Origin of the sequence: Peptoniphilus raoultii (assembly GCF_900099555.1) — a bacterium.
In the GTDB taxonomy this organism is placed as follows: domain Bacteria; phylum Bacillota; class Clostridia; order Tissierellales; family Peptoniphilaceae; genus Peptoniphilus_A; species Peptoniphilus_A raoultii.
Genome location: NZ_FMWM01000002.1, coordinates 576,018 through 633,688, shown reverse-complemented (window position 1 = coordinate 633,688; position 57,671 = coordinate 576,018). Strand labels below are relative to the sequence as shown.

General features: G+C 31.6%; 60 protein-coding genes and 1 pseudogene (2 of these 61 cut by a window edge). 21 read left to right on the top strand and 40 right to left on the bottom strand.

The window, feature by feature from the left end:
* The 9 genes in view from rapZ to BQ4446_RS02970 are tightly spaced (at most 9 nt apart) and all read right to left on the bottom strand, a layout consistent with a single transcriptional unit that may run on beyond the window.
* Positions 1–763 carry the 5' portion of an RNase adapter RapZ gene (gene rapZ, locus BQ4446_RS03010; RefSeq protein ID WP_071028286.1) on the bottom strand. It extends 83 nt beyond the left edge of the window, so the window shows 763 of its 846 coding nt (coding positions 1–763); its start codon is at positions 761–763; its stop codon lies beyond the left edge, outside the window.
* 1 nt (position 764) lies between these two features.
* Complete coding sequence (gene murB, locus BQ4446_RS03005) at positions 765–1,652, bottom strand: UDP-N-acetylmuramate dehydrogenase (protein WP_071026539.1); 888 nt, start codon at positions 1,650–1,652, stop codon at positions 765–767.
* A gap of 8 nt (positions 1,653–1,660) precedes the next feature.
* Positions 1,661–3,763, bottom strand: a complete 2,103-nt coding sequence (locus tag BQ4446_RS03000; protein ID WP_071026538.1) for an alpha/beta hydrolase — start codon at positions 3,761–3,763, stop codon at positions 1,661–1,663.
* Between the two features lie 8 nt (positions 3,764–3,771).
* Entirely contained in the window at positions 3,772–4,659 is an 888-nt protein-coding gene (locus tag BQ4446_RS02995; RefSeq protein WP_071026536.1) for a PSP1 domain-containing protein, read from the bottom strand.
* Positions 4,660–5,619: a DNA polymerase III subunit gene (locus tag BQ4446_RS02990; RefSeq protein WP_071026534.1), complete on the bottom strand. Its 960-nt coding sequence runs from the start codon at positions 5,617–5,619 to the stop codon at positions 4,660–4,662.
* A complete protein-coding gene (locus BQ4446_RS02985) occupies positions 5,619–5,903 on the bottom strand; it encodes a cyclic-di-AMP receptor (protein ID WP_071026532.1) in 285 nt (94 codons plus the stop codon). Before BQ4446_RS02985 ends, BQ4446_RS02990 begins: the two co-directional genes overlap by 1 nt.
* 9 nt (positions 5,904–5,912) lie before the next feature.
* Positions 5,913–6,239: a cyclic-di-AMP receptor gene (locus BQ4446_RS02980; RefSeq protein WP_071026530.1), complete on the bottom strand. Its 327-nt coding sequence runs from the start codon at positions 6,237–6,239 to the stop codon at positions 5,913–5,915.
* Positions 6,236–6,844, bottom strand: a complete 609-nt coding sequence (tmk, locus tag BQ4446_RS02975) for a dTMP kinase (protein WP_071026528.1) — start codon at positions 6,842–6,844, stop codon at positions 6,236–6,238. Before tmk ends, BQ4446_RS02980 begins: the two co-directional genes overlap by 4 nt.
* Positions 6,841–8,211: an aminotransferase class I/II-fold pyridoxal phosphate-dependent enzyme gene (locus BQ4446_RS02970; protein WP_245149650.1), complete on the bottom strand. Its 1,371-nt coding sequence runs from the start codon at positions 8,209–8,211 to the stop codon at positions 6,841–6,843. Before BQ4446_RS02970 ends, tmk begins: the two co-directional genes overlap by 4 nt.
* A gap of 169 nt (positions 8,212–8,380) precedes the next feature.
* On the opposite strand from BQ4446_RS02970, the gene BQ4446_RS02965 reads away from it, so the two are divergent.
* The 3 genes from BQ4446_RS02965 to BQ4446_RS02955 all read left to right on the top strand — a co-directional run bounded on the left by BQ4446_RS02965 (position 8,381) and on the right by BQ4446_RS02955 (position 11,016).
* Positions 8,381–8,872: an HD domain-containing protein gene (locus BQ4446_RS02965; RefSeq protein ID WP_071026526.1), complete on the top strand. Its 492-nt coding sequence runs from the start codon at positions 8,381–8,383 to the stop codon at positions 8,870–8,872.
* On the top strand, positions 8,869–9,579 hold the full coding sequence (locus tag BQ4446_RS02960) for a putative ABC transporter permease (RefSeq protein WP_245149649.1): 711 nt from the start codon (positions 8,869–8,871) through the stop codon (positions 9,577–9,579). Before BQ4446_RS02965 ends, BQ4446_RS02960 begins: the two co-directional genes overlap by 4 nt.
* 114 nt (positions 9,580–9,693) lie before the next feature.
* The gene (locus tag BQ4446_RS02955; RefSeq protein ID WP_335341268.1) at positions 9,694–11,016 is read left to right on the top strand and encodes a GntT/GntP/DsdX family permease; all 1,323 of its coding nucleotides are present in this window, start codon (positions 9,694–9,696) and stop codon (positions 11,014–11,016) included.
* Between the two features lie 161 nt (positions 11,017–11,177).
* Here the strand turns inward: BQ4446_RS02955 and tuf are convergent, their stop codons facing one another.
* Both tuf and BQ4446_RS02945 read right to left on the bottom strand, forming a co-directional pair.
* Positions 11,178–12,371 (bottom strand): elongation factor Tu, encoded by a 1,194-nt coding sequence (gene tuf / locus BQ4446_RS02950; RefSeq protein WP_071026522.1) that lies wholly within the window; start codon positions 12,369–12,371, stop codon positions 11,178–11,180.
* A 90-nt stretch (positions 12,372–12,461) separates the two neighbouring features.
* A complete protein-coding gene (locus BQ4446_RS02945; RefSeq protein WP_071026521.1) occupies positions 12,462–13,814 on the bottom strand; it encodes an MATE family efflux transporter in 1,353 nt (450 codons plus the stop codon).
* A 215-nt stretch (positions 13,815–14,029) separates the two neighbouring features.
* Between BQ4446_RS02945 and hutG the strand changes: the two genes are divergently transcribed.
* Entirely contained in the window at positions 14,030–15,052 is a 1,023-nt protein-coding gene (gene hutG / locus BQ4446_RS02940) for a formimidoylglutamase (protein ID WP_071026519.1), read from the top strand.
* Between the two features lie 59 nt (positions 15,053–15,111).
* On the opposite strand, the gene BQ4446_RS02935 is transcribed toward hutG, so the two are convergent.
* Complete coding sequence (locus tag BQ4446_RS02935) at positions 15,112–15,744, bottom strand: hemerythrin domain-containing protein (RefSeq protein WP_071026517.1); 633 nt, start codon at positions 15,742–15,744, stop codon at positions 15,112–15,114.
* A 16-nt stretch (positions 15,745–15,760) separates the two neighbouring features.
* Entirely contained in the window at positions 15,761–16,756 is a 996-nt protein-coding gene (locus BQ4446_RS02930; protein ID WP_071026515.1) for a threonine aldolase family protein, read from the bottom strand.
* A gap of 213 nt (positions 16,757–16,969) precedes the next feature.
* Between BQ4446_RS02930 and BQ4446_RS02925 the strand changes: the two genes are divergently transcribed.
* Together BQ4446_RS02925 and BQ4446_RS02920 are read left to right on the top strand one after the other, a co-directional pair.
* A complete protein-coding gene (locus BQ4446_RS02925) occupies positions 16,970–18,298 on the top strand; it encodes a TrkH family potassium uptake protein (RefSeq protein ID WP_071026513.1) in 1,329 nt (442 codons plus the stop codon).
* Positions 18,299–18,301: 3 nt separating this feature from the next.
* Positions 18,302–18,952, top strand: coding sequence for a potassium channel family protein (locus BQ4446_RS02920; protein WP_071026510.1), 651 nt, complete (start codon positions 18,302–18,304; stop codon positions 18,950–18,952).
* A 64-nt stretch (positions 18,953–19,016) separates the two neighbouring features.
* On the opposite strand, the gene BQ4446_RS02915 is transcribed toward BQ4446_RS02920, so the two are convergent.
* The gene (locus tag BQ4446_RS02915) at positions 19,017–20,198 is read right to left on the bottom strand and encodes a 2-oxoacid:acceptor oxidoreductase family protein (protein ID WP_071026508.1); all 1,182 of its coding nucleotides are present in this window, start codon (positions 20,196–20,198) and stop codon (positions 19,017–19,019) included.
* A gap of 158 nt (positions 20,199–20,356) precedes the next feature.
* On the opposite strand from BQ4446_RS02915, the gene BQ4446_RS02910 reads away from it, so the two are divergent.
* Positions 20,357–21,265 (top strand): AEC family transporter, encoded by a 909-nt coding sequence (locus BQ4446_RS02910; protein WP_071026506.1) that lies wholly within the window; start codon positions 20,357–20,359, stop codon positions 21,263–21,265.
* A gap of 75 nt (positions 21,266–21,340) precedes the next feature.
* Positions 21,341–23,203 (top strand): molecular chaperone HtpG, encoded by a 1,863-nt coding sequence (gene htpG / locus BQ4446_RS02905; RefSeq protein ID WP_071026505.1) that lies wholly within the window; start codon positions 21,341–21,343, stop codon positions 23,201–23,203.
* 117 nt (positions 23,204–23,320) lie between these two features.
* On the opposite strand, the gene BQ4446_RS02900 is transcribed toward htpG, so the two are convergent.
* Positions 23,321–23,977: a hypothetical protein gene (locus BQ4446_RS02900; RefSeq protein ID WP_071026503.1), complete on the bottom strand. Its 657-nt coding sequence runs from the start codon at positions 23,975–23,977 to the stop codon at positions 23,321–23,323.
* Between the two features lie 76 nt (positions 23,978–24,053).
* Complete coding sequence (locus tag BQ4446_RS02895; protein WP_071026501.1) at positions 24,054–25,232, bottom strand: carboxylate--amine ligase; 1,179 nt, start codon at positions 25,230–25,232, stop codon at positions 24,054–24,056.
* A 97-nt stretch (positions 25,233–25,329) separates the two neighbouring features.
* Here BQ4446_RS02895 and tpx point away from each other — a divergent pair, with 97 nt between their 5' ends.
* Complete coding sequence (tpx, locus tag BQ4446_RS02890; RefSeq protein WP_071026499.1) at positions 25,330–25,830, top strand: thiol peroxidase; 501 nt, start codon at positions 25,330–25,332, stop codon at positions 25,828–25,830.
* Positions 25,830–26,309 (top strand): 23S rRNA (pseudouridine(1915)-N(3))-methyltransferase RlmH, encoded by a 480-nt coding sequence (gene rlmH, locus BQ4446_RS02885; RefSeq protein WP_071026497.1) that lies wholly within the window; start codon positions 25,830–25,832, stop codon positions 26,307–26,309. The genes tpx and rlmH overlap by 1 nt, the downstream gene beginning before the upstream one ends.
* On the opposite strand, the gene BQ4446_RS02880 is transcribed toward rlmH, so the two are convergent.
* The 5 genes from BQ4446_RS02880 to sdaAB all read right to left on the bottom strand — a co-directional run bounded on the left by BQ4446_RS02880 (position 26,310) and on the right by sdaAB (position 30,154).
* Positions 26,310–26,747 carry a hypothetical protein gene (locus BQ4446_RS02880; RefSeq protein WP_083329022.1) on the bottom strand — a complete coding sequence of 146 codons (438 nt, stop codon included), beginning with the start codon at positions 26,745–26,747 and terminating at the stop codon, positions 26,310–26,312.
* 76 nt (positions 26,748–26,823) lie between these two features.
* Positions 26,824–27,348 (bottom strand): DUF3783 domain-containing protein, encoded by a 525-nt coding sequence (locus BQ4446_RS02875; RefSeq protein ID WP_071026496.1) that lies wholly within the window; start codon positions 27,346–27,348, stop codon positions 26,824–26,826.
* Between the two features lie 47 nt (positions 27,349–27,395).
* On the bottom strand, positions 27,396–28,607 hold the full coding sequence (locus BQ4446_RS02870) for a dicarboxylate/amino acid:cation symporter (protein ID WP_071026494.1): 1,212 nt from the start codon (positions 28,605–28,607) through the stop codon (positions 27,396–27,398).
* Positions 28,604–29,488 carry an L-serine ammonia-lyase, iron-sulfur-dependent, subunit alpha gene (gene sdaAA / locus BQ4446_RS02865; protein WP_071026492.1) on the bottom strand — a complete coding sequence of 295 codons (885 nt, stop codon included), beginning with the start codon at positions 29,486–29,488 and terminating at the stop codon, positions 28,604–28,606. Before sdaAA ends, BQ4446_RS02870 begins: the two co-directional genes overlap by 4 nt.
* Positions 29,489–30,154 carry an L-serine ammonia-lyase, iron-sulfur-dependent subunit beta gene (gene sdaAB / locus BQ4446_RS02860; protein ID WP_071026490.1) on the bottom strand — a complete coding sequence of 222 codons (666 nt, stop codon included), beginning with the start codon at positions 30,152–30,154 and terminating at the stop codon, positions 29,489–29,491. It abuts the gene before it with no gap.
* 253 nt (positions 30,155–30,407) lie between these two features.
* On the opposite strand from sdaAB, the gene BQ4446_RS02855 reads away from it, so the two are divergent.
* From BQ4446_RS02855 to BQ4446_RS02850, 3 genes are all read left to right on the top strand, one after another.
* Positions 30,408–31,838, top strand: coding sequence for an amino acid permease (locus BQ4446_RS02855; protein WP_071026488.1), 1,431 nt, complete (start codon positions 30,408–30,410; stop codon positions 31,836–31,838).
* A gap of 135 nt (positions 31,839–31,973) precedes the next feature.
* Entirely contained in the window at positions 31,974–32,132 is a 159-nt protein-coding gene (locus tag BQ4446_RS08365; protein ID WP_167632534.1) for a hypothetical protein, read from the top strand.
* Between the two features lie 43 nt (positions 32,133–32,175).
* A complete protein-coding gene (locus tag BQ4446_RS02850; RefSeq protein WP_071026485.1) occupies positions 32,176–32,514 on the top strand; it encodes a CC/Se motif family (seleno)protein in 339 nt (112 codons plus the stop codon).
* A 39-nt stretch (positions 32,515–32,553) separates the two neighbouring features.
* Here BQ4446_RS02850 and BQ4446_RS02845 read toward each other — a convergent pair whose 3' ends face one another.
* From BQ4446_RS02845 to BQ4446_RS02815, 7 genes are all read right to left on the bottom strand, one after another.
* On the bottom strand, positions 32,554–32,889 hold the full coding sequence (locus BQ4446_RS02845; RefSeq protein WP_071026483.1) for a hypothetical protein: 336 nt from the start codon (positions 32,887–32,889) through the stop codon (positions 32,554–32,556).
* A 10-nt stretch (positions 32,890–32,899) separates the two neighbouring features.
* Entirely contained in the window at positions 32,900–33,415 is a 516-nt protein-coding gene (locus BQ4446_RS02840; RefSeq protein ID WP_245149647.1) for a M48 family metallopeptidase, read from the bottom strand.
* 26 nt (positions 33,416–33,441) lie between these two features.
* Entirely contained in the window at positions 33,442–34,902 is a 1,461-nt protein-coding gene (cls, locus tag BQ4446_RS02835; protein ID WP_071026479.1) for a cardiolipin synthase, read from the bottom strand.
* Between the two features lie 4 nt (positions 34,903–34,906).
* Positions 34,907–36,730 (bottom strand): translational GTPase TypA, encoded by a 1,824-nt coding sequence (typA, locus tag BQ4446_RS02830; RefSeq protein WP_071026478.1) that lies wholly within the window; start codon positions 36,728–36,730, stop codon positions 34,907–34,909.
* An 80-nt stretch (positions 36,731–36,810) separates the two neighbouring features.
* A complete protein-coding gene (gene hisS, locus BQ4446_RS02825; RefSeq protein ID WP_071026476.1) occupies positions 36,811–38,118 on the bottom strand; it encodes a histidine--tRNA ligase in 1,308 nt (435 codons plus the stop codon).
* A gap of 375 nt (positions 38,119–38,493) precedes the next feature.
* A complete protein-coding gene (locus BQ4446_RS02820; RefSeq protein WP_071026474.1) occupies positions 38,494–38,931 on the bottom strand; it encodes an Hsp20/alpha crystallin family protein in 438 nt (145 codons plus the stop codon).
* 275 nt (positions 38,932–39,206) lie between these two features.
* Entirely contained in the window at positions 39,207–40,259 is a 1,053-nt protein-coding gene (locus tag BQ4446_RS02815; protein ID WP_071026472.1) for an LCP family protein, read from the bottom strand.
* 120 nt (positions 40,260–40,379) lie between these two features.
* Here BQ4446_RS02815 and BQ4446_RS08550 point away from each other — a divergent pair, with 120 nt between their 5' ends.
* From BQ4446_RS08550 to BQ4446_RS02800, 3 genes are read left to right on the top strand one after another with little or no spacing between them, the layout of a single operon-like run.
* Entirely contained in the window at positions 40,380–40,820 is a 441-nt protein-coding gene (locus tag BQ4446_RS08550) for a DUF188 domain-containing protein (protein ID WP_071026470.1), read from the top strand.
* Positions 40,813–41,064 (top strand): glutaredoxin domain-containing protein, encoded by a 252-nt coding sequence (locus tag BQ4446_RS08545; RefSeq protein WP_071026469.1) that lies wholly within the window; start codon positions 40,813–40,815, stop codon positions 41,062–41,064. Before BQ4446_RS08550 ends, BQ4446_RS08545 begins: the two co-directional genes overlap by 8 nt.
* Positions 41,064–41,594 (top strand): nitroreductase family protein, encoded by a 531-nt coding sequence (locus tag BQ4446_RS02800; protein WP_071026467.1) that lies wholly within the window; start codon positions 41,064–41,066, stop codon positions 41,592–41,594. Before BQ4446_RS08545 ends, BQ4446_RS02800 begins: the two co-directional genes overlap by 1 nt.
* Positions 41,595–41,640: 46 nt before the next feature.
* On the opposite strand, the gene BQ4446_RS02795 is transcribed toward BQ4446_RS02800, so the two are convergent.
* From BQ4446_RS02795 to BQ4446_RS02760, 8 genes are all read right to left on the bottom strand, one after another.
* The gene (locus BQ4446_RS02795) at positions 41,641–42,375 is read right to left on the bottom strand and encodes an amino acid ABC transporter ATP-binding protein (protein WP_071026464.1); all 735 of its coding nucleotides are present in this window, start codon (positions 42,373–42,375) and stop codon (positions 41,641–41,643) included.
* Positions 42,376–42,378: 3 nt separating this feature from the next.
* Positions 42,379–43,101 carry an amino acid ABC transporter permease gene (locus BQ4446_RS02790; protein WP_071026462.1) on the bottom strand — a complete coding sequence of 241 codons (723 nt, stop codon included), beginning with the start codon at positions 43,099–43,101 and terminating at the stop codon, positions 42,379–42,381.
* Between the two features lie 5 nt (positions 43,102–43,106).
* On the bottom strand, positions 43,107–43,937 hold the full coding sequence (locus BQ4446_RS02785; protein WP_071026461.1) for a transporter substrate-binding domain-containing protein: 831 nt from the start codon (positions 43,935–43,937) through the stop codon (positions 43,107–43,109).
* 466 nt (positions 43,938–44,403) lie between these two features.
* Entirely contained in the window at positions 44,404–44,769 is a 366-nt protein-coding gene (locus BQ4446_RS02780; RefSeq protein ID WP_071026459.1) for a cupin domain-containing protein, read from the bottom strand.
* A 7-nt stretch (positions 44,770–44,776) separates the two neighbouring features.
* On the bottom strand, positions 44,777–46,057 hold the full coding sequence (locus BQ4446_RS02775) for a TRAP transporter large permease (protein WP_071026457.1): 1,281 nt from the start codon (positions 46,055–46,057) through the stop codon (positions 44,777–44,779).
* A complete protein-coding gene (locus tag BQ4446_RS02770; protein WP_083329021.1) occupies positions 46,054–46,518 on the bottom strand; it encodes a TRAP transporter small permease in 465 nt (154 codons plus the stop codon). The genes BQ4446_RS02775 and BQ4446_RS02770 overlap by 4 nt, the downstream gene beginning before the upstream one ends.
* 12 nt (positions 46,519–46,530) lie before the next feature.
* Positions 46,531–47,553 carry a DctP family TRAP transporter solute-binding subunit gene (locus BQ4446_RS02765; protein ID WP_071026455.1) on the bottom strand — a complete coding sequence of 341 codons (1,023 nt, stop codon included), beginning with the start codon at positions 47,551–47,553 and terminating at the stop codon, positions 46,531–46,533.
* A 35-nt stretch (positions 47,554–47,588) separates the two neighbouring features.
* Positions 47,589–48,800, bottom strand: coding sequence for a pyridoxal phosphate-dependent aminotransferase (locus BQ4446_RS02760; RefSeq protein WP_071026453.1), 1,212 nt, complete (start codon positions 48,798–48,800; stop codon positions 47,589–47,591).
* A 324-nt stretch (positions 48,801–49,124) separates the two neighbouring features.
* Here BQ4446_RS02760 and BQ4446_RS02755 point away from each other — a divergent pair, with 324 nt between their 5' ends.
* Positions 49,125–49,802 carry a GntR family transcriptional regulator gene (locus BQ4446_RS02755; RefSeq protein ID WP_071026451.1) on the top strand — a complete coding sequence of 226 codons (678 nt, stop codon included), beginning with the start codon at positions 49,125–49,127 and terminating at the stop codon, positions 49,800–49,802.
* A gap of 91 nt (positions 49,803–49,893) precedes the next feature.
* Here the strand turns inward: BQ4446_RS02755 and dnaB are convergent, their stop codons facing one another.
* From dnaB to BQ4446_RS02735, 4 genes are read right to left on the bottom strand one after another with little or no spacing between them, the layout of a single operon-like run.
* Entirely contained in the window at positions 49,894–51,246 is a 1,353-nt protein-coding gene (gene dnaB, locus BQ4446_RS02750) for a replicative DNA helicase (RefSeq protein WP_071026450.1), read from the bottom strand.
* Complete coding sequence (rplI, locus tag BQ4446_RS02745; protein WP_071026448.1) at positions 51,246–51,695, bottom strand: 50S ribosomal protein L9; 450 nt, start codon at positions 51,693–51,695, stop codon at positions 51,246–51,248. The genes dnaB and rplI overlap by 1 nt, the downstream gene beginning before the upstream one ends.
* Positions 51,670–53,691 carry a DHH family phosphoesterase gene (locus BQ4446_RS02740; RefSeq protein ID WP_071026446.1) on the bottom strand — a complete coding sequence of 674 codons (2,022 nt, stop codon included), beginning with the start codon at positions 53,689–53,691 and terminating at the stop codon, positions 51,670–51,672. The genes rplI and BQ4446_RS02740 overlap by 26 nt, the downstream gene beginning before the upstream one ends.
* 1 nt (position 53,692) lies before the next feature.
* Complete coding sequence (locus BQ4446_RS02735; RefSeq protein ID WP_374042610.1) at positions 53,693–54,616, bottom strand: DUF2232 domain-containing protein; 924 nt, start codon at positions 54,614–54,616, stop codon at positions 53,693–53,695.
* A 161-nt stretch (positions 54,617–54,777) separates the two neighbouring features.
* Between BQ4446_RS02735 and BQ4446_RS02730 the strand changes: the two genes are divergently transcribed.
* The 4 genes and pseudogenes from BQ4446_RS02730 to BQ4446_RS02720 all read left to right on the top strand — a co-directional run.
* Positions 54,778–55,545 carry an IclR family transcriptional regulator gene (locus BQ4446_RS02730; protein WP_071026444.1) on the top strand — a complete coding sequence of 256 codons (768 nt, stop codon included), beginning with the start codon at positions 54,778–54,780 and terminating at the stop codon, positions 55,543–55,545.
* 358 nt (positions 55,546–55,903) lie between these two features.
* Positions 55,904–56,250 (top strand): annotated as a pseudogene (locus BQ4446_RS08070) (DUF819 family protein).
* Between the two features lie 89 nt (positions 56,251–56,339).
* Entirely contained in the window at positions 56,340–57,125 is a 786-nt protein-coding gene (locus tag BQ4446_RS08065; RefSeq protein ID WP_083329018.1) for a DUF819 family protein, read from the top strand.
* A 9-nt stretch (positions 57,126–57,134) separates the two neighbouring features.
* Positions 57,135–57,671 carry the 5' portion of a dipeptidase gene (locus tag BQ4446_RS02720; RefSeq protein ID WP_071026440.1) on the top strand. It continues 378 nt past the right edge of the window, so 537 of the gene's 915 nt are visible here — the first part of the coding sequence; it begins with the start codon at positions 57,135–57,137; its stop codon lies off the right edge, out of view.

The window sequence follows — 57,671 nt, the reverse complement described above, 5'->3', positions numbered from 1 at the left end:
CAACTGACCTGTGAAATCCGCCTGTGCAACCAAGACCAATGGTTAAAAGGGTCTTACCTTCTTTTATATAAAGAGGAATTAAAAATTTTAATAAATCTGTTAGCTTATCTAAAAAAATTTTTGTAACTTCCCACTTTAAAACGAAATCTCTCGTGGCCTCATTTTTGCCATTTAAATTTTTAAGATCACTTATATAATAGGGGTTTGGTAAAAATCTAACGTCAAAAATTAAATCTGCATCCTTTAAAATTCCATTTTTATAACCAAAAGATGTAAGCTGAATTGTTATTTCATCTTCAAAATCCCTATTTAAAAAAGTTAATATCTTTTTTCTAAGGTCCTTTGTGGAAAATTCAGAAGTATCAATAATAAAATTTGCTTTTTTCCTAACTTCAGAAAGTCTTTCTTTCTCCATATGATAGCCTTCTAAAATTGACCTATTTAAAGGATGGGGTCTTCTTAATTCCTTGTATCTTGCAATTATTACATCTTCCCTTGCTTCAAGAAAAATTATTTTATAATTTACATTTAAATCCTTAATTTCTTCCAGAGCCTTGAAAAAACTTTCAAAAAATTCTCCACTCCTTAAGTCCATAACAGCAGCAACTCTATGGACGTCCTTTGATTCCTTTGCCATTTGGCAAAATCTAGGCAAAAGTTCGGGAGGCAAATTATCCATTGAATAATATCCTAAATCTTCAATTATATCAAGGGCCTTACTTTTTCCGGACCCACTCATTCCTGTTAAAATAATTACTTCTATATCACTCAATTATTTTTACTTCCCTTTCAAGATTTACCTTAAATTTATCATAAACTGTCTTTTGAACAATTGCTATAGTTTCTAAAATTTCTTTTGCACTTGCATCTCCATAATTTATAACAAAGCCGCAGTGTTTTTCTGAAACACCTGCATGGCCGTGTCTAAATCCCCTTAAACCAGAATCATCAATTAATTTTCCTGCAAAATATCCTTCAGGTCTTTTGAAAGTTGAGCCTGCTGATGGATAATTCAAGGGCTGCTTATCCCTTCTTCTTGTGTCAAAATCATCCATCTTATTTTTTATACTTTCCCTATCTCCCCTTTTTAGGGAAAAAGTTGCTGATAAAACTAAAAATTTTTCTTCAGAAACTCTTGACCCTCTATAGGCAAAGTGCATTTCATTTCTTGAAAATTCTTTAATATTTCCATCCTTATCTAAAATTTTTACAGATTCAATAACATCCTTCATCTCTCCGTCATAGGCTCCTGCATTCATGGTAACTGCACCGCCAAGACTTCCTGGAATTCCATGGGAAAATTCAAGACCTGTAAGGGAATTTTCATAGGCAGCTTGAGCAATATCTTTTAAGGATGCTCCGCAAGCTGCTTTTAGTTTTTCTCCTGAAATCTCTATTTCATTTAAGGCCCCCTTTAGGAAAATTACAATCCCCCTATAGCCTTCATCTTTAAAAATTACATTTGTGGCATTTCCTAAAATATAATATCTATAGGAATTTTCACGAATTTCTTTAATAAGCCTTATTAAAGACTCTTCGTTCCTTGGCTTTATAAAAAGATCTGCTGGGCCGCCGACCCTAAAGGAAATATGATTTTTCATCTCTTCCATGGGAAAAAAATCTCCCAAGGATTTATTTAACTTATATTCCATTTTCCCTCCTAATTTTCAAGTCCAATATTATCTAGGGAAATTTCTCCCATATCACCATCAAAAATAAATTCAAGCCTATTAATTTCTTCTAAATTTATTTTGGGATTTTTCTTTTTGAATTCCTCAAGTTCAATCCTAACACTTGTTGGTGCTGAATAATAAAGAGGTTCGTCAAAGAGATAATCTGTTTTTGTAAGATAAATTTTTGTGGGATCAACTAAAGAAAAATAATCCTTAAGTTCAATTTGAGAAGATTCTCCCCACATATCCGAAATTAAAATTTTTAAACTATTTTTTCTTTTCAACTCATCTAACTTATTAATGTCAAAGACCAAAAACTTTCTCTTTTCCAAAAGACTTCTTAAAAATATCTTATAGGATGCACCCTTTCTGCTATTTAAAAATAAGGCATTGTTATTTCCGTAGTCATCTCCATATTGGTGAGCACCTTCACGAATATTTATAAAATTTTTGTAGTCTGCATAGTCATCTTTATAGCCAATTGTCCTTAAATCAACATCCTCTTCAAAATTTCCAATATTATAAAAGGATGAATCGCTATATCTTGCATAATATTGTGTTTCTGGAAAATCTTTATATTTATAGGGACCATTTTTGAAAAGGGACCTGTCAAAGGATTTTTCAAAAATATTTTCCAAAAAATTATAGGTGTAGAGGCACAAAATTCTCTCTTGAGAAAGAGAATCTATAAGTTCTCTCCTATTAATGTTTAAGCCTTCAATAGGCTCTGAATCAAAATCGCCCCACTTGGAATTAAAATTGCCATGGTTGGCATAGGCTATATAAATAGCAGCCTTAAATTTATCAGAATCTGCTGAAAATTTTACATTATCATATTGCATCATGCCTTCAAATCCTGAAACATCATAGTCATTTGTCCCAGCTAGGGTCAAATAATTTACATCCTTCAAAACAAGTTCCTTGTCTGCTGGCTTAAACTGTGAATAAGTAGGTGCAAGTCCAATTAAACCCTTAATATTAAAATTATAGTCAAACTTAATATTTCCCCTATCAGGATTATCTGTTAAAGCATTATATTTATAGGCAATTGAAACTGCCTCTCCTCCTCTTGAATGGCCTAAAAGACAAATGTTTTGTGAATCAAAAGCTCCAAAAAATTCTGAATCCTTATTTCTATTTTCTTCCAATAAATATTTAATATTTTCCAGCAAAAGAATGGCCCTTGCGTCATTTTCATTGGAAAGAGAATAAGATAAAAATCCATTTAAAATATTCATATCAATGGAAACAGTTGCAATTCCCCTTTGAGCCAAATACTTTCCAAGATATTCATAGCCAAGGTGAGAATCAGTGGTCATTCTGTGATTGCCATGGACTATAAAAAGTATTGGTGCATTTTTTTCGTCTTTCGGTAGATAAACTTCTCCCCTTAAAGGAGCCTTTGACAAATTATTCTTCCAATAAAAATCCCTCACTTTTTTTGTCATGCCGCTATAGGAAACATAGGATGACAAAGACCTTGTCCCTCCGTCATAGGACAAAATTTTTACATCTCCTGTTGCTGATTTTTCGGCAACTGAAGTTTTTTCTATAGTTTCAGGAATTACTTCTCTTTTAAAACCTGGCATTATAAGAAAATATATAAAGGCACAAAGAAAAGCTCCTAGAGGCACAATAAATATTAGAGAAAGGGGTCTATCATTTTTAAAAAGTGAAATTAAGGCCTTGGCAAAAATCACAAGTCCTGTTAAAACTGCAAAAATTAATAAAAAGTATAGGGCTTCACTAAGGTCCAAGGAAAATAGCTTGTCAATAAAATAAGAAAGACCTATAAATAATAAAACATAAACTGCAAGATTTTTAGGTCTAATTCTTTGGACAAGGGTGAAAACATATTTTAAAATAAAAACCAATATGCTTAGGCCCAAATAAATTGCAAGTGCTGCCAAAAAAAGTGAAACAATCCTCGGGACTTTAAAATCACTAAGATAATAAGAATAATCTAGGGCATAGAAAAAAGAAATAAATATTTTTAAAATTTTTTCTGCTCCCTGACTTCTGCCAAATTTCAACTTAAAAAAATCATTTATTTTATTATATATTTTTAAAATTATATTATTTATTTTCATTGTCCAATTTATTCACTTTCAAGTTTTGAAAGTTCTTTTTCATCATAAGTTTCTTCATTATTTGAAGACTTAACAAATTCCTTATCAAATTTTCCCGTCCTTTTAAGGTCTTTAAAGTCAAAAATTTTCACAATAGTTTCGTCATCTTTCTTTAAAGATACCTTGGACATCTCTTGAATAGCATAGGAAGAAATAACAGTTCCCTTGCCTTCATTGGTATAAACTATTTCGCCAACTCTTGGCATTATTTTATTAATACATTCATAACCGCTTTGTTCATATTTTAAGCAGCACATAAGCCTGCCACATATGCCAGAAATCTTTGTAGGATTTAAGGATAAATTTTGATCCTTTGCCATTTTTATGGACACTGGAGAAAATTCACTTAAAAATGTTGAGCAGCAAGTTGTCCTACCGCAACATCCAAGACCCCCAACAATTTTTGCTTCATCTCTAACTCCAATTTGCCTAAGTTCTATTCTAGTCCTAAAAATTGAAGCTAAATCTCTGACAAGCTCCCTAAAATCTATACGGCCATCTGCCGTAAAATAAAAAAGTACTTTTGAATTGTCAAATGTATATTCACAGGATATGAGTTTCATATCCAGATTATGCTCCATAGTTTTTTGTTCACAAATTATTAGGGCTTCTTTTGCCTTGTTTCTATTATCAATATTTATCTTTTCATCTTCAAAAGTAGCAACTCTTATAATGGGTTTTAAATTTGTATTCAAATCTTCCTCTTCAAAGGATCTCATAACTATTACATTTCCAAATTCAAGTCCCCTAATTGTTTCTACTATAACATTATCTCCAATTGTAGCCCCTGTTTCTTGTGGATCGAAATAGTAAATTTTACCATTTCTTTTAAATCTTACTCCTGCTACATCTATCAACTACATACCCCCTATGCGCATTAGTAGCGCCTGCACAGCTAAATCAAAATTAATGTTTTTCCTAAGCCTTTCCTTTGTCAAAAGTATTTCACCATAAATAGAAAGGCACCTATCCAAAGCTAAATTTTCCAGTTCCAATAACTTTAATTTATCTATATTAATTACCTTATCTTTTTTATTTAACTTAATAAAGGCTAAATCCCTAAACCAAATGGCCATAGCCCTTAAAATTTCTTCTATATTTTCCTTATTTTCCCTAAAGTAATCTAAATAGGAAAAAATATAATATCCCCTATCTCTAATTAGGGAATCTAAAACATCTATAAGTTCATAATGCTTTTTTAAAAGCTCACTGTCATTTACATAACTATTGGCAAGATTAATGGAACCGCAAGATAGTCTTGAAAATAAGTCTGCATTATTTTCAGATACTCCTGATTTTATAAGATAATCATAAATCTTTTCTTGAGAAAGATCTGAAAATCTTAAAATCCTGCATCTTGATCTTATTGTAGATAAGAGCTTCATTTTATTTGTTGCCAAAAGTATGATTATGAGATAAACCGGTGGTTCTTCCAAAGTTTTTAAAAAAGCATTTTGGGCTTCGGGCGTTGCCCTGTCAAAATCATTTATTAAAATAACTTTTTTTCCTGCTTCAAAGGGCAGCCTTGCCGCCTTTTCTATTAAATCTTCTATATCTGCCTTTTTTATGGGCTCCTCTTTTTTAATGACAAGCAAATCAGGATGGCTGAATTCATCTGCCAAATTGCAAAAGGATTTTGGATTGTCATTAGAGGCACACAAAATTGCCTGGGCAAAATTTTTGGCCTGAGTGAATTTCCCAACGCCTTCAGAGCCAACAAATAAATAGGAATGTGAAAGTTCTTTATTCTTCAGGGCAAGATCCAGCTGACCTTTTATATTTTTATCTTCCAGAAAAGTGGAGAATTCCCTAAGCATTAGATCCTCTTTGATTCTTCCAAATCTACAACAAAAATTGTGGCACCAGCAACTTCAAAAGATCCCTTTTCAGATTCAATTTTTTCAGCTTGAGTTATTTCTTTAAAAATTCCCTCAATGCCTGCAATTTCTTCTTCTTTACATCCTAATAAAAGAGTGGTATTTCCAGATTTAAAAAATCCACCAGTTGAAGAAAGTCTTGTCACATATATATCTTCAGCTAAAAATCTGTCAATAAGTTCATCCACAAATTTATCTTGAACTATTGCTATTATCATTTTCATTTATATCACCTAAAACCTTTTAAAATCTACAACATTCATTACAAAAATTGTGGCTCCGCCAACTTTTACTTCAACAGGCACTGGAATCATAGCCTGACCTGGAATATTAACAGGGCTAATGGTCTTTGTAATTATTCTTGTCTTGGAATTACTTTCCATTATGTCCATAAACTTTTCATATTCTTCATCATTAACACCTGATAATAAAGTTGTGTTCCCTGCCCTTAAAAAACCTCCTGTTGAAGAAATTTTTGTAACTCTATATCCTTCTTCATTTAATCTTTGGATTAAATTTTCACTATCAACATCTTGTACTATGGAAATAATTAATTTCATTTTAAACCTCCTATACTCTCAAGTATTTTTAAGGTATCTTCATAAACTTTCTCAATACTTTGTGATGCGTCTATAAAATAATAATTGTCCTCTTTTTCTATGTTCCTATAATATTCACGTACTTTTTCATGAAAAGCATCCCCAGCCTTTTCAAGCCTATCAAGGGGAGTGCTTTTTCTCCTATGTGTATCTTCCTTATTTTGAAAAATAAAATTTATGTCAGGTTTTAATCCACCTGTTGCATAGTCATTTATGGCAAATATATCTTCCTGCCTTTGATCTCTTCCATAAGCCTGATAGGCAATAGAAGATAAGACATATCTTTCGCACAAAACTATGTAGCCGTCATTTAAAGCAGGCCTTATTTTTTCATAAACGTGCTGAGCTCTACTTGCTGCATATAAAAGAGCCTCACATCTTATGTCCATTTCCTTATTGTCATTATCTAAAATTATATCTCTTATGGCTTCTGAAATTTTTGTGCCGCCTGGCTCTCTTGTCCTCATTACCTTTAAAGATCTTTTTTTAAGTTCTTCATAGATAAGGGAGCAAATTGTGGATTTGCCAATGCCATCGGCTCCTTCAAAAGTAACAAATAAACTCATTTAACTACCTCAATTTTTTGATCATATAAGCCAACAATTTCTATATCATTTGCCAAATAATACGAAAGGGAATCTATGACATCACTTGTAATTTTTTCTCCATAGGAAACTATGGGAATCCCTGGCGGATAAGCTGAAACATTTGCAGCAGAAATCCTCCCCAAAGAATTTTTAAAATCTATTAAAAGACTTTCTCTTTTTAGGGCCTCTGAAGGCAAAATTTCCATTTGTGGCCTAGGAAATTTTAATTTAATAATTTCCTTAAATTCGCCCCTTGAATTTTCCTCTATGGCCTTAAAAAGTTTTTTTAATTCATAGATAGAATTTTTTGGAGAAATAATTGCCAAAGCATAATATAAATCTCCCATTTCTAACCTTATATTATAAGCTAAATGAAAGCTTTTTACAATTTGACTCCCAGTTTTTCTGGGGAGCCTAAATAAAAATTTCATTGGGTCATAAGAAGAGATGCTTTTATCTTTCACCCTAGAATCCTTAAAAGACGTTTTTTTTCTCCAAGCTGAAATTTCTTCTTCTAAAATTTTCATAGATTTCTTTCCTTCGTCTTCCATGTAGGAAATTCCCTTTTCTTGAGAAGCTATAAAAAGATAGGATGGAGAAGTTGTTGTATATAAATTTATATATTTTAAAACTCTTTCTCTTGTGATTTTTTCAGAATTAATGTGGAGAATAGCAGTTTGTGTAAGGGAGGGAATCATTTTGTGGCTAGAATTTATTACAATATCTGCTCCCAAAAAATTTCCACTATATTTTTTTAAGTCTGAAAAATAAAGGTGGGCTCCATGGGCCTCATCAATTATAACAGGAATATTTTTCTTGTGAAGATAGGAAATGATCTCTTTTAAATTTAAGATGCCACCATAATAATTTGGACTTACTAAAAGGCAAAGCTCAGGTCTTTCCCTTTCCACAGTTTTTTTTAAATTTTCAAGTTCAATGCCTAAAAACTGAGCACTTTCCTCGTCATACTTTGTTTCAATATAAATCGGAATAAGTTCATTAATTAAAACTGAATTAATACATGATTTATGACAGTTCCTTTGTAGTAAAATTTTACAGCCTTTTTCCGCAAGGCAAGAAACTGCAATATTAATAGCACCACTTGACCCATTTGGTATATAAAAAGAATATCTTGAACCAAAAACCCTTGCAATTTCCTCTAAAGAATTTTTAATGGCCCCAGTGGGATTTAATAAATTATCAGTTCCCAAAAATTCTGTCAGGTCCCTATTTATTTTTAAGTCAAAAAAATCCTTTCCCTTATGACCAGGCATGCCAAAGGAAATATCCTCAGCATATTCATCTATGGCCTCATTTATATATTCTTTCATTGTAAAAACTGTCAAATCTCCTTTCCCTAATTATACTATATAAAATAGTCTTAGACTAAGAAAAAAATAAATTTAATTTAATTTGATCAAAAGGCTGAATATTAAGAAATTTTTAATAAAAACTTTACTAAAATTTCTTTTAATCTATATATCATCTTTGCTATAATAATTTTGAGGTGAAAAAATGAATATTATTAGTAAGACATCGAAAGATAAATTAATAGCAACCATAAATTACTTAAATGAAAATACTCGTTTTTTGCAAAATAAAAATTTTATACAACATGGAACCACTTCAATCTACGATCATGTAATTTCTGTAGCTCTTAAGTCAATAGAAATAGCAGAAAAATATAATTTAAATGTTGACTATGCCTCACTTATCCGCGGAGCCCTATTACATGACTATTTTTTATATGATTGGCACAAGCCTCATAAATATAAATTTATTCACGGCTTTACTCATCCAAGATGTGCCTATCATAATGCAAAATCTGAACTGGACTTAAACGAAATAGAAAAGGACATTATAATTAAGCATATGTTTCCTCTTACTATAATCCCACCAAAATATTTGGAAGGCTGGATTGTAACAGCTGCTGATAAAATTGTTACAGTTAGGGAATCAGTAAGGTCTAAGGTAAAAAAACCTATTCATTTGGGGGCTGATATATGATGCTTTTTATAAAATTATATATCAGCTTTTTTATTTATTCAGTAGTTGGATGGATTTGGGAATCCTTTTTATGCTCATCCATAGAATATAAAAGGCTTTTAAATAGAGGTTTTTTGCTGGGCCCTTACTGCCCCATATATGGCCTTGGTGCTACCCTATCCTTCTTAGTTTTTAAAAATATTTCATCTTCCTATCTCATATTTATTTGTGCTGCTCTTTTATGCTGCACAATTGAATATGTTGTTGGGTATTATTTGGAAAAATTTTTTGGAGAAAAATGGTGGGATTATGAACACTATGCCTTTCAAATTCACGGCAGAGTTTGCCTCTATGGCCTTGTAATCTTTGGCCTAGCAAATGTATTTATAGTTAAATTTACAAGCCCCTTTATAATCTTTTCCCTATCCTATTTAAAAGATTCTATTTTAGTAACAATAGCTATTTTAATTACAATTCTTGGAATTTGCGATTTAATTTTAACAATTTCAGCCTTAAAAAAGATTAATCCAAGGCTTGTTAAAATTCACTCACGAATTTCAAATAAAACAGACTCTGTTCTTGAAGATATAACTAATAATCCCTATATAGCAAATGATAAAGTTTTATATAGTGGCAAAATAATTTCCTCATCAATGTGGAAATTTAACGAGAAATTGAAAGAAACCGAAGAAAATATGAGGTATTATAAGGATAATTATTTTTCTTAAAATTAGGCCCAATTAGGGTCTTATTTTTTGCTTTTAAAGGGATTTTACAATTATTTTTCTTTCTTAAAATGAAAAATTTTATTATAAGGACATACAAAATCGTATAATAAATATATAAATAAAAAGGAGATTATTATTTTTATAACAAATCCAGTAGTAGTTTCGGTTGTAGTTCTTCTCGTCCTATGTTTAATTAAAATTCCTGTATTTTTTTCATTAATGATTGCAGCAATTGTTGCTGGACTTACATCAGGCATAGACATTACCACAACTATGAATTTACTCTTTGGCGGCATGGGAGCAAATTCCAACACAGCCCTTTACTATATTCTTTTAGGCTCGCTTGCCTATATTATGGAAAAAACAGGTGCCTCAGAAATTATGGCCTATGAAATTAGCAAGGCAGTTAAAAGCAATAAATTTTTGCTTTACCTTATTATGATTATTATTTCTATCCTTGCAGAATCGGTTATACCAATTCACATTGCCTTTATACCAATTATTATTCCGCCTCTTCTTGCAATGATGAATAAAATGAAAATTGATAGAAGAATGCTTTCTGTTTCCTTTGGCTTTGGTTTAAAAGCACCCTACATTGCAATCCCTCTTGGATATGGAAAATTATTTCACGATATTTTAGAAACATCTTTTGGAAATTCTGGCCTTGAAATTTCAGCTTCAACAATTACAGGCACAACTTGGATTATTGCTCTTATTATAGCGGCAGGTGTTACCCTTGGTCTTATATTTTTCTCAAGAAATAGAGAATATGCAGACAAAAATATTAAACCTAAAGATCTTGTAAATGAAATCCCAAAACTCAATAAGGATCATGTTCTTATATTTTTGTCAGGCCTTATAGTTATAGTAATTCAAATTTTAACTGAATCCCTTCCCCTCGGTGCCTTATGCGGACTTATATTTTTAGTTGTAACGGGAGTTGTAAAGATTAAAAATGTTCAAGATATGTTAAATGGTGGAATTTCCATGATGGGATTTATAGCTTTTGTAATGCTTATTGCAGCAGGCTTTGCCAATATAGTTACAGAATCAGATGCCGTTGATTCACTAGTTAAAATTGCAAGTTCATCTCTTGGCTCATCAAAAATTGTTGCCTCCTATATAATGATTGTTTTAGGACTGACAATAACTCTAGGAATAGGAACATCCTTTGGTACAGTTCCAATTGTAGCTTCAATTTACGTGCCCCTTGCCCAAAGTCTTGGCTATTCAACAAGAGCAATTATTCTTTTAATTACAATTGCGGAAGTTTGTGGTGATGCAGGTTTACCTTCTCCTAACACAACACTTGGACCAACATCAGGACTTTCAGTCGACGGTCAGCACGAACATATTAAGGACACCTGTATTCCGCAAATCACATTTATTGGACTTCCTCTAATAATTGTTGGCGGACTTTTGACAGCTTTCCTATAAAAATTAAAAATTTAAAGGCAGGTGCATTTTAAAAGGACCCTTCCAAATAATGGGTCCTTTTTCTTTTCCACTAAAAAAAGCCATTAGTCAAATGTTTAGACTTAATTTATTAATATTTTATGTAAAAAAATTGGCCTCTAGGGCCAACTTTTCTTTATCTTTTATTCTATTATTTTTGATACTACTCCTGATGCAACTGTTCTTCCGCCTTCTCGAATGGCAAATCTTAGTCCTTCGTCCATTGCTATTGGGGTTATTAGTGTTACTGTAAATGTTGCATTGTCTCCTGGCATTACCATTTCTGCTCCTTCTGGTAATTGGATGTCTCCTGTTACGTCTGTTGTTCTAAAGTAGAATTGTGGTCTGTAGCCGTTGAAGAATGGTGTGTGTCTTCCGCCTTCTTCTTTGGTTAGTACGTATACTTCTGCTTCGAATTTTGTGTGGGGTTTTATTGTTCCTGGTTTTGCTAGTACTTGACCTCTTTCGATTTCGTTTCTTTGTACTCCTCTTAGTAGTAAGCCTACGTTGTCTCCTGCTTCTGCTTGGTCTAGTTGTTTTTTGAACATTTCTACACCTGTTACTACTACGTCTCTTTTTTCGTTTGTTAGGCCTACGATTTCTACTGTGTCTCCTACTTTTACTGTTCCTCTTTCTACTCTTCCTGTTGCTACTGTTCCTCTTCCTGTGATTGAGAAGATGTCTTCTACTGGCATTAGGAATGGGTGGTCGATGTCTCTTGCTGGGGTTGGAATGTATTCATCTACTGCGTCCATTAGTTTTAGGATTTTGTCTCCCCATTCTCCGTCTGGTTCTTCTAGGGCTTTTAGGGCTGATCCTACTACTATTGGTGTGTTGTCTCCGTCAAAGTCGTATTCTGATAGTAGATCTCTTACTTCCATTTCTACTAGTTCGATTAGTTCTGGATCGTCTACTTGGTCTTCTTTATTTAGGAATACTACGATTTTTGGTACACCTACTTGTCTTGCTAGTAGGATGTGTTCTCTTGTTTGTGGCATTGGTCCGTCTGCTGCACTTACTACTAGGATTGCTCCGTCCATTTGGGCTGCTCCTGTGATCATGTTCTTTACGTAGTCGGCGTGGCCTGGACAGTCTACGTGGGCGTAGTGTCTTTTTTCTGTTTCGTATTCTACGTGGGATGTTGAGATTGTGATTCCTCTTTCTCTTTCTTCTGGTGCTTTATCAATGTGGGCGTAGTCTACGAATTCTCCTGATCCAAATCTTTTGTTTAGGATTAGGGTTATTGCTGCTGTTAATGTTGTTTTACCATGGTCTACGTGGCCTATTGTTCCTACGTTTACATGGGGTTTGTTTCTTTCAAATTTTGCTTTTGCCATTATTTTTCCTCCTAGGTTTTTCTTTGTAATTATAATACCCTAATTGACTTATTTTTTCAAGATTAAGGATATTTTTATAAGACTTATAAATTATTTAAAGACATCTATTTTTTTAAGGGCAAAATTTTTCATATAATAGGCTACATAAATTAGTGATGCCGTTTCTGACATTAAATATCCCCACCATACTAAATCAAGTCTATTAAAATGTAAAACTATAAAGGTATAGGGAATAATTATCGCTATATTTCTCATTACTGAATCCATTAAAGTTAAGAGTCCATTTCCAAGAGCCTGAAAAACTGATCCACTGACAATAGAAATCCCTGCAAAGACATAGGATAGAGAAATTATTCTAAGCATGGAAATTCCAATTCTTTTCATTTCATCAGATGCTGAAAATATATCTAATAGCTGGCCGGGAAATATGTGCATAATAACTGTGCCAGCAAACATCATTGTAATGGCACAAAGCATGGCAAGTTTTATAGTTTTAATAATTCTATACCTATTTTCAGCTCCATAATTATAGGCAACTATTGGAACCATACCATTATTTAAACCGAAAACAGGCATTAGTATAAAGGACTGGATTTTATAATAAGCTCCTAAGGCTGCAATTGCACTGGCAGAAAATTTCCCAAGCATTTTATTTAAAAAATAAATTGTTGATGATGTTACGGTAATCATAATTATTGAAGGTAGGGCAACAATATATATTTTTTTAATAATATCTAAATTAAAACTTATGCCCTTAATTTTTACTTCCCTATTTAATTTAAAATTAAAAAATAGGCCTATAACTGCTCCAATAGATTGACCTAAAACTGTTGCAAGGGCAGCTCCCTTAACTCCCATGGCTGGAAGGCCGAAATAGCCAAAAATAAATATGGGGTCAAAAATTATATTAATAATTGCTCCAATCCCTTGAGTTAGCATTGTTAAAACACTTCTGCCTGTTGACTGCAAAAGCCTTTCACAATAAATTTGCATAAAAAATCCAAAAGAAAACATCATGACAATTTTTAAATAATCTACACCATAATTTACAATTTCTGCATTGACATTTTGGGACTTATAATAAATTTGCGGAATGAAAAATGATAGGATCAAAAGAGATATGCTGTAAGCAAAGGTTAAAAACATTCCATTATCAGCAGTTTTATTTACCTTATTAAAATCTTTTTCTCCAAGGGATCTGGACAAAAGTGAATTCATGCCCACTCCTGTTCCAACTGCAATTCCTACCATAACATTTTGAAAGGGAAATGCTATTGAAACTGCTGTGAAGGCCTCCTCCGAAATTTTTCCTATATAATATGAATCCACAATATTATAAAGAGCCTGAATCAACATGGAAATCATTATTGGAAAGGATACTGTAAATAATAATTTTCCTATTGACTGCGTCCCTAATTTATTTTCTTTAAAACTGTCTTCCATAAAATCTTTTTCTCCTCTTTTCTAATACTTAAATATTGTACCTTAAACTTACTTATATTTAAAGGATTTTAAAAGTATTTCATTCCTATGTTATAATATTTTTGAAATTATTAAGCTTTAAAATAATAAGATTTTTATAGAAATTTTTCAATAAAAATTTATAATGTTTTAATGTATGTAAAACTATAATTAAAATTTTTAAAAAGGAGATTAAAATGATTAATTTTTATAGTCCGCAAGATATGAGTGCTTGGTCTGGAAGAATTGATGACGAAAACGACTATCTTTCCTTTAGATGGCATCAATGGGTTAAGCCCTTAAATTTAAATGACAAGTCTTTAAAACCCTTTGAAGGAAAACTTGCCATTGGAATTTTAGGCTTTGAATCAGATCAAGGGATTGAACTTAATAAGGGCAGATATGGCGCCTCTCAAGGTCCCTATGCCATAAGACGTGAACTTTCAAAACTCCCCTGTCAATTTTCAGAAGACCTTAAAATTTTTGACTGTGGAAATGTAACAAGTAAATATACAAATCTAGTTGATGCTCAAAAGGTGCTTGGAGAGGCTGTGGGAAAAATTATTTCCCTTAATATGTTCCCCATTCTTTTGGGAGGGGGCCATGAAATTGCCTTTGGTCACTATATGGGCCTTAGCAATTATCTTGATGACAAAAAAGAAAAAAATCTTGGTATAGTTTCTTTTGATGCCCACTTTGACTTAAGACCTTATGACAAGGAAAAGGGCGGCACAAGCGGCACTATGTTTAGGCAAATTTCAGATCTTTGCAAGGAAAAAAATACAAATTACAATTATTTTGTAATGGGTATTCAAAGGCATTCAAATACTGAAGGGCTTTTTAAAACTGCTAGGGATTTAGGGGCAGAATATATTTTGGCAAAGGATATTATTAATGGTGACTTTAAAAAAACAACTGACAAATTAGATGCCTATCTTGATAAACTAGATAAAGTCTATATTACAATTTGTTCTGATGTCCTAGCAACAGCTTTTGCACCTGGAGTTTCAGCTCCCCAACCCCTTGGTCTTGACCCAGAAAAAATTATTATTCTTCTAAAAAGAGTTTTAAAAACAGGCAAGGCTTTTTCCTTTGACATTGCTGAAGTTAGCCCTCGTTTTGACCACGATTCAATTACTGCAAATATGGCCTCAATTTTAATTTATACAGTAGTAACTGGCCTAGCAGAAAATTATGGTCTTAATCTTATTTACAATTAATTTTAATCCACTCATAGACTTAAAATAAAGGCGACCCCATGGCCGCCTTTTTATAATTTTTACATTTTAAATAGGATTTCATTTTCTATAAATATATGTCTTCTTGAATGTATATCCACATCTCCCATTAATTTATTTAATTCTTTTACTTCATCTTCTTCTGCATTCATCTTATAGTCCCTTGTTAAATATTTTATTCTGTCAAAAAGGCCAATGATTTTTTCATGTTCTCCTAAAAGATTTTCAAAGTCAACTTCTTTTCCTTCTAACAGTTCTTTAAATTCAAATTCTTCTTCACTTGAAAAATGAGAAACAAGTTCTGCCTTTATGAGAAGCAGAACTTCATAGATTACAAAAAGCTGTTCTCCCCTTTGTCTGTAATATTTTTTTATTGCCTTTCTAAATAGGAAATCAATTTTTTCAACTGTCGCAAGTTCATAGGGATGAATTTCGCTAACAATATAATTTACAATTTCTTCCTTTGTCATCTTATAAATTCTATCTAAATCTTCATATTGGACTTCTCCAACTGCATTTAAAAAGTCTTCAAAATTAATATTTTCTTCTTCCAAAACTTTTCCTAATTCTTCTAAGGCAACAAAGTCATATTCTAATCCATATTCTAATAATTTCCCCATAACCTTTGGATTTTCTCTTGCCGCCTCTTCAACTATCATATCTTTTTTTAACATATTTTCCCCCTTGATTTTATTTCAAATCTTCTATAAATCCTCTTATATCTTCCTTATTTGTCCTATAATCAGTTACTAGTCTAATTATAGATTCATCTTCATTTTCTATTTCAAAAATATTATTTTTCTTTAACTTTTCAATTTCCTCTGGATTTGACCTTAAAAATATTTGATTAGACTCTGAAAAAAGTGGTCTTCTATTTATTTTTTCCAACTCTCCTGTTAAAAGTCTGGACATTTCATAGGCCTTTTTTGCATTTTTATAATATAGACCATCTGTAAATAAAACTTTAAAGGAAAGACCAATAATAAAAGATTTTGCCATCATAGCTCCCCTTTGTTTTAAATAATACCTAAAGTCTTTTTTCAATTCATCATTTAAAATCACAAGAGCTTCGCCAAAAATTGCTCCATTTTTTGTGCCGCCAATTGTAAATATATCGCACAGATTCCCATAGTCAGAAAGTTTTGAACCCTTTGCTGCCATTGCATGGCCCAGCCTTGCCCCGTCAATATAAAGATAAAGGTCATTGTCCTTGCAAAATTTATATATTTTTTCCAGTTCACTAGTGGAATAAACTGTTCCAAGTTCTGTTGTCTGAGAAATATAAACCATTTTTAATTTTACATCTACTTCTGTGTTATGAATTTTAAGGGCGTCTATTATATCCTCAAGCCTAATTTTTCCGTCTTCTGAATTTACTACATAAACTTTATGGCCTGTTGCCTCTATAGATCCACTTTCGTGATGACTAATGTGACCTGTTGAAGCCGAAAGAACTCCCTCATAGGGCCTTAAAATAAAAGTTGTCCCTAAAATATTTGCAGCAGTCCCCCCAGAAACAAATTCAATTTCCGCCTCTCTTCCCAATTCTTTTTTTATTAATTCTCTAGCTTCCATTGATATGTCATCAAGACCATAGCCTGAAAAATTTTTAGCAAATATCTTTTCCATTTCCCTATAAATTTCTATGGATCCAAAGTCTTTGTAGTCATTCCTAAAATTATTCATAATTACCCCCTTTTTCATAAATACCCAAATTATTTTAAATCCTATAATCATTATATAGGATGTCAAAGTTTTTGTAGTAGCTTTCAAATATTTTCAATATTTTTAAGGTTATAAAGTAAATATAGCTAAAAATTTATTTTTTTTGTAATAGGTTTAATAAAAATTAATTATGGTATAATATGAATGAAAATTTTATTTGAAAAAGGTTAGATTATGATTAAAAATTTAAAAAAGAATCCGCCTCTTGTAATATGCCTATCATTTATAGTGCTAATATTTACAGGAGCTTTTCTTTTGAATACAAAAATGGCATCTGTCAGCGGAGAAAATATTGGCTTTGTCAATGCTCTTTTTACTTCAACATCTGCCAGTTGTGTAACTGGTCTTGTACTTGTAAATACTTCAGAGTATTGGACAGCTTTTGGCAAATTTATAATTGCCTCTCTAATTCAAATTGGCGGACTTGGCACTATGGTTTTTCTTTCCCTTATTCCCATGCTTTTTCACAAAAGAATTGGTATTGTTGAGAGAAGAATTTTAAAGGAACAGGTGAGCCATGATGCAACGAAGGGAATTATAAAATTAGTTATTTATATTATTAAATTTAGTTTGGGTGTGGAATTTGTTGGGGCAATTTTATTGGCCCTTAGGTTTATTCCTCAGTACGGATTTATAAAGGGAACGTTATTTTCCCTATTTCATTCTGTTTCTGCCTTTTGTAATGCAGGCTTTGACTTAACTGGAAATTCTTTAATGAATTATCAATCCGATGGGCTTATAACTTTAACAATTTCTAGCTTAATTATAATTGGGGGGCTTGGCTACACAGTTTTTCTTGAAATTTATAGGCATAGAAATTTTAAAAATTTAAGCCTTCATTCCAAGGCTGCAATTTCTATATCCTTAATATTATTAATTATTGGCACTCTTGGATTTTTTCTTCTTGAACACAATCAAATTTCAATGAATAATCTTGACTTAAAGGGAAAGATACTTACATCATACTTTATGTCAGCATCATCGAGAACAGCAGGATTTAATTCACTTGACCTATCAAAAATTCAAGAAGGCTCTGTCATAATAACAATATTTTTAATGTTTATTGGGGCATCGCCAGCTTCTACTGGTGGCGGTATAAAGACTACAACTTTTGGTGTTTTGTTATTTTCAACAATTTCTGTTTTAAGAGGAGATGAAGAAGCGGAAATTTTTCACAAAACTATTCCCTATGATGCCCTTGTTAAAAGTTTATGTATTTTCTTTTTAGCATCTGGCCTTGTAATAATTTCTTCCCTTGGCCTTATGATTATAGAGGACGGAAGATTTTTATATCTTGATATATTATACGAAATAGTTTCAGCCTTTGGAACAGTTGGTGTATCTAGGGGGATTACTTCAAATTTAAGCTATCCTTCAAAAATTATATTAATAATTTTAATGTATATAGGAAGAGTTGGTGCAGCAACGCTTGGCATTGGCATTTTAAATAAAAAGACAAAAAAACACACAAAATATTCACATGGAAAAATAATAGTGGGGTAAAAAATGAAAACTTTTATTGTATTTGGTAGTGGTAGATTTGGTTCTACTGTAGCTAAAAGATTATATGATTTAAATAATGATGTAGTAGTTGTGGATTCCAATTCGGAAATAATTGATCAAATTTCTCCCAATGTTACAGAAGCAATTGTATGTGACTTGGAAGACGAAAATGCCGCTGATGAATTAGGCCTAAATAATTTTGATGTTGCAGTTGTTGCCATTGGTGGTAATTTAGAAGCTGCAATTATGGCAGTTCTTGCATCTAAGGAAGCAGGCATCCCGAGAATTGTAGCAAAAGCTGCAAATTATAGGGCAGGAAAAATTTTACAAAAAGTTGGGGCAGATAAAATTATTTATCCCGAAAGAGATATGGGTTATAGGCTTGCCAACAACTTAGCAAATAAAAATTTAATTGACTCCTTTCAAGTTTCTAAGGGATATGGAATTTTTGAATTTGAAGCAAATCATGATATGATTGGAAGAAGTTTAGAAGAAATAAAATTAAGGGGCAAATATAATTTTACAGTTCTTATGATAAAGAGAAAGGGCGAAATTTATGTAAATCCAACTTCAGATTTTCAAATACAAAAAGAAGACGTACTGACAATCCTTGGATCCGATGAAAAAATAAAAAAATTCAATGAAGAAAATTAATAAAAATAAATTTGCATAATAGACTATAAAAAACTAAGGCGACCTTTTGGCCGCCTCTTTTAATTTATAAAATATTCCAATTACTTTCTTCTTTTAAGAAATCATATTGACTTTGCAATTGTTCAAGCTGATAATTTTCCCAATATTCAAGCTCTCTATAAAGCCTTTTTGCATCTTCAGATTTTGCCCTTTCTATTGCCTTTTTATAAAAATCAATAGATGAATTTTTAAGTTTTATGGCTTCAACAAAAATTGAAAGGGCAAAAATTCTATTTTCAGAAGTCATTTCCTTCCAGTTTATTTTTTCTTCTTCAACCGAAGTTTCTTCCATATTTAAAACTACAATTGGTTCTCCCTTTAATTCCTTAATTAAGGATTGGAGATATAAGAGATGTTCATACGACTGCTTGGCAAGAGAGCCAAAAACTTGAGATGCAATATTTCCCTTTAAAATTTGCCTTGACTTTATATAGAACCTTACCATAGTTTCTTCATTTTCATAGGCCTTATGGACAATGGAAATATCATCCATAAAAATTTTATCTTCCCTGGAACTTTCTTCAAGATTTTCAAAGTCTTCAGTAATTTCTAGCCTTTCTTGAATAGCTTCAGAATTTAAATTATTTAAATCAATTTCTTCTTCATTTATTAAAATTTTGTGAGATTTAACTTCGTCATCTTCTTCATCCTCTTCAAAGCCATTTATTCTCGCATTTCGAACGGAACCTGCTCCTGTTACAACAGCTTTTTGATAAAGGGGAAGAACCTTTCTTAAATTGTAACCATAAACCTTTGTAAAGGCCTGAATAAGAGTGCCAAAATTTAAAAGCTGGGTTATTTCCAAATAAGCCCCAAGCATAACCATGTTGGCAACTTTTGGATTGCCAATTTTTCTTGCAAGCTCACTTGCCGGCACAAGATAAACATTTATATCCTTTCTCTTAGGTGTATATTTTACTAAGGATTTATTTATAAATAAATTTCCACCCTTGGCAAGTTTCCCTTCAAGGTCTTCAAAATTATCCCCACTTAAAATTATAATGTCAGTAACTTCTTTATTTTCACATTCCAAATGATTATTACTAATTACTAGGCAAAATCTTACTTGCATTGAAGATTTTTTGCCATAGTTGGGAAGCCAGATTATATTTTTATCTTCATTCATTCCGGCAAAAGATAAAAGTTTTCCCATACTCATAACTCCGGAGCCGCTAAAACCAGTTGCTATTATCTTTCTATTTACCATTTTTACCTCCCCAAATATTACTATGTTTTTATTATACTACCTTAGCAAGATGAATTTAAAGTGTTTTTTAAATATTTGTTAAAATTTCTACAAAATTTATAAAACTTTAATTAATTCTTTTTTTAATATAAAATGTATTAAGAAATAGGGAGATGAATATGGAACTTTTATTTACAATTTTAAATTTACTCACATTTGTAGCTATCGGTTATATTTTAAGAAAAATTAATTTATTTTCACATGCCAGTGCAGGAGAATTAAATTCCTATGTCTTTAAGGTTGCCTTTCCCATAAATATTATTATGTCCTTTTATGGAAGAGATCTTTCAGATGTTTTGAAGGCAGATTTATTTTTATATATTGGTCTTATGTTTATAATTTCCTTTGCCTTTGCATATTTTGTTGCCTGCCTTCTCCATCCTGACAGATTAACAAGAGCTGTTTCAACAGTTGCCATATATAGGGGAAATTTTATAATTATGGGCTTTCCAATTTTAACTGCTCTTTTTGGAGAAATTGCCCTTGTGTATGCAGGAATTGTCATTGCCCTTTCTCAAATTTTTTATAATTTAACAACAGCTTGGCTTTATGAAAGAGCAATCGGCGGTAAAAGCGACTTTAAAAATTTACTTTTAAAGATAATAAAAAACCCCATGCTTATTGGAGTTTTAATTGGAATTATAATTAACGCCTTAAAAATAAATATTTATTTTTTGGAAGAACCCTTCAGGGCCCTCGCTGCAACAGCAACTCCTTTTGGACTTATGATTTTAGGCCATGGTCTTGATTTTACTTTTAATAGGGAATATTTAAAAGACACCTTGATTATTTCCCTTTCAAAATTAATTTGCCTGCCTCTTATAGCCTATTTTGTGGCTGGATTTTTCTCAATAACAGAAATTGAAAAAACAATTTCAGTTATTTTATTTGGCTGTCCAACGGCAATTATTTCCTTTACCTTTGCAAAAAATTATAGGGCCAACACAGATCTTGCTCAAAATTATGTCCTCTACACCACCCTTTTATTTTCCTTTACAATTTATTTAGTTTTAAATCTTATCTCCTAATTATTGACTATTTTTAAAAAAAGTTATATATTATTAGCAGAGGCATTTTGTGAGTGCTAAAGGAAGGATGATAAGATGGCAAATAAAAAATTTAAAACAGAATCCACAAGACTTATGGATTTAATGGTAAATTCCATTTATACAAATAAAGAAATATTTTTAAGGGAGCTAATTTCTAACGCATCTGATGCCATGGATAAGATGTATTATTTGGCTCTAACCGATGAAAAATTAAATTTTAATAAGGACGATTATTATATTAGACTTTCCCTTGATAAGGAAAATAGAATTATAACTATTGAAGATCATGGAATTGGCATGACTGAAAAGGAACTTGAAGAAAATTTAGGAACAATTGCTAAATCCGGTTCCCTTGATTTTAAAAAATCAAATAAAAAAGATGACGACCATGAAATTATTGGTCAGTTTGGTGTTGGCTTTTATTCAGCCTTTATGGTTGCAGATAAAATTGAAGTTTTGACAAAATCTTATAAGGAAGAGTCTGCACATCTTTGGGCCAGCAAAAATGCCAATGGCTATAAAATTGAAGATGGTGTTAAAGATGATCACGGCACAAAAATAAGTCTTTATTTAAAGGCCAATGATGAAGATTTTTCCTATGATGAATTTTTAGATGAATATAAAATTAGAAGTCTTGTAAAAAGATATTCAAATTATATTCGCTATCCCATTAAAATGCTTGTTGACAAAAAAAGACCAGCCAAAGATAGCACGGAAGATGACCCAAAATTTGAAGACTATAAAGAAGATGAAGTTTTAAATTCCATGGTTCCCCTATGGAGAAAAAATAAAAATGAATTAAAGGATGATGACTATAAAAACTTTTATACTGAAAGGCATTTTGGTTTTGACGAGCCTTTAAAATATCTTCACTTAAATATTGAAGGCAGTATTTCCTTTAAGGCAATTTTATATATCCCCAAGGAAAGACCCTTTGACTTTTTTAATATGGAAAGAAAAAGAGGACTTGAACTCTATTCAAATGGAGTTTTGATAATGGAAAACTGTGAAGACCTTCTCCCTTCTTACCTTTCCTTTGTAAAGGGAGTTGTGGATAGTGAAGATATTTCTCTAAACATTTCACGAGAAAATCTTCAAAATACAAGACACCTTGCCTTAATAAAAAGATCAATTGAAAAGAAAATTTTTGATGAACTAAAAAAAGAATTAAAAGATAATAAGGAAGAATATATAAAGTTTTTTGAAAATTTTGGCATAGTTTTAAAAACAGGAGCCTATGAAACTTATGGGGCAGCTGCCGATAAGTTAAAAGACTTTTTCATCTACAAGACAACAAAAAGAGATTGGGTAAGCCTAGATGAATATTTAAAGGCCATGGAACCTGGTCAAGAATATATATATTATGGAGCCGGCGATTCAATTGAAGCAATAAAAGAACTTCCTCAAATAAAATCCTTTATAGACAAAAATTATGAAGTTCTACTTTTCAATGATGCAATTGATGAATTTTTAGTAAAAGTTATGAGAACCTACGGAGAAAAGGAATTTAAATCTATTTCTGAAGCCGATTCTCAAAATGACAAGGAAAAAGAAAGTGAAGAAGAAAATTCACTTTTAAAAGAAATGAAAGACCTTTTAAAAGATGAAGTTGTTGATGTTAGAGGAAATGAAAATTTGACAAAAGATGTAGCCTACCTTTCAAGTAGAGGTGAGATTTCAATTGATATGGAAAAAACCCTAAGACATATGCCAGGGCAAGAAGGCTTTAAGGCCCAAAAAATTTTGGAAGTAAATCCAAAACACCCAGCCTTTGAAAAGCTAAAAGACTATCAAAAAAATGATAAGGATAAATTTAAATTATATACAAGCCTTTTATATAACGAAGCAAGATTAATTAGCGGCCTTGAAATAGAAGACCCCATAGAATTTGCAAGGAATATAGCCGAGCTTATGTAAAAATTATTATGCGAAGACATAGGGGGCAATTTAAAAAATGGAGCATTCCCTAAAGGTATGCTCCATTAATTTTTTCCTAATTGTTCTTAGACTTACTGGTTTAAAAATTATTTTTTATTATGTTAGATACCACTTTCCATTAGGATATTGGGATAAGTTTCCCTTTCTTTCCCATAATATATTTCCATTCATGTCAAGAGCAAGTAATTTATCATAGTATTTATAATCATTTGTAAAAGTATCTTTAACAATTCCTTCTTCGACCCACTCATTAATATAAATCTTATCTTTATCAATATATATTACTGATTGATCTTCTTTTAAATTTAATTCAAACTTTCTTGGATAGTAAGAAATAAATTTATCATCTGAACTACATATATGAAATTCATAGCCATCTTCTAAAGCTAAATTATATAAATTAATGTTATCTAGAGATAATTGAATTATACTTTCTAAGGATTTTTCAGGATAGTATTTTATCAAGTCAATTACATTTTTATTAAAATCAACTTTTAGAAAATAGAAAAAATCATTTTTAAATTTAGCATAAGTATAAGTCACATTCTTTTCTTTTTCAAAGGGAGTATAGACTTTATTATTATATAAATCATAAAATCTAATTACTGCTCCTTGATAATAGCCATTTTCTTTAATCCAATCAGGTATTTCATAAAAAGTTTCCAAATCTGAAATTGAATTATAAAATCTATATTGGCCTAAAATATTTTCAAGATATTCTCCATACACTTCATCAAAAGTTTCTATTTTCATATTATTATTCTCCATCTATAGGTCTGTGCTTAATCTAAAAATAGGTGAAAATTAATTCGCCTATCTTTATATTTTTTTATTTTGCTCCTGTAATTTTATGGCTTATAGCCCATAGGAAAAATTTTATGCCTGGCATGGGATCTTTTATATGCCAAGTGGAAGATACTTTTTTAAATCTATAATCCTTTAGAATTTTTCCAAGACTCATTTGACCTGTTTTTAAATAAGCCCTAATGGCAAAAATATCTTCGTATTTATATTTCCAATAGACTCCTTTATTTTCTGTAATTTTTGGCCCTTCAAAATCTTCTCCTATGGAGTCTAAATAATAGTAAAAGGGATTTTTCATACCCATGGCATATTGTAAAAATACAAAATTTACAAATCTAACATTTATTTCTATCAAATAAATCTCGCCTGATTTTTCATCTCTTTTTAATTCAACTTCTCCAAAACCCCTATAGTTTTCTCCCTTAAATAGGGGCACGCATATGTCATAAAGCTCAGAAATATATTCCTGCTTGGCATAGGTTGATGCTCCAAAATTTATGGGCCACTGGCGAATTTTTGATGTTGTCATAAAGGATTTTACTTCTCCGTCTCTTCCCATATAAACATCAAAGGAATAGCAGTTTGATTCTGGACCCTTAATTATTCTTTGGACAAAGGCTTTAAGTCCTGATTTTTTTACTTTTTCAATGGTTTCTGTAAGCTCATATTTATTCTTACACCTAAAGGCTTTTTGCCTGAATTTATTTACAAAGGGCATAGAATCACGAGGTTTAACTATACATGGATAGGAAAATTCTCTATCTACCCTTTCAATTACATCTTCTTCATCTAAATCTATAATTTCAGGTGTTTTTATTCCATATTTTTCTGTAAATTCTAAAAGACTTTTTTTGTCCATTAACTTTTTATAAAAGCCCTTTTTGTCATTAGGCCACAGATAATATTCTTTAAGCTCATCAAAATTATTTTCCATAAATTCTACATAGAGGTCTGCCGTTGGATATAAAACTGGTTTTACTTCTTCTTTTTTAGCATAGTCTATTAAAAATTTGACAAGTTCTCTTTCTTCTTTTTTATAGTGAGGGACAATTAAGGCCTCTTTAACATATTTTGACCTGCCGTAATGACTTTTTTCATAGTCAATGGAAACTACATAAATTCCTTCCATGCCAAGGACTCTTACGACTCCAAGGCCAATATAATAATTTGTGCCTAAAACTACTGCCTTATTTTTATATTTCATAAAATCACATCCATTTTAATAAATATATTTTAGCGAATATCCTTTTAATTTTCAATTAATTGGATATAAATTAAATAAATGGTTATAGGAGGTTAATATGAAAGTTAATTTTGCAGGTAATGAAATAGATTTAGGAGAAAATCAAGTAAAGCCTTATGATAAGGCTCCAGAATTTAAGGCTATCAAAAATGATATGAGTATTTTTGATTCCAAGGAAACTTTAGGAAAAACTGTTGTATATTCAGTTGTTCCTTCCATTGATACGGGAGTTTGCTCACTTCAAGCAAGAACTTTTAATGAAGAAGCTGAAAAACTTGGCGATAATCTTTTAGTTGTAACAATTTCTTGCGATCTTCCCTTTGCCCAAAAAAGATTTTGTGCCACTGAAGGCATTAATAATTCTATAACAGTTTCTGATTATAGATTTCACGATTTTGGCAAAAAATACGGATTTTTAATGGATGATTTAAAACTTCTTTCAAGGGGAGTTGTTATTGCTGATAAAGATGGGAAAGTTGCCTATGTAGAATATGTAAAGGAAGTTTCTCACGAAGTTGATTTTGAAAGTGCCCTTAGGGAAGTAAAAAAACTAATCTAATGGAAATAAATATTATATCTGTCGGGAAAATTAAGGAAAGCTATTTTCTTGACGGCATTGATGAATATAAAAAAAGGATGGGCCCCTACTGCTCCATTAAATTTACCCAGCTTAAGGATGAGCCAGCAGGAGAAAATATTTCTCCCAAAGATGAAGAAATAATTTTAAATAAAGAAGGGGAGAGAATTTTAGAAAAAATAAAAGACGAAGATTATGTAATAGTCCTTGATCTTTCAGGGAAAACTATGGATTCTCTTGCCTTTGCAAAAAAATTTGAAGGTCTTATGGTTAGCGGCATAGGAAAAATTGATTTTGTTATTGGAGGATCTTTAGGTTTAAGTGAAGATGTAAAAAAAAGGGGGAATTTTTCCCTTTCCTTTTCAAAGTTCACCTTCCCCCACAAGCTTATGAAATTAATTTTAATGGAGCAAATTTATAGGGCCTTTAGGATTATAAATAATCACCCTTACCACAAATAATTATATAGTCTTTAAAATCTCCAAAAGTCTTTTGTAGCCTAGCGGAGATTTTTTATTGCCCACGGCATTTATGGAATAATTATTGTCAAAAATTATTTCAACTTCATAATAAATTGGTTTTTCCTTAAATTTATTCCAAGATTCTAGAGGGAGTTTTATAATTTCGTCATTAAATATGGCCCAAGAAAAAGAAATGTCCTTAGATTCTCCCTTGCCGTCAAAAATTCTTTCTTCATTGGCTTTCCCCTTATATAAAACTTGTCCAAATCTATCCCTGTTAAAATAATAAGAAATATCAATCCTCTTATCCTTTAAATAGAGTTCCTTTATAACAGTTTCTGCAAAACAGTAACCTTCATTGCATTTTTCTTCTTTTAATTTTTGCATATATCTATTTGGACTTATAACTTTTTTATTGGTGAATTTTCTAGCCTTCAAATTATCACCTCAAATTTAATATAGCATATAAAGATATTTATTTTTACATCATATTACATATTTATTTTAAAGGTATTTATAAAATCTTTTCAAGTTCTGAAATGGTTCTATTTAAAATCTCTTCCTTTAGGGGTGGCTTTCTTAATTCTAAAGCTTCTTCAATTAATTTTTCTAGGTCTTTATTATAGCCTTCCCTTAATTTATCTTGTCCCTTTTTAACAAGAGTACCTAATTTATTAAATTTTATAAGAAGAATCCTTTCTTTTTCTATTTGCCTTAAAAGATGATATAGCGTCCAATTTACATTTATTTTTGTTTCCACTGCCTTATGACTAATTATAAGTCCCTTTCCCTTTAAATCTAAAAGAAAAGTTTTCAAAAGGTCTCTGTCAAAATCAGAAAAATAAATTAATTCAAGGTTCTCAATTTTTGAAACTTTTTCCTTGTAAGCTGCAAATCCCTTATGACCTAAAAGATAACCAAGAGAATTTCCCAAGTCATCTGTCATTAAAAAACGAGCTTCAATTTCAAATTTTTCTGCTGAATTTTTTATCAAATTTTTCTTGTCATCATCAAAGCCAAAGGCTAGTAACTTTTTCATATCTTCTCCTTAAATTTTATATGTAAAAAAGCCCCGAGGGGCTTTAATTAATCATTTTCTACTGGTATTGGTTTTTTTACAATATGTTTATAATAAATTTTTTCTACTGCAATGGAAATTGCATTATCTCCTGTAACATTTGCTGCTGTTCCAAAGGAATCTTGTGTTAAATAAAGGGAGATTAAAATTGTTGCCATTGTTCCTGATGAATCAACTCCAACTACAGGCAAAAATGGAAGGGCACTCATAACTGCTCCGCCCGGAGCTCCTGGTGCTGCAACCATAGCAATCCCAAGAATTGCAACAAACTTCATAATTAATGTAAAGCTTGTGTCCATATTAAACATTGTTAAAAGTGTAAATACACAGGCAGTTAGCGTAATCATTGATCCAGGCATATGGGCTGTAGCACAAAGAGGAATTACAAATTCTCTAATTTGTTTTGTTACTCCCATGCTCTTGTTACAGTTAACATTAACAGGAATTGTTGCTGCTGATGATTGAGTTCCAACGGCTGTCAAATAAGCGGGAACTGCTTTCCTTAGGCAGGCAAAAGGATTTTTTCCTGCATAAAGGCCTGAAGTAATAAACATTGCACAAAGATATAGTAAATGAAGGGCAATAATACATACAAATATTCTGCCGAAAATTCCAAGAATTGCAAAAACAGAACCTGAATTTGCCATGCCGCAGAAATTACCAAAGATAAAAATAGGAAGTAGCGGCAATACAAAATGGGATAAAACTAAATTTATAATATCTGAAAATTCGCTAATTGCCCCATAAAAAATTTCTCCCTTGCCTTGTGATCTTAAAATAGATATGCAAAGTCCAAGCATAAAAGCTAAAACTAAGGCAGAAGTTACTTCAATAATTGCTCCTAGTGGAATTGTAAAATATGGATCAAGGGTATTATTTGTTGCGTTTTGAATTTTAGCAACAAGGTCGGGTGTAATAAATTTTGTAAAAATATTTGATGCCATAGTATATGACAAAGATCCGGCAATAAGTGTTGAAGAATAAGAAAGCACAACTGTTACAAGTAATAACTTTCCTGCTCCTTCTGAAAGGTCTGATATTCCCTTAGCAACAAAGGCAATAATCATAAGTGGTATAATAAAATTTAAAAATGCTCCAAACATACCAGAAATTGTAATGGCAACCCTTGTTACCCAATCAGGTAAATATAGTCCAACTACAATACCTAGGGCAATAGCAATAATAAGTTTTGGTATTAAACCTAATTTTTTCTTTTTCATTTTTCCTCCTTTAAGTTCAAAAATTCTCTTCTAATTTTACATCCTGTTTTTGTGCCTGCAAGGCCTCCAAGTCCCGTTTCCCTAATAGAATTATCTAAAAGTCTACCTACTTCACCCATAGCAAGACAAACTTCATCAAAGGGAACAAGGGATTTTATTCCCGCAAGGGCCATATCACAAGATATAAGTGCATTAATAACTCCCGATGCATTTCTAAAAGTGCAGGGATATTCTACAAGACCAGCAATTGGATCGCAGGCAAGTCCCATAACATTAATTAAAGTAATGCTTGCAGCATCAAAAGCCTCCTGTGGACTTCCACCCAACATTTCAACACAGGCTGCTGCCGCCATTGCTGAAGCTGAACCACACTCTGCTTGGCATCCTCCTTCAGCTCCTGCAAAAGTTGCATACTTACCAATAATCTGTCCAATTCCTATTGATGTTAAAAGACCCTTAATTAAAACTTCTTCATCCAAATTATATTTTTCCCTTAAGGATATAAGAGCCGCAGGCATAATTCCAGCAGAACCTGCAGTTGGTGCTGCAGCAATTTTGCCCATATTAGCATTTGTTTCAGAAGTGGAAAAGGCCATAGCCATAGCCTTAACTAAAAATTTTCCTACAAGAGGTTCTTTTTCCTTTTGATAAGCATAAAAATCCTTGGCAAATCCGTCAATCATTTTAAATCTTGTTTCGTATGATTTGTTTAAGGTGTTATGGCTGGAAGATTCCATAACTTCTAAAATCTTTTTTAGGCTATCAATCATAGTCTCTTTAGAAATTCTATTATTCTTTACTTCTTCCTCTAAAACTAAATCATATATGTGACACTTATTTTCCTTGCAATATTCAATAACTTCTTTAGCTGTATTTAACATTTATACCTCCAAATATTTAGCCGTCAAAAATTTCTTGTTTTCCAAAAGCTGATTGACAAGATTTTCTGGCAGCCTTTCATCTAATTCCACAGTAAGTGTTACTATATTTAATAGATCATCCTTAATCGTATTAATTGATTCAATGTTAAAATCATTTTTGTAAAGTAGAGAAGAAACTTCAGAAATAATTCCCTTTTGTTCATTGTATCTGAATAAAAGTGTGGGATTTGTTCCGTCAAATTCAACATCTATTCCAGAAATATCTACTATAATCATATTTCCGCCCCCAATTGAAGAACCAATAACATATTCCTCATGGTCTTCATAAGTAAATGAAATTTTAACGGTGTTAGGATGAAAATCTCCTCCTAAATCTGTTGGCACAAATTCATAATTTAAATTTCTTTCTTCCGCAATTTCAAAAGATTTTCTTATTCTGTCATCGTCAGTATCAAAACCCATTATTCCACCTAAAAGAGCCCTGTCCGTTCCGTGTCCCTTATAAGTCATGGCAAAAGAACCATGCAGATAAAAAATTACTTTTTGGTAATTGGACGGGCAAATTTTCCCGGCTAGCTTTGCAATTTTACAGGCACCTGCCGTGTGAGATGAAGATGGCCCCACCATAATAGGTCCTAATATTTCAAATGCGCTATACTCTTTCATCAAATTCCCCCTAAAAAAGATGTAATTATTATAACATATTTGGATTTTTTTTGCATAATTTTTATAAATTCTTACAAAAATATTTTAAAAATATAAAAAAATAATACAAGTTTTTTATAAAATTTCTATTTTTTTATTATATATAATTATTATGGATTAATTTTCACCAAATGTAAAATTATTCTTTTAATTTTTTTTAAACTTTTATACTTGTAAGTGTTATATGCTTTTTTAAAATTTATAAGGAGGAAAAATGGAAAATACTAACACTAAAAAAATTATGTGGTACAATTTAGCTTTTATGGCCTTTTCTACTGTATGGGGTTTTGGAAATGTTATAAATGGTTTTGTCTATTTTAACGGTGTCCAAGTAATTTTTTCTTGGATTCTAATGTTTGCCCTATATTTTGTGCCCTATTCTCTTATGGTTGGTGAATTAGGGTCAACTTTTAAAGATTCTGGCGGCGGCGTTAGCTCATGGATAGAAGGAACAACAAATAAAAAACTTGCCTATTTTGCGGGATGGACTTATTGGGTTGTGCATATGCCCTATATTGCATCAAAGGCTTCAAATGGACTTAAGGCTTTTTCCTGGGTTGTTTTTGGAGATAATTCTCTTTACGATTCCCTTGACATTAGAATTGTTCAGCTAATAACCTTGGCTGTATTTTTAATTTTTTGTTATGTTGCAAGTAGGGGAATTAATCCATTAAAGGCCCTAGCAACAGTTGCTGGAACTTCAATGTTTGTAATGTCAATTTTATTTATTATTTTAATGATGGCTGCAAGGGAAATTAATCCTGCCACAACTTTCATTAATATTGATTGGTCTTTAAAAAATTTAATTCCACGTTTTAGGCTAGAATATTTTACTTCCCTTTCAATACTTGTCTTTGCCGTTGGCGGAAGCGAAAAAATTTCTCCCTATGTAAATAAAATGAAAGACCCTTCAAAAGGATTTCCACGGGGAATGATTGTCCTTTCAATTATGGTTATTGTCTGTGCAATTTTAGGAACAATTTCTCTCGGTATGATGTTTGACATAAATGAAGTAAATGCAAATTTTGACTCCTATGTTTCAAATGGTGCCTACTGGGCCTTTGCAAAACTCGGAGATTATTACGGCATTGGAAATAGCTTCCTTATAATTTATGCCCTATGCAATATGATTGGTCAGTTTTCAACCCTTGTCGTTTCAATTGATGCCCCATTAAGGATGCTGCTTGATTCTGAAACGGCAAGAGAATTTATACCTTCAAAACTTTTGCATAAAAATAAACATGGTGCCTATATAAATGGTATTAAACTTGTAATTGCAATTGTTACTCCCCTAATTATAATTCCTATGCTGGGAATTAAATCAGTAACAGCCTTTTTAAGATTTTTAACTCAGTTAAATTCTGTTTGTATGCCCCTTAGATATTTGTGGGTATTTACAGCTTACCTTGCCCTAAGAAGATACAAAGGAAGATTTACAAGCGACTATCAATTTGTCAAGAGCCAAATGGCTGCAAAATTTTTCGGAGGATGGTGCTTTTTAGTAACCCTATTCTGCTGTGTCCTTGGAATGTTTAAGGGAAATCCCTTTGAAATTTTTATGAATATTATTACTCCAGTAATTTTAGTTGGTCTGGGTTTAATCATGCCTGCCCTTGCTAAAAGAGAAAAAAATAGAAATATCTAAAATCTTTTATTTTTGGTCCCTTTAAGGGGCCTTTTTTTGATTTTTTTAAATTTATTTGTACAAGGCAGCTTGATTGCAAAGTGAATTTTTTGGGTACATATGAATTATAAAAATAATTGGAGGCTAAATAATGACATGGCACGGGGAGTAGTAGATGCCAACAGTTTTACTCACGGTTCTTCGGAAGCCAAAAAAGAAGTCTTTAATTCAGTTTTTGAAAGCCACGATTTAGAACATTCAATGAGCTTTTACGAAAATTTAGAATTTCAGCCACAAATTATGGCCAATGATTAAATTTAAATTTATTAATTATAAAAGTCTAAAAAGGAGAATTTTTATGAAAACTCAAGATAAGTCCTCAAGAGAAGGACTTAAAAATAAAATAAAAATTACAGAAGAAGCCCTTTCATATATTAGGGAGAAAAACAAGAACGCAATTTATATTTCTTCCTTTATACCAACTTCATGTTGTTGCATAGGAATGAAAACAACAAAAGTTACCTTTTCAGACCCTAATGGATCAATAATTTATGATGAATATGAAGAAAGTGGCATAAAAATTTATGTAGATAAGACCCTAAAATTTATTGACGACACCATAAATATTTCACTTTTTACCTATATGTTTACAAAAAAACTTCTTGCAGAAATATTTATACCTGATGCTCCCTTTTAAAAATTTACAAAAAAATAAGTCCTCACTTTCGAGGACTTTTTAAATGTCAAATTCCAAATGAATTTTACCCCTATTCTTTTTACTTTCATTTTTAGGATCCATACTTTCTAAATCGTCAACTGTGTTTTCCTTATTCTGATCTTCAGCATCCTTAGAAGAATTTTCATCTTTCTTATCCTTTTTAAAAACATCCCTGACTTCAGAAAATTTTTCCTTAGTACTTTGCCATGTCTTGCCAAAGTCAATTGATGTTATTTTTTCCTTTACAAAAGAAGGAGTAAGTTTTTCTGAGCCTATAAAAATCGACACGTTAAAATAGGCCATTAAAAAAATTAGGATTCCAATACCTATAATAAATTTTAATTTTTTACTCATATAATCCTCCTTAAGAATTTAATCTCTTGTGAATTTCAAAATAATTGGGCATATATTTTTCTATTTCTCTGTAAAAATCTTTGGAATGATTTTTGTATTTGAGATGAATAATTTCGTGCAAAACAACGGATTCAATTTCATCAATAGGTCTTTTTGCAAGATTTAAGGCTAAAATAATTAGGCCTCTTTGGGGATAACAGGTCCCCCATCTTGCTTTCATCTTCCTCACCCTATATTCCTTAGCATAAAGGCCAGTCATTTCTTCATATTTTCTAGAAATTTCCGGGATAATTTGATAAAATTTTTCCCTATAAAAATCTTCAAGGGCCTTTCCCTTTAAATCACTTTCAAAATCTTCGCCAAAGAGTTTATTGTCATAGGACTTTTTTTCCATATCCCTTTTGGCAAGGTCTTCAATTTTTTTCTCATTTTCATTATAAATTTCCATGATTTTTTCATAGGACATATTTTGAGGGGCTGAAATTTTTATTATTCCATTTTCTGCCCTTATCCTAAGATTTTTCATGTTTTTTCTATTTATTTCTATTCTCATTATAAAAGCGGTGAAAGGAGCCTTGATATTTGCTCTCTTATTCTTGTAAACACATCTCTTTTTTTATACATTTCTTCAGTTATTTGAAGGCAGTCCTTTAAATCTCTTTTAAAATCTTCCTTAAGTTTTTTATTTAATTCGTAGTCAAATAAAAAGGCATTTACTTCAAAATTAAGTTCAAAAGATCTTATGTCAAAATTTGCTGTGCCAACTGTGGAAAGATAGTCGTCAGAAATCATAACCTTTGTATGCAAGAATCCATTTCTATACATATATACATTTGCTCCCCATTTTAAAAGATCTCCCGCATAGGATAAACTTGCCCAGTGGACAAAGGGATGGTCTTTTTTTTCAGGGAACATTACATTAACCTTAACTCCTGAAAGGCTGGCAACTTTTAAGCATTTAAAAAGTCCTTCGTCTGGCACAAAATATGGTGTTTGTATATAAATTTCCTTTGTTGCACGAGTTATGAATTTTTCGTAGCCATTTCTTATAGAGTCTGCCTTAGTATCGGGCCCAGACGTAACAATTGCCACGTCTTTATTTCCCTTCTTTTCAAAAATTTCTGTTGTAAAACCTGTAGGGTCTTTGCTAGATGCAAATTTAAAATCTAAATAAAATCTCCAGCTAAGTCCATTTACTGCTTCGCCTTCAATTCTTAGGTGAGAATCCCTCCAATTACCAAATTTCCCCTTGCCAACATATTCATCACCCACATTTAAACCGCCAACATAGCCAATTTTTTTATCTATAACTGCAATTTTTCTATGGTTTCTGTAATTTATATGGGAATTAATTTTGGGCAAAATTCCAGGGAAGAAAACTGCAAATTCAATTCCTGCTTCTTTAATTCTTCTTCTATCCCTATATTTTAAGTGTCTTGCTCCCATTCCGTCTACTAATAAATAAACCTTTAATCCTTCTCTTGCCTTATCTATTAAAATTTTTATAAATTCTTGGGAAAGATTGTCGGATTTAAAAATATAGTACTGTACATAAATTGTGTGACGAGCCTTTCTTAAGTCCTGAAAAAGTTCTTTGAATTTTTCGGGACCATTATTATATATCTTAACTTCATTGCATGAATATAAAATTTCAGCTTCAGCCATATTAAACATTTCAACAATGTCTTTATATTCTTTGGTTCTAGGATTTGAAAAAACATATTCTCCATCCTGAATGTCTTCAAGCTGCCTTTTAAATTCATTTTTCACATCAATGTCCATCTTTGTCTTATCTTCAAACATTTTGGACTTTGAAATATCTTGGCCCAAGATTAAATATAAAATAATTCCTATAATTGGTAGAAAATTTATTGCCATTACCCATAAAAGAGTAGAGGTAGGCTTTTTTCTTTCAAAAAATACCACCAAGGCAGAAAAAATTATATTTGTCAAAAATATGACTGAATAAACTTGGGCAAAAGATTTAATTGAGTTAAAGTACATCTCAAACATTATTTCACTTCTTTTTCTTGGACTTATATCTAGTTTGAGAATTTAAGATTTTTTTCCTAATCCTAAATTCCTTTGGAGTTATTTCTATTAATTCGTCATCTTCAATAAATTCAAGGGCTTCTTCGAGAGTTAATTTTTTGGCAGGTGAAAGCTTTAAGGCTTCATCTGATCCTGATGCCCTAATATTTGTCTGTTTCTTTTCTTTTGTTACTGAAACTTCTATTTCAACACCCTTCGGAGATTCTCCAACAACTTGTCCTTCATAAACTTCTTCTCCTGCTTCAACAAAAAGGCTTCCTCTTTGCTGAGCATTATTTAGTCCATAAGTTGATGCCGTTCCTGTGTCAAAGGAAACAATTGAAGCATTTACCCTTCTTGGTATTTCGCCTTTATAGGGTGCATATTCTTCAAAAGATGAATTTAAAATTCCATTTCCCCTTGTGTCAGTTAAAAATTCTGTCCTATAACCTATAAGACCTCTGGCAGGGATTGAAAATTCAAGTCTTTGATAGCCACCTTGGGGTTCTTGCATAGTTACAAGTTCACCCTTCCTTCTTCCAAGTTTTTCAATTATTGGACCAACAAATTCACCTGACACATCAATTGTAACTCTTTCAATTGGTTCGTATTTTTTGCCGTCAATTTCTTTAAAAAGAACTTGAGGTTTAGAAACCTGAAATTCATAACCTTCACGTCTCATATTTTCAATTAAAACACTTAGGTGAAGCTCTCCTCTTCCGCTGACCTTAAAAGAATCTGTTGTATCTGTATCTTCAACTCTTAAAGATACATCTGTTTGTAGCTCCCTATAAAGTCTTTGCCTAATTTGTCTTGATGTCAAAAATTTTCCAACTCTTCCTGCAAAGGGAGAATCATTTACAGAAAAATTAATGGCAAGTGTTGGCTCAGAAATTTTTACAAAGGTTAAAGGACTTTTGTCTTCCTCTTTTGTTAAAGTGTCCCCAATATTTATATGACTTATTCCTGTAATGGCAACAATTGAACCTGAATGAGATGAAGAAACTTCAACCCTATTTAGTCCTTCAAATTCAAATATTTTTGAAATCTTAACTCTTTCTTCATAGCCTTCTTTTGTGGCATTTACAATATAGCAAGTGTCATTTTCAAAGATTGAACCTGATTCTATTTTTCCTATACCTATTCTTCCAACATAGTCATTATAATCTATAGTAGAAATTAAAAGTTTAAAGGGATCGTCCTTATTATCTTCTGGAGCTGGAATATGTTTTATAATTGTTTCAAATAAAGGTTCCATAGAAGTCATTTCATCAAAAAGATTCATGGAAGCGACACCCATTTTTGCAGATGCAAAGACAAAAGGTGCATCTAAGACATCTTCATTTGCCCCAAGTTCTATAAATAAATCTAAAACTTCGTCCACAACTTCTTCAGCCCTAGCTTCAGGTCTATCAATTTTATTTATGCAGACAATAACAGGGAGATTTAATTCAAAGGATTTTTTCAAAACAAATTTTGTTTGGGGCATAGGTCCTTCAAAAGCATCAACTAAAAGCACAACGCCATTAACCATTTTTAAAACACGTTCCACTTCTCCTCCAAAATCTGCGTGGCCCGGAGTATCAATAATATTAATTTTTGTGCCCTTGTAATTTACGGCTGTGTTTTTAGAAAGAATTGTTATTCCTCTTTCCCTCTCTATGGCATTGGAATCCATAACACGTTCATTAACTTTTTGATTTTGTCTAAAAACGCCAGATTGTTTTAAAAGTGCATCAACTAAAGTTGTTTTACCGTGATCGACATGGGCAATAATTGCAATATTTCTTATATCTTCTCTTAATTTCATATTTCATCTTCTTTCTTTTAGTCCCTTATATTTTAAACTTTGCATAAAAAAAGTGCAAGACATAAGCCCCGCACTTTTCCTTACCTTGCAAATTTTTCTATAATTTTTTCAAGATTTACTTCTTCTTGGTCGCCCGTTTCCATATTTTTAATTGAATATTTTTCTGTCTTGACTTCATTTTCACCTAAAACTAAAACATAGGGCACCTTTAATTGGTCGGCATACTTAAATTTTTTGCCAAATTTTGCATCTTCTGTATAAACTGAAGCCCTAACATTTTTCTCTCTTAATTTTGCCAAAAGTTTTATTCCCTCTTCAAGATATTCATCCATCGGAATAATTAAAAGATCAATAAGTGATTTATCCTCAGCAGAAATAATCTTTGCCTGGCTTAATTGATAGAAAAGTCTTGAAAGGCCAATGGAAATTCCAACACCCGGCAGGGATTTTTCTGTGTAATAGGAAGCTAAATTATCATATCTTCCTCCGCTACATACTGAACCAATTTTTGGATAATCATTAAGAGTTGTTTCATAAACTGTTCCAGTATAATAGTCAAGACCCCTTGCAATTTTAAGGTCAATCTTATAATTTTTTTCGTCAATGTTATAGGCTTTTATATAGGAAATAACTTTAGAAAGCTCATCAAGACCCCTCTTAAAAATTTCATCTTCAATTTTTAAATCTTCAAGGGCCTTTAAAATTTCTTCATTTGTGCCATCAATTTTAATAAACTTTAAAATTTTATCTGCCACATCAGGATTAGCACCGCTTGTCACAATTTCTTCTTTTACAGCGCAAGGCCCAATTTTGTCAATTTTATCCACTGCCCTTAAAACATCTGTTGAATCTTCAATATTAAGGGAAGAAAAGAATCCCTTTAAAATCCTTCTGTTATTTATATGAATAATAAAACTGTCAAAACCCAAATCCTTAAAAGTGTGGTAAATAACAACTGGAAATTCTGCATCATTTGCAATAGAAAGTTCTCCATTTCCAATAGTATCTATATCACATTGATAAAATTCTCTAAATCTTCCCTTTTGAGCTTTTTCACCCCTATAAACTTTTCCAATTGCATATCTTTTAAAGGGGAAAGAAAGATCAGAAAAATGCTCAACTGTATATCTTGCTAAAGGTACAGTCAAATCAAATCTAAGGCTCATATCCGTATCGCCTTTTGTAAATCTATAAATCTGTTTTTCAGTTTCACCGCCGCCCTTTGCCAATAAAACTTCCGACTTTTCAATAACAGGAGTATCAATTGGTAAAAATCCTGCTCTTTCAAAATTTTTTCTAATAATATCCTTCATTTCATTAAATAAAATTTGCTCTTTAGGTAAAAGTTCCATAAACCCAGGCAAAGTTGATGGTTTAACAATGCTCATAAATTCATCTCCTTATACATTACTAACGTGTTAAATATATTGTAGCATATAAAGTTTATTGATTAAAGACAATTATTAAAGTCCAGGCCTATTAAATCCCATATCGCCAAGAATAAAACAAAAGCCCTGCAAATATAAAATGAAAGAGGATATTTAAAAAGTCCCTCATCTTTTTTGACGGAACAATATTAGTCACATTATTTACTCCTAAAACAAATAGACACATGGCTAAGAATGTAAAAAAAATAATTTTTTCTATGTACATAAAATCACCTGAAAATATTATAAGGCTTATAGCAAAAAAATAGAAGAGAAATTTTTTCCCTCATAAAAAATAGGGACTGTCCCTTGTGGACTGTCCCCAAATCTCAAATTTTATTCAATTTCAATTTTTTTAGAAGTATCAACTTTTTCTTTCTTAGGAATAGAAATTTCCAAAACTCCTCCATCAAGTTTTGCCTTCATACCATTTTCATCAATATCTTTGAAATACATAGTCCTTGACATTTCACTGAATTTTCTTTCTCTATGAATATAATTCTTTTCTTTCTTATTATTTTCTTCAGATTTTTTAGCTGAAATAATAAGTCTTCCTTCCTTCATATTTACATCAATTTCATCTTTAGAAAATCCTGGAAGTTCCGCTTCAACTTTGTAGGCCTTGTCATCTTCTGAAATATCCACTTTAAAAGAAGCTGATCTTAAAGCCCTGTCCTTTGAATAATCGTCATTGAAAAATGAATCAATCATATCATAAAAATCATCAAATCTACTATCATCTAACAAATTTCTTCTATAAGGTCTTATGCTCATATCCATCTTCCTTTCTTAACAAATAGTCATAAGTTTCTATTTACATTCTATAAATTTTCTAAAGTAAATATTTTTATAGTCTATTTATGAAAATTTTAAGTAAACAAATTTAATAAATAAAAACTTAAAAAATTTTATAACAAAAGAAAATTTATATTTCATTAGCAGCCACTTGCCTCTTCTGCTAACTTAATTATATTATAAAACGTTGGTCAAAGAATGTCAAGTTTTTTTTGAAATTTTTTTTTAAATTAATAGTCAAAAAAATCTCCCGACTAATTCGGGAGACTGTTATTTATCTCTGCTTCTTTATTTAATTCTTCTCTTTTCCTTTGGCCTTCCTCTAATTTTTGTCTTTCTTCATCTGTTAGATTTTCAGGATTTTCTTCCTCTCTATTTAAAAATTCTTTGTGAACATTTCTTGCAATTTCCTTATCCACCTTATAATACTCTATGCCATGAATCTTTGCTCTTTCCCCAACAAGTGTTTTAAATTCAATATCATTTTTATCTAAACTCATAGCATAATAGGCAAGATAAGAAAGCTGACCGTAAGAAAGATCAGTTTTCACATATTTATTTGCAATAGAAACAAGTTTTGGAATTTTTAAAATAAGTCCTCCACCGCTGTGCATTTTCTCAAAAATTTTCATAATAAAACCTTGCTGAGCTTCAATTCTGCCAAGGTCCTGATTTTCATAAAATTTTCTAATTCTCAAATACTTAACTGCATCTTCACCATTTAAATTGTGAAGCCCTTCATGAAAATTAATTTCAAGGGGCGGGATTGTTGAAGGGTCGGTGTAAGAATATTCTGGTGTATAGATTTCCACTCCGCCAATTGCATCAACAAGTTCCTTAACAGCATCATATTCACAGACCAAGTAGTGGTCAATTTTTAAGTCCATAAAATCTTCAACTGAACTCACTTGAAGGTCTAACCCACCACGAGAGTAGGCAGCATTTATTTTATAATTATCATATCCCTTAACCTTGTAGTAAGTGTCCCTTGGAATCGAAATTATTTGTGTTTTATTTTTTTTAGGGTCTATAGTCATTAACATTATTGTGTCTGCTCTTTTTGAATTTTCATCGACTTCATAGGTAACCTTACTTGAATCAAGTCCTATGAGAAGGATATTTATGGAATTTTTTTCTTTATCAAAAACATTTATCTTTGCAGGTTCATTTATCTTTTCTTCATTTTTTGTACTTTCTCTGTTTTCAGCAAGCTTTTCTCCCCTTGGCATCATAAAAAAAGTAAATGCTAAGGTTGAAGTTAAAAGTAAAATTACTATTCCCACAAATATTCTGTAAAAAACTTTCATCAAACACCTCTTACTTAGTCTATATAAAAGCTTATTTATTTTCAATAGTTTTTTTGGATTTTAAGAAAATCTTAACTATGTTTATTGGCTAATTTTATCACATTTGGGTATATAATATCTATGAAAGTTTTTTTAGATTCCGATGCTGTACCAATTAGAAATATTGCCATAAATATTTGTAAGGAAGAAGAAGTTGAAATAATACTTGTAAAAAATTATTCTCAGGATTTTACCACAGATTATGGGGAAATTATAAATGTTGACATTTCTCCTGACGCTGCGGATTTGTATATAGTAAATCATGGTGAAAGTGGTGATTTAGTTCTTACAAATGACAGAGGTCTTTCTTCCATGGCCCTTGCTAGAAATTTTTATGTTATGGATTTTAATGGCAATATTATTGATGAAAAAAATATATCTTCTTATTTAAATCAAAGATATATAAGCAAGGTGATGAGGAATAAGGGAGTTTATACTCACTTTAAAAAAAGAAAAAAATCTGAAAATGAAAATTTTGAATTAGAACTTAGAAATTTATTAAGGAGGATCAAAAATGATTAAATTATTTATATCAAGTCTTTGCCCTGACTGCCCAGCAGCTCTTGATTATGTAAAAAAACATGGCATTAAGGTTCAAATCATTGACATCACTTCATCAATGAAGGCTTTAAAATTTTATTTGAAATATAGGGACAGACATCCTTATTTTAAAAGCATTAAAAGGGAAAGAAAAGTTGGCGTGCCGCTATTTATGATAGATAATGGCAGAAGATTTTATACATTGGAGGAGTTTAGTAGATTATAATGGATTTTTTAGAACTTGCAAGAAAAAGACAGTCATGCAGAAATTTTGATCCCAAAAAAGCTGTTGACAAAGATTTAATTGAAAAATGCTTGGATGCCATGATTTTATCACCCTCTGCCTGTAATGCACAGCCCTATTTTTACCATGTGCTTGAGGGAGATTTGGCTAAAAAAGTCTCTGGCCTAACTGGCAGTTTTAATACTTTTGCAAAAAATGCCCCAGTAATAATTGTCCTTGAAGAAGAAAATTATAACCTCACCGCAAAAGTTGGCTCTACCATAAAAAATCAAGACTATAAATCAATAGATATGGGAATTTCTGTTTCCTATCTAACTCTTGAAGCCACATCTCTTGGCCTTTCAACTTGTATTTTGGGCTGGTTTAATGAAAATGAAATAAAAAGACTATTGAAGATAAAAAATAAAATTCGCCTTGTCATTGCCCTTGGCTATGCTGCAAATGACGAAATTAAAGAAAAAAAGAGAAAATCAAAATCTGCCATCTATAAAATTTGGGAAGATGAAAACTAAAGATAAAAAATTAGCTGCTAGCTTTTTGCCAGCAGCTTTTTCATTTTTATACAAGTAAAATTTTGTGGAGAAATTCTTTTGTTCTCTCCTTTTTAGGATTATTAAAAATTTCTTCAGGAGAGCCTTCTTCTTCAATTAAACCCTTATCTACAAAAATTACCCTATTAGAAACATCCCTTGCAAAGTGCATTTCATGAGTTACAACAAGCATTGTCATTCCACTTTTTGCAAGATCAATCATAATATTTAAAACTTCTTCAACCATTTCTGGGTCAAGGGCTGAAGTTGGTTCATCAAAAAGCATAATATCTGGCTCCATGGAAAGAGCCCTTGCAATGGCAACTCTTTGCTTTTGACCACCTGACAAATGAGAAGGAAGGGCCTTTTCATAGGGATCCATCCCAACTTTTTTTAAATTTTCCCTCGCAGCTTTTTCTGCCTCATCCCTAGATTTTTTTAAGACCTTTATGGGAGCAAGCGTGCAGTTTTCCAATACATTTAAATTATTGTAGAGATTAAAATTTTGAAAAACCATGGCCATTTTTGTCCTTGCCGCCTTTAAATTTGCCTTTGGATTTGTCAAATCTTCTCCCTTAAAATAAATATGGCCGCCAGTTGGCTCTTCAAGCTGATTTATACACCTTAGAAAAGTGGATTTTCCTGAGCCGCTGGCCCCAATAATAGAAATAACATCTCCCATATTTACGTCAAGAGAAATTCCCTTTAAGACCTCATTATTTCCAAAAGTTTTTTCTAAATTTTCAATTTTTAAAATTTCCATAATTTACACCTGCTGTTGATTGCCCATTTTTAATTCAAAAGAAACGGGTCCTTCCAGTCTTTTTTCAATTTGCCTTAAAATTTCTGTAATTACAGTAGTTAAAAGTAAATAGATAACTAAAATTATAAAATAAGTTGAAAAATAATCATAGGACTGACCAGCCACAGTTTTGGCTGCAAAGAAAAGTTCTCCAACACCAATAACATTTAAAACTGACGTATCCTTAACATTAATTACAAATTCATTACCCGTTGCCGGAAGAATATTTCTCATAGTTTGAGGTCCAATAACATAAAGCATAGTTTGGGCATGACTAAGACCAGATGACCTTGCAGCCTCCCATTGACCCTTATCAATTGATAAAATCCCACCACGAACAACTTCTGACATATAGGCACCGGTATTAATTGAAACAATAATATAGGCAGTTAAAAGTTTATCCACATCCATTCCCAAAAATAAGGGAAAACCATAGAACAAAAGGGATGCCTGAACCATCATGGGAGTTCCTCTAAAAAGGGCAATGTAGGCAGAAATTATTACATTAATTAATCTTTGCAAAATACCCTTAAAACCCTTTTTGGGAGGAATTGTCCTGATAGTTCCCATTAAAAGCCCAATTAATAGGCCGATTATCGTTGCAACTATTGAAATTTTCAGAGTCGTAATAACCCCTGAAAAAAACAATAATTTATATTTTTCATATAAAGCTAAAACTTTTTCCATAAAAATTACTCATTTGCTGGCTGACTTTCTATAGCCTTATCCATTATTTCAAGTCTTTGTTCTTCAGAAATACCATCAAAAACTTCATTAACCTTCTTTAAAAGTTCGTCATTTCCAATTTTTACTGCACAGGCAACTTCATTTGAATTGTCAGTAACTGTAAATCCCTTGCCTTCATCAAAAGAAACTGAAACTAGATCATCAGTAGCAGATTCAACAGATTTTGCTTCTGGAACTTCAGCCACATAACCATCAATGACACCTGACTGAAGGGCAACCCTTAGCTCAGGAAAAGAACTTTGAGCTTCCATTTTTTCCACTCCATTTATTTGATCAATAATATCATAGTGAACAGTATTTAATTGAGCAGTAATCTTTGCACCCTTAAAATCATCAAGAGATTTTGCATTTTCATAAACACTTCCCCTTTTGACAATCATTACATACTCACTTTTCCAATAGGCATTAGTAAACTGAACTTCCTTTGCCCTATCAGGAGTTGGGCTCATACCTGCCATAATTAAATCAATTTTTCCAGATTTTAGTGCAGGAGGTAGGCCATCCCATTCAGTTTTTACAATAACAAGCTTTTTGCCAAGGGCATCTGCAACTTTTTGTGCCATATAGACATCATAACCTCCAGCAAATTGACCTTCAGCATCAAGGATTCCTACTGCTCCATTTGAATCATCAATTTGAGTCCAGTTAAAAGGAGCGTAGCCACATTCCATGCCAACTTTTAAAACATCTTCATCAGCTTTTTCTTCAGTTTTGCTGCAAGCGCAAAGACTTAAAAGGATAAAAACGAAAGTGACAAACTTAAATAATTTTTTCATACTAATTTCCTCCTAAATTTTCAAAAAAGAACCCTCGCCCTTCACAAAGTTTAACTTAGAAAAGCCTTTGGGAAACAATTTTGTTTTTAAATAAAAAAAATCTTCCATCCCCATGGGACGAAAGTTTCGTGGTACCACCCAATTTTGCAATAAATGCCTCATTGTGAGCTTAATAACGCAAGCCAAACGGAAAAGCTCCAAGTCTTTATTCCCTAAAATTCCAATGCACCACTCCCACCTTAAGGCACTCTCTAAAATCTTCCAATTAGGTACTCATCTCTTCAATGCTTTTAACCATTATAGCCACAGCAAAACAAAAAAGCAAGTCTTTTTTTAATTTTTTATTTTTTTTCTTAAAAAAAAACTAGTGTACCAATAAGATAATTGACACACTAGTAAAAATATTTAATTTTTAGGATAGAAGATAGGATTATATTTTAACAAAATAAACATTTTGCTTTTTAAGTTATTCACATAATTTCTTCAAATGGTATTTTTTAAATACAACTGCCATAAATTCAAGATTAGAGTTGTTAGAATAGTTTATTAAACCATGGCCTTCTCCATCGTTAATAATGCAAAAATCACCACTTGAAACCTTGGTTTTTTTATCTTTCTCCAAAAATACTCCATCACCTTTTAAGATATAATATAGCTCTCCATCACCAGAGTGTATATGATAACCTATACTTGCTTTGGGTTCTAATATCATCCTAGATATCATAGTTACATCTTCAAACAAATCATTATCTGTAACATATTCTCCGATTAAAATTCCATTACCATCTCTAACATTTTCTAAAACTTTCTTAATATTTCTTTTAATTATCATAAAAAACCTACTTCGTAAAATCTACTAAAAACGTTGATATCTGTGGTACAAATATTATTAGTATAGCTGCTAAGGCTACTATCAACATTACGTGTATCAAATATGGCATAGTATCCTCTATTCCCATATTCTTATCAGTAATGCTACAACCACAAATGGTTGAAAGACCAACCGGAGGAGTTATATTAGCTAATGCAAAATTCATAATTAGCACCATGCCAAAATGTATAGGGTTAATATTATATTGTAATGCGATTGGCATAAATATAGGTGCTAATAAGATTATTAATGATGTTACTTCCGTTAAGCATCCAAGTATTAATAGTACTAATGATACGATTAACAAAAATTGTATCTTTGTATGGGCGTAAGCTAAAAAGAAGCTAGTTATTAATTCAGGAATTCTGGCTATTGTTAGCAACCAAGCAAATGCATTGCATACAGCTATAACTATCAAGATAACAGCTGATGTAATTGCAGAATCAATCATGATATTTTTTAGCCTTTTCCAATTTAATTCTTTATAAAATAAAGATAATATTAAACCATATATAACCGCAATCACAGCTACTTCGGTAGATGTCATTAAACCACTAAATATACCAGCTAAAATTATTACTGGAGTCATTAAAGGAAAAAATCCATCCTTTATAACATCAAACAATTCTTTTCTACTCAGTTTTTTGTCGTTTTTTATGCCAAAACCTTTTAATCTTGAAATATAACTAGCATAAATTGACAACATTGTAGCTAGTATTATACCAGGAATAAAACCCGCTAAAAATAAATCTCCTATCGATATGTTTGCTGTAATTCCTAATATAACCATTGTTATGCTTGGTGGAATTATTAACCCTAAAATTCCAGAAGGACCGATTATACTAGCTATAAAAGCATTAGAATATCCCTGTTTTTTCATTTCTGGAACCATTACAGAACCAACTGCAAAAGTCGTAGCTGCTGTAGAACCAGACACAGCTCCAAATAAAGCACAAGTCATTATAGCTGTTACACTTAGACCTCCAGTTACTTTACCAACAAAAGCATTTGCTAAATTCATTAATCTCTTAGTTAAACCACCTTCTCCCATGATATTACCAGCTAAAATAAATAATGGTAATGCCAAAAGTGAAAATGAATTAACACCTGCAAACATCCTTTGCACCATCATTTCCAAAGAAATGTTTTGAATCACTAACATCCCTGAAGTCACTACGCCCATTGCGAAAGCTATTGGTATTCCTAAAAATAATAGTGTGAAGAATCCTATTAATATATTAATAATCAATTTTCTTCTCCTTTCTTTTCAAAAAGCATAACAAGTAAGATATAAATAGTCATAAACGATGTTATTGGTAACACTGAATAAACTAAACCCATAGACCATTGCATAGTAGGAGATAAAACTTTAATTGTTTTCATAGACAATGTCATCCCATAGAAAGCAATTATTCCATAGAAAATTATAATAATAAGTTTTCCAAAAAATCCTATTGCCTTATTCACTTTTCCTTTAGTCAAGTTCACAAAGAAATTAACAGATAAATGTCTGTCTTCAGCAAGAGCAACTGAGCATCCACAAAAGGTTAACCAAATTAAAAAGAATCTTGCTAATTCCTCACACCAAGGAAAAGATAGTTTTAAAGTCCTTGTAATTACTTGAATCGCTACGACAACTGTTAAACCAATTATACAAATAAGACAAGCTGCTTTAAGAATGTTAAGAAAAATATTTTTAACTTTTAACATCAGATTATCTCCTTACCACCCTGAAGCCTCGTTATATACTTTCATTAAATCTGCACCAAATATAGGTTCCCAATCTTTATATACTGACAACATCGCGTTTCTAAACGCATCTTTATCAACGTCATCATTAATTTCCATTCCTTTAGACTTAAGCGTTTCAATATATTGAGCATTATCATTATCATTTGCTCGTTTTACATTTTCCGATAATTCTTTCATACACTCAAGTATTATATTCTGATCTTCTTCTGAAATAGTATCCCAAACGCTCCGATTTATAACTACCATAGCTTGATTATAAAAATGGTCTGTTATTGATAAATATTTCTGAACCTCATTAAAATTTGAAGCCACAATATTAGAAAGAGGATTTTCTTGGGCGTCTACTACTTTTTGTTGCAAAGCACCATAAAGTTCAGAAAATGCTAACATGGTTGGTAAAGCTCCTACTTTTTCGAAAGCGTCTACACGTAATTTATTTTGAGCTACACGAATTTTAACACCTTTAAGATCCTCAGGTTTCACTATAGGCTTGCTGTTATTAGTAATCTCTCTATAACCCCACTCAATAAAACCTATTTTTTTCATTCCATACTGACCAATTATATCTCCTAAGAAATCTCCAAATTTTCCATCATAAGCATTTCTTGCATGATTTAAATCTTTCCACATATATGGTAAATCTTCAATAGCTAATTTTTGGTCAATTGCTTGCATCGATCCTGTCATAATAACTCCTGAATCTAGTGAGCCCAATTGAATCTGTTCTAACATATCTGTCTCTGAACCCAATTGAGAATTAGGAAAGTCCTCAATAACCACCCTTCCATCAGTTTTCTCTTTAACGGAGAGAGTGAATTCGTGTATTAATGTTGTAGCATTTGTACCTTCTGACATTGCATGTCCCAACTTTATATTAATTTGAGGTCTAGCATTTCCTTCATTCTCTTTAACCTCACCATTGTCTTTATTACCACAAGCTGATAAAAAAACAAATATAAAAAATATAACAACAATTCTTTTTAATGATTTCATAAAAACCTCCTAGTTATTAAACATTTGTATAATAATTAATTTTTACTATGGATTGCTTCATAATTTGAATATTCATGTAAAGCTTTTTCTAATAATTCCATAGCTCGTACTAACTTATCTTCTTCCAAAACATAAGCTATTCTAACTTCTTTAGTTCCTAATCCTTTAGTCGAATAAAAGTCTTGAATTGGTGAAACCATTACAACTTCTCCGTTATCTTCAAAATTTTCAAGCATCCAAATCAAAAAATTTTCAGCATTATCGACTGGTAGCTTTGCGGAAATATAGAAAGCTCCCTCTGGTTTATGACAAATTACACCTTCCATCTTTTCTAATAGGTCAAATACCACATCCCTTCTATGTTGATATTCTTTATTTACCTCCCTTAAATATGAGCTTGGGGTCTTATATAATTCAATTGCCCCCACTTGATCCAATGTTGGAGCGCATATTCTACTTTGACATAATTTAGTGACATTTGCAGTAAAGTCTTTATTTTTACTTGCAATATTTCCAATTCTTGCTCCACAAGCACTATATCTTTTGGAAACGCTATCAACTATTATAACGTTATCTTTTATCCTATCAATACTGGCTAATGACTTATATGGAAGTCCATCATAAACAAATTCCCTATAAACTTCATCGCTTATGATAAATAAATCGTTTTCTAAAGCTATATCAGCTAACATTTCCAGTTCTTCGTCAGTATAAACAACCCCTGTCGGATTGTTTGGATGATTAAGTAATATAGCTTTTGTTCGATCATCAATTAAAGGATCGATTTTATCTCTACTAGGTAAATGATAGCCCTCTTCTGCTTTTGTAGTGATGGCTTTTATATTTACATTAATTTCTTTGGTCATAAGATTATAATCAGTATATAGAGGTTCAACTGATAGAATATTATCACCTGGGTCACAAGTTGCTAATAATGCAAATAATAAAGCTTCACTGCCTGCAACAGTGACAAATATTTCACTAGGTTCAAAGTCTATGTCATATCCTTTATAATAATCACTCATAGCTTTTCTTAATTCTGGATTTCCATAATTTTCACCATAAGCCAAAACTTCAGGTTCAAATTTCTTAATTGCTTCAAAAAATCCCTTAGGCGTTTTAATGTCTGGCTGGCCAACATACATGGCAATTATTTTTTTTCCATTTTCTTTTGCCTTATTTATATAAGGAGTTAATTTTCTTGTCCCAGAAAATGGCATGTCATAAATTCTCTTAGATAACTTCATACATATTACCTCCATTATGTATTTTTATAGTTATTTGTTTGATAAAGCGATGCATCACTATTAACTACTATTATACACGTTTTTAGAAAAATGTAAATCATTTCACGTCATATATTTAAGTATACATATTTAATCAAAATAATATATCCTTTTTATTTATTAAGTTGGATTTAATCTACAATCTCGCTTATTTACTATTTTATTGCTTTTCTGATTATTTTATTAATTTGAGTTTCAATTATTGTCGTTGAAATATGTATTTATTTTGAGTTGTTTTTATGATAATATATAATATAATAGTATTATGTGAAAGGAGAAAATGCTTTGAGTAGGCAAAAAAATTATAAAAAAAATGCTTCCTATCAAATTTATATAAATATAAAAAATAGAATTTTAAATTTAGAATATAAACCAAATGGCATCCTTTATGAAGATGAATTGGCTAAAGAGTTTGATGTTAGCAGGACTCCAATAAGGTCCGCTATACAAAATTTAAAAAACGAGGGTTTTATAAAGAATGAAAGTGGCAATACAATTGCACCACTTTCACTAGAAGAATACATGATGATTTATCAAATACGTGAACATTTAGAATTGTTATCTATTGAAATTGCAACTTTAAATTGGACAGATAATAATATAGTTCTATTGGAAGAAAACCTTCACAAGCAAAAAACACTTCTGTATAATAAAGATTATCAACCTATAGCCTTTTTAAAATTAGATAGGGATTTTCATGGCTCTATTTCGGAAATTGGAGGTAATTTCCTTCTGCAAAAAGAACTTCTTAAGTATTATGACTTGTATTATAGATATAATTATTTTTGTGGATTCAAAAACAGAAAAGATTATGCAATAGTAGAACATGAAAATCTACTAACTTTAATTAAAACTAGAAATGTAAATTTAGCTAAGGCCGAAATGAAAGATCACCTAAGAAATGTTAATAATCAAATAATAATAAATTTAGCAAGTAAACTTAATGAATTAGCACATAAATAAATTTTTATGATAATTTACAAATCAAAATTAAAATATATTTTCTCCTTGTAAATTTTTATTTTATAAAAGAGGATACTATTTTGCATCCTCTTTATCCTCTTTCCATATTTAAGAATTTTGTAAATTCTTTTTTAAACACTAGCTCAACTGTTCCTGTTGGGCCATTTCTATGTTTTGCTATTATTAGTTCGCCTATATTTGGTTTTTCTGATTCTTCTTTTGTATAGTATTCATCTCTATACAAAAACATTACTATGTCGGCGTCTTGTTCAATGGCACCTGATTCTCTTAGGTCAGAAAGGATTGGCCTATGGTCGCTTCTCATTTCCGGTGCTCTCGAAAGCTGAGATAGGGCTATTAATGGAACGTCAAGTTCTTTTGCTACGGCTTTTAAATTTCTTGATATGGCTGAAATTTCTTGTTGCCTTGATTCGCTTTTTGAATTCATTTGCATTAGCTGTAAATAGTCTATAATAATTAAATCAAGGGATCCTACTTCTGATTTCATTCTCCTGCACTTTGCCAAAATTTCAAGGGGGCTTAGGGCCGCCGTATCGTCAATTTGTATATTCATTCCTGAAATCAAAGGCATGGTATTAATTATTTTCATCCATTCGTCTTCATTTAAATCTCCTGATATAACTTTTTGTAGGTCTACATGTGAACAGGATGAAATTATTCTTTGCAGAAGCTGATTTCTACTCATTTCTAGTGAAAAAACTGCAATATGTGCATTATTTTTTAGGGCGGCATTTGTTGCAATGTTTACCATTAAGGCTGTTTTCCCCATTGAGGGTCTTGCTGCAATTAATATTAAATCTGATTTTTGCAGACCTGAAAGTTTTCTGTCAAGGTCTGAAAATCCTGTTGAAATACCTGTAATCGAATTTGGATTTTGAGCCCTTTTTTCCATTTCGCTAAAGGTTTCTGAAACGACTTCATCAATTTTTACTAGGCCATGTGTTTTTGAACTTTCATTTATTTCATATATGCTTCTTTCTGCAAGTTCAATCACTTCTTTGGCTTCAGCGTCAGGTGAAAAGGCATTTGTCTGAGTCTTGTCACAAACTTTTATAAGCTGCCTTAAAAGTGATTTTTCTTTTATTAATTTAAAATAATATTTGGCATTTGTAACTGATGCTACTGATGAAGAAAGGTCTGCAAGATAAACTGTCCCTCCAACTTCTTCAAGGGCATTCATCTTTTTTAATTCTTCTGCAACTGTTATTACATCTGCCGCTTCATTTCTTGTATATAAATTTAAAATTGCCCCATATATTTTTTGATGGGCCTCGGAATAAAAGTCCCTAGGATTAATTAATTCTACAGATGATGTCACTGCTTCTTTTGAAAGCATCATGGCCCCAAGAGCTGAAACTTCAGCCTCGTTTGAATGTGGAGGCAGTTTTAAATTTTCAAGGCCGTTAAAATTAACCTCTTCCATTATTCATTCCTTTCGATTTTTACCTTTAATTTAGCACTAATCTTTGGATATAATTTTATTTCTATTTCTTCCTGGCCTATTGTCTTAATATTTTCTGGAAGATTTATTTTTTTTCTATCTATTTCAATTTTTTTGTCTTCAAAAAGTTTATCAGCAATGTCTTTTGAAGTTATGGCTCCAAAAAGTCTTCCGCCTTCTCCTGCCTTAACTTTCATAGTAATTGGTGATTTTTCTATTAGCTTTTTTAATTCTTCCGCTTCTTTTCTATTTTCTTTTTCTTCTGCTTCTTTTCTTTTTTGATCTTCTTTCCATTTAACCATATTTTCGTCATTTGCTTCTATGGCAATTTTTCTAGGAATCAAGAAATTTCTTGCATAACCATCTTTGGCATCAACAATATTTCCTGCTTTTCCTAAATTTTTATCATCTTTTATTAGAATTACTTTCATCGTCATCCTCCTTATTTTCTCTTGCATATTCTTCTATTGCATCTTCAAGTTTTGCCTGTGCCTCATCAAAATCTGTGGTATCAATTTGAGCTCCTGCCATATTTAGGTGACCGCCTCCGCCAATTTTTTCTAAAATCAGCTGAACGGAAACTTTTTCTCCCCTGCTTCTACCAGAGATGTGAATTTTATTTGATGATAGGGTTAAAACAAAGGATGCATCAACGCCATTTATTTCAAGGAGCATATCGGCAGCTTGAGCCGCAACTAATACTGAATTTTCAACTTCTTTTTCAAATCTTCCGATTGCAATATTTTCATTTACAATTTTTGCAGACTGAATAACTTCTGCCCTATAAACCATTGTTGAAAAATCATCTTCAAATAGGGCTTTAACCTTTGTCATATCTGCTCCTGCCCTTCTTAAAGTTGATGCAGCTTCAAATGTTCTAACTCCTGTTTGGAAGGAGAAGTTTTTAGTGTCAACAACAATTCCTGACATTAAGGCATCCGCTTCAAAATGAGTTAGATTTAAATCATCTGACATATATTCAAGCACTTCAGTAATAAGTTCTGAGGCTGATGATGCATAGGGTTCAACATAAGTTAATACTGGGTTTTTTACAAATTCTCCGCCCCTTCTGTGGTGGTCAATAACAACAACTTGTTTTGCCTTTTCCACAAGTTCTGGACATTCTGTAAAGGATGGCTTGTGATTATCTACTAAAATTAAAAGGGATGAACTTTTTATTGATGAAAGTGCCCTTGATCTTGAAATAATTCTTGAATAAAGGTCTTCCTCTTCTTTTTTCATCCTATTTATTAAATTGTCAATGGAAGGGTTTGAATTTTCAAGAACAATAAATCCTTCCTTTCCCCTATTTAAAGTTGCACGAATAACTCCAATGGCCGCTCCAATTGCATCCATATCTGCATTTTTGTGACCCATTACAAAGACATTTTCTGACCTGTCAATTAACTGCCTTAGAGCTTCACCAATAACCCTTGCTTTAACCTTATTTCTCTTTTCAACAGCCTTGGATTTGCCGCCAAAAAATTCGTAGGAATCCGAAATTTTTACAACAGCTTGATCGCCGCCACGACCAAGAGCAATGTCAAGAGCCGAGTCCGATTCAATATAGGCCTCCTTAAAATTTAAACCAAAGGAGGAAACTCCAATTGATAAAGTTATAGGCATCGAATTTTCTCTATTTAGCTCTCTTAAGTCGTCTAAAATATCAAATCTTTTTTGTTTAATATCTAAAAGAGCTTGATACTGCATAATAACAAGATATGAATCGTCAACATATTTTCTAACTAAGGCATCATAGGCTTCAAAATAAGATCTTATTGATGAGTCAATAGATGCAATTAATTGAGGCTTTGATTCTGTTGGAACAGTATCCATGGCTTCGTCAAAATTATCCACTTCAATTTTGCAGACTATAGGAAATTCGTTGGTGTACTTCATATCCAAATTTTTATAGGCAGAATTATCTACAAAATAAAATAAAATTAATTTCTCTGCTGGGACATTTGACTTGCCTACCGGCAGAGGATTTGTATAAACCTTGTAGGAGGACATGGCAATACTTGCCTCAAAAATTTCCTCCTTGGAAGATTTTATAATCTCCTCCCAATTTACATCTGATATAAAATCACTAAGGCTTTCATTCATAAGCTCCATATCTTTAAAAAGATTCATAAATGGTGTGTTATACCAAATTATACATCCCTTGTCATCTGTCACAACAAGAGGATGCGGCATATTAAAAATCGTCTTTTTCGTCAGAGAATCAAAATCTCCTGAAAGGTCCTCAATATATTTTTTATTGTAGGAATTTTTGTTTTCTATTCTTTTAACTGTAATGAAAATTACATATATAAAGATTAAAAAGACCGCAAGGCCAGCCTGAAGCTTATAAATACCGCTTAAAAAGGTGGCAATAAGTCCAAAAAATACATAGGGATAAAAATCTTTTAAATTAAAATCCTTCATTTTACACTCCAAACTTTCTCAAATTAATAAACATATCCATAAAACCTAAAAATATAAAAATCAATTGAATATAGGGTATAGTCAAAGCAATAATAAATATTATAGTTTGTAGAAAGGTATTTAGACCAAATCTTGCCATAAAGAATTTTACAAGGGCAAAGCCTTCAATAAATAGGGCGAAGAAAAAAATGAACATAAGATTTTTGTTAAAAACATAATAATCTCCGCTTCCATTAAATAAGTATAAAACAAAAATTGAAAGACCTACAAATAGGATGAATTCCCTTGGGATTTTTACAAATTCAAGAGGTGGTGGTCCAAAAATTATTCTTCCTCTGGCAAACATAGTTCTTGTTACTGAAATATAAATAATATAGGAAAAGACAAGTGAAAATACCATTAAATAAGAGGGAGCCATTTGTAAAAATGCCTTATACATTTGACTAATCCTGTTCGTTAATGAAAAAATTTCACTATCAGATAGGCCCACTTCTTGGCCAATATTATTGTAAACTTCTGTAATTCCCTTTATTGTGTCAGGAGAATTTATAACTTCTCCATTGATGCCAAAGGAAAGTATCAGGACAATTATTGAGATAAAAAAAGAAATAGCTCCCGCTAAAAGTGTCATTTGCCAAGATTTTTTTGTTGATATCATATAATGGAAAATTAAAATCAAAGGTCCAAAAATTGCAAAGACTATTAGACCATTAAGGGGATTGAAAATTGCCCCAATTAAAAGGCACACAGCTAAGAATATTCCCATAATTTTAAAGATTCCTTCTTTTAATGATTCTGAAATATACATGGCTGGGAAAAATATATAAATAACTGGAAATACTATGCCAAAAATAGCTAAAAGAAAAGATTTAACCATAAGGCTTAAAAGATTTCCATAATTTTTATTTTCATTCAAAGAATTCACTCCTTTTCTTTATTTTAACATAATAGTATTTAATTTAAAAGAAAATGTGAAGGCCTTAAAAATCCAAAAAATTTTTAAATTTTAATTTTTATAAACCATTTATATATGTTTAATGAAAAAGATTCCACTTTGTGATATAATTTTAAAAAAGGAGGCCAACAATGATTCAAAGTTTAGTAAAAGCATCTCTCGTTTTAGATTATTTAAGAAAAGAATCAAGAGAGCTAACTATTGGAGAAATATCGGAAAAATTAGATTTACCCCCTTCAACAACTCACAGAATTTTAAGAACTTTAATAGCCATAGATTATGTAAGTAAGGATGAAAAAAGTCATCTTTATACTTTGGGACCTGGTCTTATACCCCTTGGCTTTGCTGCAACATCTTTTTTAAATCCCCAAAAGGAAACGCAGAAGATTTTACAAGAACTTTCACAATTGACAGGAGAAGATTCCTTTTTAATTATTAGAAGCGGCAAAAAAGGTCTTGTCATTAGTAAAGCCCAAGGCAAACACCCCTTAAAAATTGTAGAAAATTTTGGCAAAGAAATTGATCTTCACTGGGGAGCAATTAGAAAAGTTGTACTTGCCTTTCAAAGTAGGGAATTTATTGACGATTATATTAAAGAAGGCCTTTCATCAAATTTAAATGGTCAAATTAATGAAAATGAATTAAAAAGAGAATTGGAAGAAATTAGGGAAAATAAAATTGCAATTTCCCATTCTGAATATATTGACAACGCCTGCGGAATTGGAGCACCCGTCTTTAATTATTCTGGCGAGCTTTTGGGCGGACTTGGCATTGTTCTTCCCATGGAAAGATTTACAGATGAAAATAAGGATAATTTTATTGCATCTGTTAAGTCCTGTGCTGAAAAATTATCGGCAAGTCTTGCCTACACAGGTGAAAATGACCGTATTAGCCTATAAATTTTTTATATTCTCATAAAAATAAAAATTTTATTTAAGCCTATATAAGTTTTTTCTTATATAGGTTTTTTAGTGAATTCACTTTTTAATTTTTTGCAATAACCTATTAATATATTTCTCCTGTGAATTTTTTTCTAATTTATCTGTTTATTGCATGTAATAATAGATATAAATTAGACAAGAATTTTTTGAAAGGAGAAATTATATGGAAAACACATTAATTCATGCTGATCAGACTTGGGTGATCTGGGCAATTATTTTAATTGTAACTGCTCTTTCCATTTATTTGGAAGGCAATTATAAGTGGGCATAAAAAATTACAGGTGCGGTAATTCTTACGAATTTTAAGGTTATTCCTATGGAATCACCAGTCTATGGCACAATTTGGTCATATGTCATCCCCCTATCAATCCCCATGCTTTTATTTCAATCTAATATGAAAAGAATTTTTAAAGAATCAGGAATAGCAATGATTTTATTTCTATCGGGGCTCTAGGCACAATTGCAGATGCAGTTTTAGGCTTTGTAATACTTAAAAATTTCATTCCAGACCTTGGTAAAATTGCTGGTATGATGACTGGATCTTATATTGGAGGCGGAGTAAACTTTGTTGCTATATCTCAAGTTTTTAATCTTGATAAAACAATGATTTCAGCAGCAACAGTTGCCGATAACTTTAATATGTCTATCTATTTTTTATACTAGTAACTATTCCGAGGACTGCCTTTTTCAGAGATAATTTTTCTCATACAAAGGCAGAAGAAAGTAAGGAAAGATAAGAAAAAAAGAGGGCTATGACTCCCTTTGATTTGGCCCTAATATTTGCCATCTCAACGGGAATTGTTGCCCTATCAAATACAATCAGTGATTTCTTTGCAGTAAGCATTACGGCAAATTCTACTTTTATGAGTATTGTAAATCAATTATTAGACAACAATTATTTGATCAAAACCACTGTAACCATGGCTTTGACAACGATCTCCCCTAATAACTCCACCTACTCTCACTTATACAAACCTCTCTCCCTACAAGAAACACATACATTTACTAATAAACTATCACTGTTTTGTTTTTTTCAAACAAAAGAGAGTCAAAAACCCCGCACCAATAATATTACCAACCTGTTGTCCCATAGAAAACGCGCTCCCTTATACAACCCAAATTGTGAAAAAAACAAAAAGGATCCCCCCCCCCCCCCCCCCCCCCCAAAAAAATTTTTTGAAAATATTAATGGAGCAGGAGAAGTCGGAAACTTTTTAATTTATATTTTCTTTGTTGTTCTTGGTGTTCCTGCATCAATTCCCGTTATTATTAAAACAGCCTCCCTACTTTTGGTATTCTGTTTTATTATGGTTTGCGTCAATATGCTATTTTCTTTTGCAGCCGCAAAACTTTTGGACTTTTCTTTGAAAAAGGCTATTATCACATCAAATGCAAATATTGGAGGTCCTGCAACGGCATCTGCCATGGCAATCTCCCAAGGTTGGAATCATTTAATCGATCCAGGAATTTTTGTCGGCCTCTTTGGCTATATAATTGGAAATTATTTGGGAATAATTGTTGGAAACTTACTAATTTAAAAGGATAATATGAAATATTTTAATGGCCATTCCGATCTTTTTACTGCTATGCACTATAAGTATTTGGAAGGCGAAAGCAAAATTTTTACAAATAATTATTATGATGCCTTTGTAAAAGGAGATGTTGGCTCTTCTATTTTCGTTTTGTGGACTGATGGAGCTCATCAAAATGACTATAGAAATTTAATTAATGGAGAAAGAAAAACTGTAAAAAAAGTTTTTGATGGGGATAGAGAAGCTATAAGTCAAGTTTTGACCCTTGCCGATTTAGATACAAAAGATGACAAGGTTCATGTTCTTCTTGATATGGAAGGTCTTGCCCACATTGGTGAAGATATTGATTTAATTGACGAATATTATGAAGTTGACGGTCTTCGACATGCCCGCTTAACTTGGAATGAAAAAAATCCCCTTGCAAAGAGACCACGCTTTTCTGGCGGACTTTCAAAGCTAGCCATCAAAGCCCTGCATAAACTTCAAGACCTTGGAATCATTGTTGATGTAAGTCATTTGAATGATGACGGCTTTTGGGACATTATGAAATAT

Excerpts from the sequence above, each read along its gene's own strand:
- murB (WP_071026539.1), bottom strand. The coding sequence starts at position 1,652 with ATGGAATATAAGTTAAATAAATCCTTGGGAGATTTTTTTCCCATGGAA.
- BQ4446_RS03000 (WP_071026538.1), bottom strand. The coding sequence starts at position 3,763 with ATGAAAATAAATAATATAATTTTAAAAATATATAATAAAATAAATGAT.
- BQ4446_RS02990 (WP_071026534.1), bottom strand. The coding sequence starts at position 5,619 with ATGCTTAGGGAATTCTCCACTTTTCTGGAAGATAAAAATATAAAAGGT.
- BQ4446_RS02985 (WP_071026532.1), bottom strand. The coding sequence starts at position 5,903 with ATGAAAATGATAATAGCAATAGTTCAAGATAAATTTGTGGATGAACTT.
- BQ4446_RS02980 (WP_071026530.1), bottom strand. The coding sequence starts at position 6,239 with ATGAAATTAATTATTTCCATAGTACAAGATGTTGATAGTGAAAATTTA.
- tmk (WP_071026528.1), bottom strand. The coding sequence starts at position 6,844 with ATGAGTTTATTTGTTACTTTTGAAGGAGCCGATGGCATTGGCAAATCC.
- BQ4446_RS02965 (WP_071026526.1), top strand. The coding sequence starts at position 8,381 with ATGAATATTATTAGTAAGACATCGAAAGATAAATTAATAGCAACCATA.
- BQ4446_RS02960 (WP_245149649.1), top strand. The coding sequence starts at position 8,869 with ATGATGCTTTTTATAAAATTATATATCAGCTTTTTTATTTATTCAGTA.
- tuf (WP_071026522.1), bottom strand. The coding sequence starts at position 12,371 with ATGGCAAAAGCAAAATTTGAAAGAAACAAACCCCATGTAAACGTAGGA.
- BQ4446_RS02945 (WP_071026521.1), bottom strand. The coding sequence starts at position 13,814 with ATGGAAGACAGTTTTAAAGAAAATAAATTAGGGACGCAGTCAATAGGA.
- hutG (WP_071026519.1), top strand. The coding sequence starts at position 14,030 with ATGATTAATTTTTATAGTCCGCAAGATATGAGTGCTTGGTCTGGAAGA.
- BQ4446_RS02935 (WP_071026517.1), bottom strand. The coding sequence starts at position 15,744 with ATGTTAAAAAAAGATATGATAGTTGAAGAGGCGGCAAGAGAAAATCCA.
- BQ4446_RS02930 (WP_071026515.1), bottom strand. The coding sequence starts at position 16,756 with ATGAATAATTTTAGGAATGACTACAAAGACTTTGGATCCATAGAAATT.
- BQ4446_RS02925 (WP_071026513.1), top strand. The coding sequence starts at position 16,970 with ATGATTAAAAATTTAAAAAAGAATCCGCCTCTTGTAATATGCCTATCA.
- BQ4446_RS02920 (WP_071026510.1), top strand. The coding sequence starts at position 18,302 with ATGAAAACTTTTATTGTATTTGGTAGTGGTAGATTTGGTTCTACTGTA.
- BQ4446_RS02915 (WP_071026508.1), bottom strand. The coding sequence starts at position 20,198 with ATGGTAAATAGAAAGATAATAGCAACTGGTTTTAGCGGCTCCGGAGTT.
- BQ4446_RS02910 (WP_071026506.1), top strand. The coding sequence starts at position 20,357 with ATGGAACTTTTATTTACAATTTTAAATTTACTCACATTTGTAGCTATC.
- htpG (WP_071026505.1), top strand. The coding sequence starts at position 21,341 with ATGGCAAATAAAAAATTTAAAACAGAATCCACAAGACTTATGGATTTA.
- BQ4446_RS02900 (WP_071026503.1), bottom strand. The coding sequence starts at position 23,977 with ATGAAAATAGAAACTTTTGATGAAGTGTATGGAGAATATCTTGAAAAT.
- BQ4446_RS02895 (WP_071026501.1), bottom strand. The coding sequence starts at position 25,232 with ATGAAATATAAAAATAAGGCAGTAGTTTTAGGCACAAATTATTATATT.
- tpx (WP_071026499.1), top strand. The coding sequence starts at position 25,330 with ATGAAAGTTAATTTTGCAGGTAATGAAATAGATTTAGGAGAAAATCAA.
- rlmH (WP_071026497.1), top strand. The coding sequence starts at position 25,830 with ATGGAAATAAATATTATATCTGTCGGGAAAATTAAGGAAAGCTATTTT.
- BQ4446_RS02875 (WP_071026496.1), bottom strand. The coding sequence starts at position 27,348 with ATGAAAAAGTTACTAGCCTTTGGCTTTGATGATGACAAGAAAAATTTG.
- BQ4446_RS02870 (WP_071026494.1), bottom strand. The coding sequence starts at position 28,607 with ATGAAAAAGAAAAAATTAGGTTTAATACCAAAACTTATTATTGCTATT.
- sdaAA (WP_071026492.1), bottom strand. The coding sequence starts at position 29,488 with ATGTTAAATACAGCTAAAGAAGTTATTGAATATTGCAAGGAAAATAAG.
- sdaAB (WP_071026490.1), bottom strand. The coding sequence starts at position 30,154 with ATGAAAGAGTATAGCGCATTTGAAATATTAGGACCTATTATGGTGGGG.
- BQ4446_RS02855 (WP_071026488.1), top strand. The coding sequence starts at position 30,408 with ATGGAAAATACTAACACTAAAAAAATTATGTGGTACAATTTAGCTTTT.
- BQ4446_RS08365 (WP_167632534.1), top strand. The coding sequence starts at position 31,974 with ATGGCACGGGGAGTAGTAGATGCCAACAGTTTTACTCACGGTTCTTCG.
- BQ4446_RS02850 (WP_071026485.1), top strand. The coding sequence starts at position 32,176 with ATGAAAACTCAAGATAAGTCCTCAAGAGAAGGACTTAAAAATAAAATA.
- BQ4446_RS02845 (WP_071026483.1), bottom strand. The coding sequence starts at position 32,889 with ATGAGTAAAAAATTAAAATTTATTATAGGTATTGGAATCCTAATTTTT.
- BQ4446_RS02840 (WP_245149647.1), bottom strand. The coding sequence starts at position 33,415 with ATGAAAAATCTTAGGATAAGGGCAGAAAATGGAATAATAAAAATTTCA.
- cls (WP_071026479.1), bottom strand. The coding sequence starts at position 34,902 with ATGTTTGAGATGTACTTTAACTCAATTAAATCTTTTGCCCAAGTTTAT.
- typA (WP_071026478.1), bottom strand. The coding sequence starts at position 36,730 with ATGAAATTAAGAGAAGATATAAGAAATATTGCAATTATTGCCCATGTC.
- hisS (WP_071026476.1), bottom strand. The coding sequence starts at position 38,118 with ATGAGCATTGTTAAACCATCAACTTTGCCTGGGTTTATGGAACTTTTA.
- BQ4446_RS02820 (WP_071026474.1), bottom strand. The coding sequence starts at position 38,931 with ATGAGCATAAGACCTTATAGAAGAAATTTGTTAGATGATAGTAGATTT.
- BQ4446_RS02815 (WP_071026472.1), bottom strand. The coding sequence starts at position 40,259 with ATGAAAGTTTTTTACAGAATATTTGTGGGAATAGTAATTTTACTTTTA.
- BQ4446_RS08550 (WP_071026470.1), top strand. The coding sequence starts at position 40,380 with ATGAAAGTTTTTTTAGATTCCGATGCTGTACCAATTAGAAATATTGCC.
- BQ4446_RS08545 (WP_071026469.1), top strand. The coding sequence starts at position 40,813 with ATGATTAAATTATTTATATCAAGTCTTTGCCCTGACTGCCCAGCAGCT.
- BQ4446_RS02800 (WP_071026467.1), top strand. The coding sequence starts at position 41,064 with ATGGATTTTTTAGAACTTGCAAGAAAAAGACAGTCATGCAGAAATTTT.
- BQ4446_RS02795 (WP_071026464.1), bottom strand. The coding sequence starts at position 42,375 with ATGGAAATTTTAAAAATTGAAAATTTAGAAAAAACTTTTGGAAATAAT.
- BQ4446_RS02790 (WP_071026462.1), bottom strand. The coding sequence starts at position 43,101 with ATGGAAAAAGTTTTAGCTTTATATGAAAAATATAAATTATTGTTTTTT.
- BQ4446_RS02785 (WP_071026461.1), bottom strand. The coding sequence starts at position 43,937 with ATGAAAAAATTATTTAAGTTTGTCACTTTCGTTTTTATCCTTTTAAGT.
- BQ4446_RS02780 (WP_071026459.1), bottom strand. The coding sequence starts at position 44,769 with ATGATAATTAAAAGAAATATTAAGAAAGTTTTAGAAAATGTTAGAGAT.
- BQ4446_RS02770 (WP_083329021.1), bottom strand. The coding sequence starts at position 46,518 with ATGTTAAAAGTTAAAAATATTTTTCTTAACATTCTTAAAGCAGCTTGT.
- BQ4446_RS02765 (WP_071026455.1), bottom strand. The coding sequence starts at position 47,553 with ATGAAATCATTAAAAAGAATTGTTGTTATATTTTTTATATTTGTTTTT.
- BQ4446_RS02760 (WP_071026453.1), bottom strand. The coding sequence starts at position 48,800 with ATGAAGTTATCTAAGAGAATTTATGACATGCCATTTTCTGGGACAAGA.
- dnaB (WP_071026450.1), bottom strand. The coding sequence starts at position 51,246 with ATGGAAGAGGTTAATTTTAACGGCCTTGAAAATTTAAAACTGCCTCCA.
- rplI (WP_071026448.1), bottom strand. The coding sequence starts at position 51,695 with ATGAAAGTAATTCTAATAAAAGATGATAAAAATTTAGGAAAAGCAGGA.
- BQ4446_RS02740 (WP_071026446.1), bottom strand. The coding sequence starts at position 53,691 with ATGAAGGATTTTAATTTAAAAGATTTTTATCCCTATGTATTTTTTGGA.
- BQ4446_RS02730 (WP_071026444.1), top strand. The coding sequence starts at position 54,778 with ATGATTCAAAGTTTAGTAAAAGCATCTCTCGTTTTAGATTATTTAAGA.
- BQ4446_RS08065 (WP_083329018.1), top strand. The coding sequence starts at position 56,340 with ATGACTCCCTTTGATTTGGCCCTAATATTTGCCATCTCAACGGGAATT.